The organism is Eggerthella sp. BIOML-A4 (assembly GCF_009875575.1).
GTDB classification, from domain to species: Bacteria; Actinomycetota; Coriobacteriia; order Coriobacteriales; family Eggerthellaceae; genus Eggerthella; species Eggerthella lenta.
In genome coordinates this window covers 172338-228484 of sequence record NZ_WWRX01000003.1, presented here as the reverse complement: position 1 = coordinate 228484, position 56147 = coordinate 172338, and the positions used below count along the sequence as shown (strand labels likewise).

Genomic DNA, 56147 nt, shown 5'->3' with positions numbered 1-56147 from the left:
TCGCGCGCTCCAGCTGCAGCTCCAGCTCCTTGCCATGACCCTCGATCAGCTTCACATGCGCAAGGCCGCTGGTCAGCGCCTCCTGCGTTTCGGCCAGCTCGCGGCGCGCCTGCTCCTGCGCACGCTCGCCGTCGCGCTTCGCGCGCTCCAGCTCCTCGGCCTCGCGCTCGAGCAAGCGGCGCTTCTGCGCGTTTTCGGACTGCTCGTAGGCCAGGCGCGCCACGTTCGCATCGGCCTGCTCGCGGTCGCGCTGCACCTCGGCCAGCTGCTCGACGGCCTGCGCGCGATCGGCTTCGGCCTGCGCGCGCTTCGCAGCATTGGCCTCAAGCGTCACGCGCAGCTCGGCCTCGTAGCTCTGGGCGGCACGGCGCTTCTCGTGCAGCAGCAGCGTCGCACCGTCGAAACGCTCGACGGCCGAAGAGGCGCGGCGGTGCCGGCGGGCCAGCTCTCCCGCGTCCACGCTCTCGCGGCGGATCTTCTCCTGCAGCTCCTCGGCCGCGGCCTCGGCCTGGGCGATGGCGGCGCGCTTCTCCTCCAACTCCGCTTCCAGCGCCCGCTCGCGCGCGAGCGCGTCGTCCCACCCGCGGCGCAGCGTGCGAAGGTCGTCCACTGCGAGGGACAGGCTCAGATCCGCCAGCTCGTCGGCCAGCCCCTGGTAGGTGCGGGCGCGCTTCGCCTTGCGCTCCAGCGGCCCCAGCTGACGCTCCACCTCGGCGGCCACGTCCTTCACGCGGGCCAGGTGCGCGTCCATGGCCGCCAGCTTGCGCTCGCTTTTCGCCTTGCGCTGCTTGTGCTTCAACACGCCGGCGGCCTCCTCGATGAGAGCCCGGCGATCCTCCGGCTTCGACTGCAGGATGGAGTCCAAGCTGCCCTGCGAGATGATGGAGTGCGTCCCCGTGCCCAGCCCTGAGTCGTGCAGGATGTCGAGCACGTCCATGCGGCGCGCCACCACGCCGTTGATCAAGTACTCGCTCTCGCCCGAGCGGTACATGCGCCTGGTGACGGCCACCTCGTCGAAGTCCACCGGCAGCGTGCCGTCCGAGTTGTCCAGCACGAGATCCACCTCCGCGATGCCCACGCTCTTGCGCGCAGACGATCCGGCGAAGATGACGTCCTCCATCGCCTGGCCGCGCAGGTGCTTCGCGTTGCGTTCGCCCAGCACCCACAGCACGGCGTCCGAGATGTTCGACTTGCCCGAGCCGTTCGGCCCCACCACGGCGATGATGCCCGGCTCGAGCGCCAGCACGCTGCGATCGGCGAACGATTTGAAACCCTTGAGGACCAGCGATTTCAGATACATGGAACGGCTACCCCTGCTTGCGCTGCTTCGCGCGCTCGCGCTCGGACTTCTTGCGGGCCTTCTCCTCGGCGCGCGCGGCAGCCTTCTCCGCCTTGGCCTGTTTGGCGGCCTCGGCCTTCTCCGCGCGAGCCTCGCCGTCCACTCCCAGGCCGAAGAACTCGCCCAGGCGGGCGAGCGTGCTCTTGGCAGCCTGGCTCTCGGCTTCCTTCTTCGTACGACCCGTGCCGCGGGCAAGCCCCTGGCTGCCGGCGAACACCTGCGCGACGAACGTGCGGTCGTGCGGCGGGCCTTGGGTCTCCACCAGTTTGTACGTGGGCGTGATGCCGTCTTCCTGCAGCTTCTCCTGCAGGGCGCTCTTGGGATTCTCGGGCTCGCGCGCCATGTCGGCCGACATGCGGGGGATCAACGTGGCGCGCACGAAACCCTCCGCAGCCTCGATGCCGCCGTCCAAGAACAACGCGGCCACCACGGCCTCGTACACGTTCTCCAGCGCGGAATGCAGCCCGCGCCGCCCCGTGCCCGTCTCGGAAGAGCCGAACACGATGACGTCGGCGAAGCCCAGTCGCTCGGCGACGTCGGAGAGGCTCGCGCCCGACACGAGCGCAACCTTGATGCGGGTCAGGCCGCCTTCGTCCAGATCATGGAACCGATCGAACGCGATGGTGGCCACGATGGCGCCCAGAATGCTGTCGCCCAGGAACTCGAGGCGTTCATAGGAGTACTTGACCGATTTGCCCTCGGTGGCGGAAGGATGCGTGATAGCCGAAAGCAGCAGCTGCTCGTCCGCGAAACGGTAGCCGAGGATTTCCTGCGCTACCGCCAGTTTTCTCTGCTGTTCATCGGTGAAGGTCATGGCATGCTCGGGCTTTCGTTCAGGCTGCTGACGAGGTGCAGGGGAAGGGCTCCACGATTGATCGGGCATGGCCTACTCGCCCTCCGTCGCTTCGGCGGCGCAGGGCGTTGCCACCGTTTGCGCGATTATATCAGATACGCCGGTTCGCGCGATGCGAGCCGTGGTCAGCACGCCGTTCTTCACCGCCAGCGCGTTGGACGAGCCGTGCCCCACCAGAAGCGCGCCCTTCACGCCCAGAAGAGGGGCGCCGCCGTACGTATCGGGGCTCACCTGCGCCATGAGCTGCTTCAAGCCTCCTTTTATGGCCAGAGCGCCCAGCTTCGTGAGCGGCGTGGACATCATGATGCTCTTGAGCGTCTTGAACAGGGTCTTCGACGTGCCCTCGATGGTCTTCAGGCATACGTTGCCCGTGAAGCCGTCGGTGATGATGACGTCGAAGTTCGCAGGAAGGATATCGGAGCCCTCCGCGTTGCCTGCGAAGTTCGACAGCCGCTCCCTCAGCAGGCCGTGCGCTTCTTGCGCGAACTGCGAGCCCTTCGTGTCCTCCTCGCCGATGTTGAGCAGCGCGGCGCGAGGATGCTCGATGCCGATAACCTTCTCCGCGTAGATCGACGCCATCTGGCCGAACTGTACGAGGTACTCGGGTTTGCAGTCGGCGTTCGCCCCGATGTCGCACATGACGACGGGTCGCACGGGCGACGGGATGACCGTGGCCAGCGCAGGGCGGGCGACGCCCTTGATGCGACCCATCACCAACGTGCCTGCGGCCAGGCAGGCACCGGTTGACCCGGCAGAGAAGAAGCCTTGCGCCGCGCCCTCCTTCACGAGGCGGCAGCCCACGACGATGGACGAGTCCTTCTTCTTGCGCACGGCGTTCGCCGGATGCTCCGCCATGGCGATGACCTCGCTGCATGCCTGCGGCGTGCAGCGCTCGTGGGCGGCGGCGAACGGCTCCACCACGTCGGCAGGCCCGCACAGGACGATCTCGAGGGCAGGGTCGGAGGCAAGCGCCTGGGCGACGCCGTCGAGCACCACGCCGGGAGCATCGTCGCCCCCCATGGCATCGACGGCAACAACGACCTTTTCGTCAGACATATCGAAAACCTCACTCTCGCGTATCGGTCAGCGAGAGGCTTTGAGGTACCTGATATTGCGCCAGCGCAGACGCGGCGCAGCGCCGACCCCTTCGAGGAAGCATGCTTCGATACGCGAAGAGGAAACGCGCAAGGGCAAGATCAGGTGCATCAAAGCCTCGCAGTGTCGAGCGGTTCCACCGTTCGCAGAACGGCGGAATGCAAGAAAAGCCTCCCGGCGCATCGCACGCGAAGCGCGATGTGCGAGGAGGCTTGTCAATGCGCGGCGGCAGAACGCGCGCGCATGAGCGGTACGCTACTCCGTCTCGATAACTTCGCGGTTCTTGTAGAAGCCGCAGTTCGGGCACACGCGATGCGGAAGCTTGACCTCGCCGCACTGCGGGCACACGGAACGCGAGGGCGCCGCGATCTTGTCGTTGGTGCTGCGACGGGCGTGGGTGCGGGCACGGCCCATTTTGCGCTTAGGTACTGCCATGATTCTCTATCTCCTTCTTTAAGCCGAGCGATCACGATCGCTCGTTCTCGCTTAAGTAAACACGCGAAACGGTATAGTACCAAACGAGAACCCGCGCCGCAAGCCCCGATCACCCGCAAAATCCAATCCGCACCCAGGTTTCACAAAACCGCGCCCTGCTCCACCGGGCCGAACTGCATTTCATAATAGTGGGCGTAGGTGCCGCCGAGGGCCAACAGTTGCTCGTGCGTGCCGCGCTCGGCCACGCGCCCGTCCTCCACCACCGCGATGAGGTCGGCGCCGCGTATGGTGGACAGGCGGTGCGCGATGACGAGCGTCGTGCGCCCGGCGGACAGCTCCTCGAGCGACTTCTGGATGGCCCGCTCGCTCTCGTTGTCCAGCGCGCTCGTGGCCTCGTCGAGGATGAGGATGCGCGGGTCCTTCAGGAACACGCGCGCGATGGCGATGCGCTGCTTCTGCCCGCCGGACAGGCGAGCCCCGCGCTCGCCCACGTAGGTGTCGTAGCCGTCGGACAGCCCGCGCACGAATGCGTCGATGTTGGCGCGCTTCGCCGCCTCCACGATCTCGGCCGTCGTGGCGTCGGGGCGCCCGTAGGCGATGTTGTCGCGGATGGTGCCGCCGAACAGGTACACGTCCTGCTGCACGATGCCGATGGCGTCGCGCAGCGACTCCACGGTGACGGCGCGGATATCGATGCCGTCGATCTCCACCGAGCCGCGCTCCGGATCGTAGAAGCGGGGCAAGAGCGAGCACGTGGTGGTCTTGCCGCCTCCCGACGGCCCCACGAGCGCCACCGTCGCGCCCGCCGGGATGGCCAGGTCCAGCCCGCGCAGCACCTCGTGGACGCCGTCGTAGCTGAAATGCACGTCGCGGTAGCGCACCTCGCCGGCCACGTGCCCATCCGGGCCGCCGCAGCGGGCGCGCTCGGCGGCGCCCAGGTCCACCGCGTCGGGCGCGTCGGCGATGTCGGGTCGCACGGCCAGCACCTCCATGAAGCGGCGGAACCCGGCGTAGCCCTTCTGGAACGTCTCGACGAAGTTGATGAGCTGCTCGATGGGCGAGATGAAGATGCCGATGTACAGCGCGTAGATGGCCAGATCCGACACCGCAAGGCCGCCCGTGGCCACGAAGTAGCCGCCGCCCACGATGGTAACCGTGTACAGCACGCCGATGAACAGCGAGTTCACCGCATGAAACGACCCCATGAACCTGTACGAGCTCTCCTTCGTGGCCACGAAGCGGGCGTTCGTGCGGTCGAACTTCTTGATCTCCACCGGCTCGTTGCCGAACGACTTCACCACGCGGATGCCGCCGAGCGAGTCCTGCAGGCGCGCGTTGATGTCGGCCATCTTCTTGCGGTTCTCGGTGAAGATGACGCGCTTCTGGTAGTTGCGCCAGAACGAGTACGCGGCCAGAAGCAGCGTCGCCACCAGCATGATGGCGGTCAGCGGCACGTTGATCAGGAACAGCAGCGCGAACGAGCCCACGATCTTGAGGATGCAGATGAACAGGTTCTCCGGCCCGTGATGGGCCAGCTCCGAGATGTCGAACAGGTCGGTGACCAGCTTGCTCATCATCTCGCCGGTGTTGTTGCGATCGTAATAGGAGAAGCTCAGGCGCTGGTACTGCTTGAACAGGTCCATACGCATGTCGGCCTCCATGCGCGCGCCCATGATGTGACCCCAGCTGGTGATGAAGTACTGGCAGGCCGTGCGCACGCCGTACAGCACGACGAACAAGAGCGCGATCCACCAAAGCGAGCCGATGATAGCCTCAGGCGAACTTTGGAAGAAGTCCTTCGTGAAGAAGCTCAGGAACTGGGGGAACGCCAAGTCGACGCAGGCCAGCACCGTCGCGCACACGAGATCGAACACGAACAGGAAGGTATAGGGTCTATAATAGCTCGCGAACTTCGCGAGCACCTGACGCGCCGAGACCGGGCTCGCGTCCGGGGCGGTCGAGGACGCGGCGCCTTGCGCAGGCGCCGCGCCGGCGGACGGCTCGGTTTCGCGCGAGCCCGCCTTCTGCTTGAGCTTTTTCAGGGTTTCCATGCCCCACATTGTACCGCTCCTTCGAGCCCCGAGCGCCTCGAATCGGCGCGGGGCCCGGCGCTTCACGGGCTTCGCGTAAACGCGGCGCCGCGGTTGCCGCTCGTTCTCGCGCATCCTCATCGATCCTCCTCGAGCGACGGCTCGTCGCGCCGCGCACGCCGGCGCACGCGCGCGAGCTCGCTTGCCGCGCCGCGGCCGAACACGCCCACGTCGTAGCTGCCGGCGTACGCCGCAGCCACCGCTATCAGCAGAAACGGAAGCGACGCCCAGCCGAATATCTCGGCGCCCATGAGCAGCGCCGTCAGCGGGCAGCGGCCGGCGGCCGCGAAGAACGCCGCCATGCCGAGCGCGGCCGAGAATCCCGCCGGCGCGCCCGTGGCCAGCCCCAGCGAGCAGCCCAGCAGCGCTCCGATGGAGAACATGGGCATGATCTCGCCGCCCTTGAAGCCGAAGCCGAGCACGAGCACGGTGAGCCCCGCCTTCACGGCGAAGTCGGCCGGAGCGGCGCTTCCCGCAAGCGCCCCGCGCAGAAGGCCCATGCCCGTGCCCTGGAACGCCTGCCAGCCGCATGCCAGCACGATACCCGCGAACGCAAGGCCGCCCACGGCCACCAGCGCGAACGGACGAGCCTTTGCCCGGCGGCGCCACGCGCGGCGCAGCGCGCGCAGACAGGCGGCGAACAGCGCGCCGCCCACGGCGCAGCACAGGCCCACCAGCAGGCAGTGCGCGGCGACGGCCCACGAAAGGCCGGGCAGCGCCACCCGCGGGATATGGTCGCCGATGCCGACGGCGCGGGCGATGGCGTAGGCGACGAGGGCGGCTGCCAGCATGGCGGGCGCATGCCGCAGCACCGCGCGGTCGAAGCGCACGAGCTCCAGCACGAACATGCACGACCCCAACGGGGCGAAGAACAGGGCGCTGAACGCCGCGGCCATGCCGATGGCGCCCGGATAGCCGTCGGAAGCGCCGTCGCGGCCGCGCGCGGGCGGCAGCTTGAACGCGCGGCCCAGCACGGAGCCCGTCGACGCGCCCATCTGCAGCGCGCCCGCCTCCATGCCGACCGAGCCGCCGCCCAGCAGCGTAAGGCAGCTGCCGCCCAGTATCCCGACCGTAAGGCTTCCCGGGACGCGACGGCCCGCGCGCAGCTCGTCGACGACGCCTTCGGTGGTCAGGGCCGCGGGCAGGCGCAGCAGACGATACAGCCCCACGGACAGCGCGCCGAGGACCGGCAGCGCCAGCAGCAGCCAGGGAAAACGGGCCGGAAGGCTTTGCGCGAACCCCGTGGACAGAGTGAGCACGATGGACGAGGGGCGCCCGCTGCGCCCGCAACGAGGACGAACGACGCACGCCGCGAGAGCCGCCCGAGGGCCGTACGGCCGTCGCGCGAAGGTCCCTCCCGCCGATCGTTGCGTGCATCCACGCGCGCCTCGCCTCCCGTCATGCTCCGAATGCTTGCACATCCGCTCCATGGTACGGAGCCGTCGTGTGGAAGGACGGGCGCGGCGGGAGGAGGTTGCCGCACCGTCGCGCTCCGTTAGCCGCTGCGTTGCCGGCGCGCCGCGGCGGGTCGGGAAGCGCATCTTCGCCCGAAAAACACGCCTCAGCGTCTGGAGCGTGTTTTCGGAGCGAAGATGCGTTATCGGGAGCGTCGGAAGCAGGCGTCAGCGCACTTCCGCGCGGCGCGTCAGCAGGTAGGCGGCGAGCGCCGACAGCACGGCGACGACGGCGAACAGCACGATGGGGTTCGCCAGGACGATCCCCTGAGCCGTGAACCCGAGCGCAGGGAGAAGAACCGCCCCTGCAGCGTCGGCCGCGCCCGGCACCACCTGGAAGACGGTGGGCACCAGCACGAACGCCAGGAGGCCGAACGCCAGAAGCCCCAGCAAGAACGGAGCCTTCCCCACGCGTCCGTGCAGCACCACCAGCGCGTAGGACAGAAACACGATGGCCAGGTTGAACGCGAGCGTCCAGGCGAAGCCGAGAAGCCCCGGCCCGTAGCCCTCGCCGTACAGCGCGACTATCGACTGCTCGCCCCACAGGGGCAGCACCGCCAAAAGCAGCTGGTCGACCAGGGCGAAGACGAGCGCCACCACGCCGAACGACAGCGCGGTGCTCAGATACGCCTGGGCGCGGGTCACGCCGCATTGCAGCGCGAACTTGAAGTCGATGGAATACGATATGCCGCCGCACAGACCCAGAAACACGCACATCCACAGGTACATGCCCTTGAACGGCGTGCCCCCTTCGCCGGCGAATGCGATGATCGCCCACCCGAGCCCGAAGCAGACCGCGAACACGATGAAGAACACGCTCATCGAGAACAGGATGTCGGCCATCTGATAGCGGACGATCGCCTTGAACTTCCTCATCGCGCTTCCTCCTTCTCGGTCAGTTTCACGAACAGCTTCTGCAGGTTGAGCGGCGCGACGTCCAGCCGCTCGTTCAGGCGCGCCGCGTCGGGCTTGCCCTGCACGTACGCCACGCTCAAGCCGCCCAGCTCCTCCACGTCGAGCACCTCCATCCCCGCGCAGTAGGCGGCCACGTCCGCCGTGCGCCCCGACACGCTGTAGCCGCTCGCGCGCAGCTCCTCGGCCGACGAGGCCAGCAGCACCCGTCCGCGGTCGACGATGGTCACCTGCTCCACGAGGTTCGCCACCTCCTCGATGAGGTGCGTGGCGATGATCACCGTGCGCTGCTTCTCCAGGTAATCGTCCAGCAGCAGCTTGTAGAACAGCTCGCGATGATTGGCGTCCAAGCCCAGCACCGGCTCGTCGAGCAGCAGGTAGTCCACGTCCAGCGACAGCCCGACGACCAGCTGGTAGATGGAGCGGTAGCCCGTGGACAGCGATCCGATCTTCTTGCGCAGGTCCAGCCCGAACGCCTCGGCAAAGCCCGCAGCGGCCGTCCGGTCGAATCCCTCGTAGAAGCGCCCCATCTCCTTGAACAGGTTGTCGAGGCGCAGGTTCTCGGGATACATCTTCTTGTCGTTCATGCAGTACAGCTTGGCCAAGGCTCGCGCGTTGTCGGCGGCGGGCTCGCCGTCCACGAAGATGCGGCCGCTCGTGGGAACCAGGCGGTTCGCGATGAGGCCGAGCAGCGTCGACTTTCCCGCCCCGTTGCGTCCGAGCAGCGCATGGATCTTCCCGTGCTCGAAGGACAGCGACACGTCGTCGAGCGCCTTCGCCTTGCCGAACGACTTCGACACATGGTCGACGCGTATCTCACGCATGGTCGTATCCTTTCTCCACCAGGTCGACGACCTGCTGTTTCGTCAGGCCGAGCTTCTTCGCCTCGGCGACAAGCGCTTGCACGAACCGCTCGTCGAACGCGTTTCGGCGCTTGGCGCGCACCTTCTCGCCGGCTCCCGTCTGCACGTACATGCCCATCCCCCTTCTCTTGTAGATGATGCCCTCGTCCACGAGGATGTTCATGCCTTTGAGGACGGTGTGCGGATTGATGCCCAAAAGCGCGGACAGCTCGTTGGTCGACGGGATGCGGTCTCCCTCGGCGTACGAGCCGGTGAAGATATCCTCCTCGATACCCTCGGCGATCTGGACGAACAAGGGGACGTCGCTTCCCGGGTCGATGTTCATGCGGCGCGCCTCCTCTCTGCTAGTTAGTTACTTGAGTAACTAACTAGCATTCTAGAGAGCGCACGACGGGTTGTCAAGGAGAGAAAAAAAAAAGAACGCCCGCCGTGAAGGGCGGGCGTTCGGTCGTGCGAAGCTAGTTCTGCGGCTCGTCGAAGGGAAAGTCCTTGAGCGCGGCGAAGGGGTTCGGCGGCATGTCGTCATCGTCGTCTGCGGCGGGCTCGCAGCCGCAGGGACCCTCGTTCAGGTTCGCGCCGCACTGGGGGCAGAGGCCCTTGCACTCCTCGTCGCACAAGGGGATCAGAGGAAACTCCAGCAGCAGCGCCGCGGTGATGAGCGGTTCCAGGTCAATGACTTTGTCGGCGGGCAGCACGTCGAACTCGTCCTCGTCCATATCCTCGGGCGCAGCCTTCGTCTCGTCGAGCAGAAAATAGCCTTCGATCTCGCCCGTCACCGGGAACGAAACCTCGTCGAGGCAGCGCGCGCAAGCCGTTTTGGCCTCGCCTTCAACCGTGCCGGTGACCAGGAGCGCGTCGCCGGTGTTGGAGATGTCCGCTTGCCAGGCAAGCGGCCCCGCGAAATCGTACAGATCCGGGCCGGCCTTCATAACGGGGATGGCGATCGAGCCTTCAAAATGAGAACTCTCCGCCGGAGCGAAGAGCTCGTGGGGTACCTGGATGCGGAGCGCGTCCATTTAGCGCCCCGAGGCCAAAGAATTGGCGTTCAAGCGATCACGGCAGCGCCGCACGTTGTTGAGCAGCGTATCGAGGCTCTGCTCGACATGGCCGAACACCTCGTCGGCGTAGTCCTCGGCGCCGGCACGGGTCTGGCGCTCCAGCTCGCGGGCGTCGGAGAGCACCTGGTCGGCCTGCTGCTGGGAGATGCGGACGATCTCCTGCTCGCTGGCGATGGTCATGGCCTGGCTGCGTGCATCCTCGATCATGCGGTTGGCCTCGGCCTCGGCATCGTCGAGCAAGCTCTGGCGCTCGCGAACGATCTGACGGGCCTGAGCGAACTCGCTGGGGAACGTGTCGCGGATCTCATCCATGATCTCGAACGCCGCGGCGATGTCGACCTGGCGCATGTTGCCCTTGCCGAAAACCGGCTTAGAGTCCTCAAGCAGAATCGAGAGCTCTTCCAACAGCCCCAAGACTCCTGTTTCGTCCATGATTGTCCTTCCACCCAGGCGTGCTGCGTTTCATCTGCGTTGGCGCGCACGGGTATCCTCGCGTGCATGCGTCGCAATATTCTAGCATGTCTGTTGGGAAAGCCAACCTCCAATGCACAAAGCGCGCACATTTTACCCGGTCGGAACCGCGCCGACGCGAAACCGTGACCTGCTAACGGGCAGTTTCTACGCGTCGCCGAACTTCTTCAGCAACGCCTCGTTCACGCATGCGGGAACGAACTGCGCCACGTCGCCGTGCAGGCTCGCGATCTCGCGCACGATAGACGACGACAGATACATGTACTGCGGCGGCGACATGATGAACAACGTCTCCAGCTCCTGGTTCAGCTGGTAGTTGAGCGCGGTCATTTGAAACTCGTACTCGAAGTCGGTGATTGCGCGCAGGCCCTTGATGACCACGGTGGCGTCGAGCTTCGCCGCAAGGTCGACGAGCAGCTCGTCGAACGGTTCGACGCGGACGTTGGGCAGATGGCTCGTCGCCCGACGTACCAGCTCGGCACGTTCTTCGAGGGAGAACAGGGGCTTCTTCTTCGGCGAGGCCGCCACGGCGACGACGACCTCGTCCACCAGCTGCGCTGCTCGGGTGATGACATCGAGGTGTCCGCTCGTGATAGGATCGAACGTTCCGGGCGTCAGTGCACGTTTCATGTAAGGCTTTCCGTTCCTTCTTGGTTTCAGTCGATCGCATCGTGCAGCGCTGTAGCGCGCAGCACGTCCACGACAGTATCCCCGTACTTCTTGCGCTGCGCAATAGACAAATCGCGCGCTTTTGCCGCTTCCTCCACCTCGTCGTTCGCCGCCGAGGCATGCTCGTACACCACGATGGCATCGTCGGACAGCGCCGCGCGCGTGCGCAACGCGACGACGAGCCCGAGCACCTCGGCGGCGGCGCATGCGTACGGCGGGTCGAGGAACACGAGGTCGAACGGTGGACGCGCGTAGGGCACGTCCTTCAGCACGTCGCCCTTGCGCACGCGCGCGCGGCGCGCGTCGAGCCCGAGCAGCCTCACGTTCGCGTTGAGCGCCCGCAGCGCCTCGCCCCCGCGCTCGCAGAACTGGACGCTGCGCGCCCCGCGGCTGAGCGCCTCCAGGCCGAGCGCGCCCGACCCTGCGAACGCGTCGAGCACCACCGCGTCGTCGAATCCGCCGCGCGCGCTGTGCACCGTGCTCATCATGGCCTCGCGCACGCGGTCGGTGGTGGGGCGGGTGCCCTCCCCCTTCGGCGCCTTGAGCGTGCGCCCGCGAAACTCGCCTGCGATGATCCTCATTGCGTATCAGCCTCCTTGCGCCACGTGGTCGTTGGCGTACACGATGCGCACCTCGCGCGCAAGCGCGCGGTGCGCGGGCAGTTCCAGGTTCGGATCCTCTTCCAGGATGGCCGCCGCGTCGGCGTGCGCGGCCTCGATCACCGCGCCGTCGCGCATGACGTTCACCAGCTTGAGGCCCGACGCGCCGTGCTGCCGGTTGCCCAGGATATCGCCCTCGCGGCGCAGCGACAAGTCGTAGCTGGCCAGCTCGAAGCCGTCGTCGGTGTCGACCATCGCGGACAGGCGCGTAAGGGCGGCGTCGGACTTCGAGGCCGACACGAGATGCACCTCGGCGGCTTTCTCGCCGCGGCCGACGCGGCCGCGCAGCTGGTGCAGCTGCGACAATCCGAAGCGGTCGGCGTCTTCAACGATCATGACCGTGGCGTTGGGCACGTCCACACCCACCTCGATAACCGTCGTGGCCACGAGCACTTGCGTCTCGTTGTCGCGGAAGCGCTGCATGACGGCCTGCTTCTCGGAAGCGGGCATGCGCCCGTGCAAAAGCTCGACCCGATAATCGGCGAACACGGTTCCCTGCAAGTAGGACGCCTCTTTCGCGGCGGCCGCCACGTCGTCGCCCTCCAGGTCGTCATCGGTCTCGATGCTGATGGCGGCGTACTCGTAGGCCTCCTCGTCCGCCTCGCGCCGCCGTCCGCCGCTTCCGCCGTCCGCCGCCTTCGCGTCGCGCTCGCCGCTATCCTGGCCGATGAGGGGGCACACCACGTACACCTGCTCGCCGCGCGCGAGCGCCGCGCGGGCGGCGTCGTAGGCATGGCCGCGGTCGGCCTTCTGATGCACGAACGTGGCGCGCTGCGCCGCGTCGTGCGGTCGGTGCTTGAGGTAGGACAAGGTCAGGTTGCCGAACAGCGCCAGCGCCAGCGAGCGCGGGATGGGCGTGGCCGTGAGGTACAGCGCGTCGGGCGCATCGCCCTTCGCCAGCAGCTTGGCGCGCTGCTCCACGCCGAAGCGCTGCTGCTCGTCGATGACCACGAGGCTGAGCCGCCTGGGCGCCACATCGTCCTCGAGCAGCGCGTGCGTGCCGATGAGCACGTCCACCGAGCCCTCCGCCACGCGCGCGAGGACGGCCTCGCGTTCGGCCGAGGGCGTGGAGCCGGTCAGCACCGCCCAGGAGATGCCGGCGGCATCGAACAGCGGCCCCAGACTCTTGCCGTGCTGGCGCGCGAGCACCTCGGTGGGAGCCATGAGCAGAGCCTGCGCACCCGTGTCCGCGGCCGCCGCGAGCGCGAAGGCGGCGACGACGGTCTTGCCGGTGCCCACGTCGCCCAGCAGCAGGTGGTTCGCCGTTTGCGGCGCAGCGAGGGCGGCGAGGATGTCGCGCTTGGCCTCCTCCTGCTCGTCGGTAAGCCGGAAGGGCACCGCCTCGGCGAGCGCCGCCATGCGCGGCCCGTCCACCGCGTGGACGACCGGTTCGCACCCGTCCGTGCGCTCGCGCGACTCGCGCATGAGCATCAGCTCGAGCAGCAGCAGCTCCTCGTACACGAGGCGGCGGCGCGCCTCGGCCACTTCGTCCATCGCATGCGGGAAGTGGATGCACGACAGCGCCGCGCCGCGGCTCATCAGGCGGTACTTCGCACGCAGCTCGAGCGGCAGCGGATCATGCAGCCCGCATACGGCCTCCAACGCGTTTCCCACGAGCCGTCGCATCCACGCAGCGGATATCTTCTCGCAAGCGGGATGCACGGGGATGATCATGCCCTCGGCCGCCCCTTCGCCGTCGAGGACTTCCAGATACGGGTTCGTCATGCGCTTGAAGCCGTAGTTGAATTCCAGCTTGCCCGCCACCGCGATGCGCATGCCGGGCTTCACCTGGTCCATGAGCCATGGCTGACGAAAGCACGTCACCATGAGCACGCCCGTGCCGTCCACGAGCGACAGCTCAACGAGCGTGAGGCGCGGCTTGGGCTTCTTGAGCTTGATCTCGTGCACCGCGCCTTCGACGGTGCACTGCTCGCCGATGACCCCAGCGGCCACGGTTGCCTTGCGCGAGAGGTCGATGTAGCGCCGCGGGAAGTGCGTGGCCAGGTCGCGCACCGTGCGGATGCCGAGCCCGTCGAGCGCGCGAGCGCGCGCCGGGCTCACCAAACGAACGCGCCCGACCGATTCGTCGAGCGCGAGCGTTGCTGCCAGTCTGTCGGGCCGGTCGTTATTCAACTGACATGACCACCGGGTACAAGGGCTGGTCGCCGCGGTGGGCGTCGATCTCGAGGTCGTCGTAAGCATCCTCGATGCGCGCGATCAGCGCGTCGAAGGCGTCATCCCCCATATCCTCGCCCGCCAGGATGGTGAGCGTGTCGGCGTCTTCGGCCTCCATCGTGCCGAGCAGCGCCATGACCACGTCCTCGGTCGTGGAGCCCACGGCCTCGATGGCCCCGTCGGCGATGCCGATGACGTCGCCCTCCTTGATGGGGTTGTCGTGCGCGTCCTTGGAATCCTTGATTGCCACGGTCACCTCGCCGGTCTTCACGTCGGCGTAGGCCTCGGTCATCGACTCGACGTTCTCTTCGAGGCTGGCGCCCTCGTCGAAACCGAACAGGGCGGCGAACGCCTCGGGCACGCTTCTCGTGGGAACCACGGCGCACGGCGTCTCGGCCAGCTCGCAGGCGCTCTGGGCGGCCATGATGATGTTCTTGTTGTTGGGCAGGATGATGACGGCGTCGGCGTTCACCTGACCCGCCGCATCAAGCAGGTCCTTCGTGGACGGGTTCATGGTCTGCCCGCCGGACACCACCACGTCCACGCCCAGGCTCTTGAGGATCTTCGCGTTGCCCTCGCCCGCGGCCACGGCCACGAATCCGAGCGGCTTGGGCGCCTCCCCCTGCTCGGCGGCCAGCGCGTCGGTGCGCGCGGCGCTCTGCTGCTGCATGTTGTGGATGTGCACCTCGGAGATCTGCGCATCGTGCGTGAGGAACCAGCCCAGCACCTGGTCGGGGCGGTTCGAGTGCACGTGCACCTTGAAGTTGGGGTGCATGCCCACCATGAGGTCGCAGTCGCCCATCGTGGGCAGGAAGTCCTTGGCCGCGTCCACGTCCACCGTGTCGGAATGCACGAGGAACTCGGTGCAGTAGCGGTACGCCGACCCCTCCCAGTCGTTGATCTGCTCGATCTCCACCTTCGGCGCCGTGCCGCGCGCGAACGCCAGCTCGTCCACCATGGGGCCTTCCTTGCCCAGCAGCGCTGAGACGAACGCGTCGAAGAAGATGGCCAGGCCGAAGCCGCCCGCGTCCACCACGCCGTTCTCCTTGAGCACGGGCAGCAGGTCGGGCGTGCGCTGCACGGAGGCGTAGGCCTCCTCCACCACGTAGGCCAGCGCCTCGTCGCAGCCCATCTTCTTCTTACGGGCGTGCTTCGCGGCGGCGGCGCTGTCGCGCAGCACGGTGAGGATGGTGCCCTCGACCGGCTTGCGGACGGCCTGGAACGCCACTTCCTGCGATTTCGCGAACGCCGCGTCGATGCTGTCGGCGTTCAGCTCGTCATGGCCTACGCTGCCCTCGCACAGGCCGCGCAAAATTTGCGAGGTAATGACACCGGAGTTTCCGCGTGCGCCCATGAGCGCGCCGGTCGTGATCGCCTTGCGAATTTCCGCGCCGGCCGCCCCGATGGGCAGGTTGGCCAGGTTCTCGACGACCGTCTCCAGCGTCAGCGACATGTTCGTGCCCGTGTCGCCGTCGGGCACCGGGAACACGTTCAGACGGTTGATCTCGTCCTTGCGCTCGCTCAGGGTCTTGCTCGCGACGGCGATGGCGTTGAGCAGGTCGTTCGCGGTATAGGGTTCTGGCATGCTGATCTATTCTCCTTAAACGTTATGCCGCAGAGCGCCTTCGCCCCTCTCTCCGGGCGGGCAGCGGCTCATCATGGCAGGGAGGACGCGCTACTTGCGCACCTTCACGCCCTGCACGTGCACCTCGACGCCGTCGAGCGGAACGCGAGCGTACTCGCTCAACGCGAACGTCACTTGGTCGACGAGGTTCTGCGACACCGTGTTGATGTTCGTGCCGTACTCGATGACGACGTACAGCTCCACGTGCACGCCGACCTCCGTAGTGGTGACCACCACGCCGCGGCGCAGGCGGGACGCGGGGAGGATCTTCGCGATGCCGTCGGCGGCGTTCGGGGCGGCCATGCCCACGACGCCGTAGCACTCGAGCGCTGCATTGCCGACCATGTCGGCCAGTACGTCATTGGCAACGTGGAGGTTGCCCGCTATCGTATCGTTCATGGCATTCCTTTCACGGCGCGGGGGTGCCGCGCACGACAAAAAACCTGCTAACGCAGTATAGCGCAAGGGCTTGCCGCTGTGCGGCGCGCCTGGTAGCAGGCGAAAGTATACTACACGAAAAATTCTTGTAACCCTTTTCGTTTATGTGCTATAGTGTGAGGGCTTTTTTGTCATCAACGGTTTTTGCCGATGAGTACCCAACGTACATGGAGTGATGAACGATGTCGAAGATTTGTGAAGTTTGCGGTAAGGCGCCGAGCGCAGGACGCAACGTCAGCCACTCGCACCGCGTGACGAACCGCTGGTTCCGTCCGAACATTCAGCGCGTGACCATCAAGGACAAAGAGGGTCACGTCCGCAAGGCCAACGTCTGCACGAAGTGCATGAAGGCCGGCAAGGTCGAGCGCGCATAGCACGTCCGCCGGCCGATGAGGCCGGCCAACAAGCCGACATTGAAAAGCCCGCTCGCGCGGGCTTTTTGTCGTTCTCTCGATGGGCGCGAGCAGGGCCCGCGCCGTATCCCCTACTCCAGGATGAGCAGCCTTCCGCACTGAGGGCACGGAGCCACGTTGCCCTGGCCCTTCATGTCGATGAGGCGGCCGCCCTCGATGGCCATGCGGCACACGCCGCAATTCGAGCCTTGCAAGCGTCCCACGGCCACGCCGCCCGTGCGCGCGGCCGTTTTCTTATAGGCGTCAAGCAGGTCGGCGGGCAACGAGGACGCCAGCATCGCTCGTTCGGCCTCGATGCGCGCGAGCGCGTCTTTGAGCGCGCCGCCTTCCTTCACGAACGCCGCCGTGGCCTCGGCCTCCTGGCGCTCCAAGCTCTCTAACGCCGATGCCACCTGCGCCTGCACGCCTTCGATCTTCGCCAGCTCGTCGCCGACGGCGGTCAGGTCGGCTTCCAGCGTGTTGCGGCGCTTCGCGAAGCCGTTGAGCTCCTTCGTGCGCGCCTCCACGCCGCGGTAGTCGCCGCGCACCGCGTCGATCTCGCTCTGCACCTGACGCTGCTTCTCGGAAAGCGAGCGATCCTCGTCGTCGATACGCGAAAGCTGCGCGTCGGCTTTCGCATGGAGCGCGTCGAGCTGGGCTCGCTTCTGCTCGATCGCCTTCTTCTTCGAGCGCGCTTCCAGGATGACGGCGCGCTGGGGAAGCTCTTCGAGCTTCTTCTTGTCGCGCATGGCTTCCAGGTCGAGATGCTGCATCTTCAGCAGCGTGGCAAGATCGTCGGTGTCTACGTGCATGCGCATCCTTTGTTCGAACGGAGCGCCGCCGCTGCGACGCTCCTTAGCATTATACCCGTACCGTTTCAGGGTACGACCAGTTATCTCCCTGATCGAGCACCGTCACCAGATCACCGGGAATTCCTGCGTTTTCCACCGCAGCAGCCAGCACGGCTGCGAGCGGCAGCTCGCTGGTGTCATGACCGAGATCGACGACGGCCAAGCCCGCCTGGGAGAGCTCGAGCGCATCATGGTACTTGATCTCGCCGCACACGAGGCAGTCCACCTGCGCCCGCAGACACGCGCGGCCCAGATCGCCGGCCGACCCCGTGCAGGTGACCACGCGGTCGAGCTCGCGAGGGAAGTCGCCCCATACGCGCGGCGCCCGGCCGAACACCGAGGTGCAGCGCGCGGCCAGCTGTCCCAGCGTGAGCCCGTCGTCCTCGCCGAGGGTGCACAGCTGACCGTAGCCCTTCTCGCGCGACCCGGGAATGGGATCGAGCACCTGCTGAAACGTCAGGCTCAGCATGCCGGGCAGCACGCGTTGCGCCCGCACGCTCACGTCGAGCGCCGTATGGTACGACAGGATGGATACGCCGCGCTCGACCGCGCGCCACACGCCCGCGCCCGGATTGGCCGCCACCGAGGAGGCCGGCATGAAGGAGGCGGGCGGCGCGAGGAACGCCGGATGATGAGTGACCAGCACGTTCGCACCCATGTTCGCAGCCGCCTCGATAGCTTCGACCGTCGGGTCGAGCGCGACGGCCACACCCGTGATCAGGCGCGCCGGATCGCCCACCGACATGCCGGTGCGATCCCACGGCTCGGCGTCGGCAGCCGGAAACTCGGCCAGCAGCGCGCGCTCGAGCGCGCCGGTGGTGACCGCCGTGACAGGCTTGGAAAGCAACCCCGACGCACGGCGCGCCAAACCTTCCCGACCCTTGGAATCCTTCTGGTTCTTCTTCGCTGCAACCATGGCGCGGCTCCTTCGCTCGTGTTCGAACTAGACTTTCGATCCCACGTTACTCGATAGCGATGGCCCGACGGTCGCCGTCGGCTGTCGGGACCGTTACCGTTCTATAACCCGCCTCGTACATAAGGCGATAGGCTTTCTCGATGTCGCGCGCGACGTTGGCGGGCACGTGCGCGTCGGTGCCCACCGTGCAGGGCACGCCGGCGCGGCAGAACGCGGCCAGCAGCGCCGGCGCGGGGAACATCTCCTTGCAGGCGTAGTAGGATCCCGACGTGTTCACCTCCACCATGCGTCCGGCCGCGGCGCACGCCTCGGCAGCCTGCTCGTACAACGGCTGCGGGTCGAAGCTGGGGTAGAACCCGAACTTCTTCGCCAGATCGGGATGCGACATCACGTGGAAGGGCGCGTCGGAGGACACGGCCTCGCACCACACTTCGAAGTAGCGCCGCCAGATAAGATCGGCGCCCACCTCGTCCCAGCGGCCGCGCTGGGCGGGGTCGTCGAAAGGCCAGCGGTCGACGAGATGCACCGAGCCCAAGATCAGCTGGAACGGCGCGACGTCCTCCGCCGTGATGACGCGGTCCTCGTCGTCTCCCAGCCAGTCCATCTCGCAGCCGACCAGCACCTCGATCTCGGGATGCGCCTCGCGCGCGGCCTCGACGGCGGCCAGGTACTCCCCCATCCGCTCGGCCGGCATCGACAGGTAGCGGTCGGGGTCGAACGTCGCGGTCATCGGATAGTGCTCGGTGACCGCGATGGTGGAGACGCCCGCCGCGACGGCGGCGGACACGAGCTCTTCCACCGTGCCCTCGCCGTGGTTGGTGAAGCAGGTGTGGGTATGGGTGGTGATCAATTCCATAGGCTCAGCGCTCCTCGACGCTCATCGACGCGACCAAGCTCGCGCGTCCTCGATCCTCAGTTCCAGTTCAGGCTCTTCTCCATGGCGACCGCGAAGGCTTCGACATCGGCTTCGTCGGTGTAGCGCCCCATCGAGATGCGCAGGGCGCCGTGCGCGCGGTCGGCGTCGATGCCGAGGGAACGCAGCACGTGGCTGGGTTCCAGCGAGTGCGACGAGCAGGCAGACCCGCCCGACACGCCGAAGCCCTGCATGTCGAAGCGAAGGATGAGCGTTTCGCTTTCCAAACCGTCCACCAGCACATGCACGATGTTCGGAAGGAAATCCTCGCTGCCCGGCACAACGTCCACGGTGGCCTCCACCGCGTCGATGGCGCCCAGCCGCTCGTACAGCCTGTCGCGCAGAACCCGCAGGCGAGCCGCCTCCGCCTCCTGCATCGCGGTCGCCGCATGCACGGCTGCCGCGAACCCGACGATGCCGGCCACGTTCTGCGTGCCGCTGCGCCGGCCTCCTTCCTGGCCACCGCCGATAGCGTAGGCATGAAACGGCGTGCGGGCGCGCAGATACAGCGCGCCGACGCCTTTGGGGCCGCCCACCTTGTGAGCCGAGAAGGACGCGGCGTCCACGTCGAGCTCCTGCAGGTTCACGCGAGCTTTCCCCAGCGCCTGCACGGCATCGGTGTGGAACAGCGCGGCATGATCGTGCGCGACACGGGCGAGATCGGCGATGGGCTGGATGCTGCCGACTTCGCTGTTGGCGGCCTGCACCGACACGAGCACCGTATCGGCGTCGAGCGCCGCCTCCAACGCGCGCTCCTCGATGAAGCCCTGACGGTTCGGGGCGAGCCGCGTGACGCGGAAACCCTGCGATTCCAGACGCTTCGCGGGCGCCAGCACAGCGTCGTGCTCGACCGCGGTGACCACGACGTGCGGGACGAAATCCCCTGCTCCGCGCCGACGGCGCTCGTCCGCGGCGGCCTGCGCGATGCCCAGCAGGGCCGCGTCGTCGGCCTCGGTGGCGCCGCTGGTGAACACGATCTCGTCGGGACGACGCGCGCCGAGGTCGCGCGCGATGGATCGGCGCGCTTCCTCGAGCGCGGCGAACGCGGCACGGCCGGGCCCGTGGAGCGAATTCGCGTTGCCGCCGACCGCGAGGTTCGCGCGGCCGGGCACCTGATAAGGGGCCATGGCCTCGGCGGCCTCCTCGCATAAGGGCGCCGTCGCGGCGTAGTCGAGGTACACGTAGTCGTTCGGCACGGACGCCATTGCGCTTACGCCTCCTTCGACACGGCCAGCGCCGCCAGGCGCGCCTCCTCGGCCGCCGCCTGCACCGCCGCGAGCGCGGCGGCAGGATCCTCGGCCGCGAAAACGGCGTTTCCGCACACGAGCACGTCGGCTCCGGCTGCGGCCACGATAGGAGCCGTGACCTCCCCGATGCCGCCGTCCACCTGGATGAGCGGAGAGGCGCCCACCGCACGCGCCATCTCGGCGATGCGCGCCACCTTAGCCTCGCTACCCTCGATGTAGCTCTGCCCGGAGAATCCCGGCTCTACGCTCATGACCAGCACCATGTCCAGATCGGCAAGCACCGGCGCCAGCGCGCCGACCGCCGTGCGGGGCTTGACGCTGACGGCCGCCTTCGCCCCCGCCGCATGAATGGCCGCGACGGCGCGCGCCAGCCCGTCGGCGTCGAGCGCCTCGGCATGCACGGTCACCGAGTCCGCTCCTGCATCGAGGAACCAAGGCAGCTGCTCCAGCGGGTTCGCTATCATGAGATGCACGTCGAGCGGCAGGCTCGTGGCCTTCTTCAGCTGCTTGACGACGGGCACGCCCATCGTGAGGTTCGGCACGAAATGGCCGTCCATGACGTCGACGTGGACGTATCCTGCGCCCGCTTTCTCGATCAGCTCGATGTCGCGACCGAGATGCATGAAATCGGCCGACAGAATGGATGGCGCTATTTTCACCGGTTCGAACATGCTCGTGTCCTTCCTCATCGTCGTTGCGCCCATTCTAGCGCAAAGTCTGCTCCCGCCGCGACGCTGCCCCGAGCGCCGGAGGAAAACAACATGATGACGGCGAGGGCCGACCGCCTCCCCGCGATGCGGCGCGCTGCATTATAATGGGATTCCCCTCTGGAAGAAGGCTCCATGGCTGCACGCGCTGGCACGCATTACGCATATCGGACGCCGCACGGCCTCGTCACCATCGCCACGAGCGATCGCGGCGTCACCCGGGTCGTCTTCGGCGACGCACCGCTTCCGGGCGAGCGACGCCCGAGCGAGCTGGCGAACCGCACGGCCACCGAGCTGCTGGAGTACTTCGCCGGAAAAAGACGCGCGTTCGACGTGCCCTTGGCACCCGCAGGCACCCCGTTCCAACTGGCCGTGTGGCGCGAGCTGGAACGCATCCCTTACGGGGAGACGCTCACCACCGCCGACGTCGCCGCCCTTCTGGACAAGCCGTCGTCGTACCGCGCGGTGGGCAACGCCGTGCACAAGAACCCGCTGGCGGTGCTCGTGCCCGATCACCGCATCGTGGGAGCGGGCGGCGCGCCCCTCGGCGCGAACGCACGGCTGCGCGGCGCGCTGCTGGCCTTGGAGCGCGCGAGCGCGGGCGAAGGCAGCTGACCTCTCCCCCGCTTCCCGCTTCCCGACCTATACCCGAAAGGCGCTTGCCCGCATGAACGTCTACGTCTCCAACATCCTGTTCGCCGCGCTCTCGTTTCCGCTGATCGCCTTCTTCATCACCCTTCCCTACATGATCTACCAGTACCGCAGGTTCGGCTCCATACCCTGGCTGCGCACGCTCGTGGTGTACTCGTTCGCGTTCTACCTCTTATGCGCGTACTTCCTCGTGCTGCTGCCGTTGCCCGAAGACCGCTCGGCCGTCGTGCCCTACGCGCAGACGCCGCAGCTCGTGCCGTTCAACTTCGTGCACGGGTTCCTGGCCGAAACGACGTTCTCGCCGAGCGATCCGTCCACCTGGCTGGCCGCGCTGCGCGACCCGTACGTCTACGAGGCGTTCTTCAACGTGCTGCTGCTGGTGCCGCTGGGCATGTACCTGCGCTACTATTTCCGCCGCACGTGGTGGCAGACGCTCGCCATCGGTTTTCTGGTGACGCTGTCGTTCGAGACGACCCAGCTCACCGGGCTCTGGGGCCTCTACGAGCATCCGTACCGCCTGTTCGACGTCGACGACCTCATGCTGAACACGCTGGGAGCGATGATCGGATTCTGGACGGTTGGGCCCGCGATGCGCGTGCTGCCCGACATCCGGCTCGTGAACGAGGAGGCGCGCGAGGCGGGCATGCGCGCCAGCGTGACGAAGCGCGCGCTGTCGTTCTTCATCGATCTGGCGATCGCCCTGGCTGCGGCCGGGGCGGCGACGGCCGCAACCGAAGCGCTGGGCGCTCGCGCGGCCGTCGAGGCCGCCGGCGCGAGCTGGGGCACGGCGGTGCAGGTCGCGGACGCGGTATCGTTCGCAGCGTTCTTCGCGCTGGTTCCCGCACTCACCCGCGGGCAGACGCTGGCGCAGAAGCTGCTGAGGCTGCGCATCGTGAGGACGGACGCGACCCCGGCGCGCTGGTACCAGTACCTCGCACGTTACGGGCTGTTGGCGTTGTTCGGCTGGGCGCCGTTCTCGCTGCTGTTCGGCGTGCTGGATCTCGACGCGGCACAGGTCGGCGAGATGAACGCCCTTGCGGCGTTCGCCGCCGAGCACCGGGCGGCCGTCGTGGGGGCGTGGACGGCCTTCATGACGGCCTGGGCCGTGTCGCTGGCCGTGCGCGCCGCGCGAGCCGGCGCGAGGAAGCGGCCGTTCGTCATGCTGAACGGCGTGCTGTCGGGAACGCGCGTCATGACGGAGGCCGGCGTGGAGCTGGCGCGCGAGCGCCGCGGCGTGCTCGACGTCGACGAGGTGGCCGCGCTCGAGCGTGCCGTGGCCGAGGACGGCACGCCCCTTGCCGAGCTCATGGACCGGGCGGGGCGTGCCGTGGCCGACGAGGTGCGCGCCTGGGTGCCCGACCCGGCGCCGGTCGTGGTGCTTTCGGGATCGGGCAACAACGGCGGCGACGGGTGGGTGGCGGCCCGCGTGCTGGCGGAGGCCGGCTACCCCGTGACGCTGGTCGCCCCCGACCTGGCCGAGCGCCTGCATGCTGAACCGGCGCGTTCCACGGCGCTGGAAACGTTCGCCCGAGCCGCCGAGGACTGCCTTCCGCTGTCCGTGCTCAGCGCGCCCGCCGCCGACGTGCTGGCCGATGCCGTCGACGAAGCCGAGGCCGTGGTGGACGCGCTGCTGGGCACCGGTTTCTCCGGCGGCGAGGTACGCGAGCCGTACGCCGGGTGGATACGGGCCGCCAACCGCCGGCGCTTCGAGGGGAAGCGCGGCAAGGGCCGCGGGCGGCATCGCAAGCGCACGCACGAGCGAGGCGAGCACGAACGGCCGCGGCGCTCGCTGCCTGCGAAGGCCAAGGACGCCCCGTTCGCCGTGGCTGCAGACGTCCCCAGCGGCCTCTCGGCGCAAACCGGAGCCGCGGCGCGGCCGACGTTCGCCGCCGATGCTACCGTGACGATGCTCGCCTACAAGCCGGGCCTCGTCGCTTCCGCGGGCGCCCCATGGGTCGGCGCCGTGAAGCTGGCGAAGCTCGGCGTGGACGCGTCGAAGTACTTGGAAGCCGAAGAGCGGGCGTAAAAAAGCCTCCCTTGGGTTGGGGGGACCCGAGGGAGGCTATGCAGTGCGCACAGAGGAGAAGGGGGAAGGTGCGCATGCTCACGGCCCGTCGAAGGTTTGAGAGAGTGAGAGAGAGGGGGGGTTCACACGAGAGACGAGACGACGGGCGCTCGGATAGATTGTCAAAGCCGCCCTTTCGGTTGGCAAGGACTAGAGTACCCGCGCTGCGGCCGTGCGACAATACGCTCGCGCGTTCGGTGAACCCCCGGTCAACGCCTTGTTGCCTCGGCGTGGATTGACGCGCTAGAGCCCGTAGAACTCGGTGGTGAGCGGACGGTTGGTGAGGGTCTTGGCCACATCGTGAGGGTCGGCGCCCTCCCAGGCGATGCTGCGCACGACGTCGGTGATGGGAAGCTCCACGTCGTAGCAGTCGGCCAGGGTCTTGAGCGTCTTGCACGCGAGCGCCCCTTCGGCGACCATGTGCGTCTGCTCGGCGAACTCCTCGAGCGTGCCGCCTTCGGCCAGAAGCTTGCCGAAACGACGGTTGCGCGAATGCTCGGAGGTGCACGTGGCCACGAGGTCGCCCGTGCCGGCCAGCCCCATGCAGGTTATGGCCTGCCCGCCGCAGCGCACGACGAGGCGGCTCATCTCGGCCAAGCCGCGCGTCATGAGCATGGCAGCCGTGTTGTCGCCGTACCCCAGGCCGTAGGACACGCCCACTGCGATGGCTATCACGTTCTTGAACGCCGCGCACAGCTCCACGCCGCACACGTCGTCGCTGACGTAGGTGCGGAACGTCTCGGACGCGAACAGCTGCTGAAAGAACGCCGCAGTCTCCTCGTTGGAGCTGGCGATGACGGTGCCCGACGGGATGCCTCGGATAACCTCCGCGGCGAAGTTCGGCCCCGACAGCACGGCCAGGCGGCTCGCGTTGCCCATCTCGGCCTCGAACACCTCCACGGGCAGCAGGCCGCTTCCCTCCTCGACGCCTTTCGAGCAGATGATCACCGGGAAATCGTCGTCCACCGCCTCGGCCAGCACGCCGGCCACATCGCGCATGACGCTCGACGGCGTCACGATGACGGCGGCCTGCGCGCCCGCCAAGGCCTCCTCGTAGGAGGTCGTAGCCACGATGCGCGGGGAAAGCTCCACCTCGCTCAGGTAACGCGGGTTCGCATGCGAGGCGTTGACGGCCTCCACCACCTCGGGCTTGCGGGCCCACAGCCCCACCTCGTTGCCGTTGCATGCCAGCAGCTGCGCGAGTGCCGTCCCCCACGACCCCGCCCCGATAACCGCGATCTTCATGTGAGTTCCCTACGCTTCCTTCTTCTTGCCCTTGTCGCCGATCCTGCTTTCGGTGCCGGCTCGCAGACGCTTGATGTTCTCACGGTGCGCCCAGACCACGGTCAGGCCGGCGACGGTGCAGAACAGCCAGGCCAGCCAATCGTCCCAGAAGAAGTATAGCGCGAAGAACGGGCAGGCCGCAGCCGCCGCGATGGAGCCGACGGACACGCGCTTCGTCGCCACGACGAGCACGATGAAGATGAGCAGCTCGAGGCAGGCGCCGATCCAGCCGAACGTCACGAACAGGCAGCCCACGGCCACCGCGATCCCCTTGCCGCCCTTGAAGCCAAGCCACGGGCAGAAGATATGGCCCCACACGCAGCCGAGGAACGCCACGGCCAGCATGGTGTCGTACGTGACGAGCGCGCCGGGCTCAAGGCCGCCGCCCGGCAGGAACTGCATGCTGAACGCCCAAGCCAATACGCCCGATAGCAGGCCCTTGCCGAAGTCCAGCACGAACACGGCGTAGCCGCCCACCTTACCCATCGTGCGGATAGCGTTGGTGGTGCCGATGTTGCCGCTGCCGTGCTCGCGCAGGTCGGTATGGTAGAACACCTTCGAGATGATCAGCCCGAAGGGAATGGATCCCAACAGAAACGCGGCGACGAACAGGCCGGCCGCAACCAGCAAATCCCCCATGACCCCTAATCCTTCTTCTTGAACTTGATCCTGATGGGCGTACCCACGAGCTCGAAGTTCTCGCGCAAGCGGTTCTCGAGGTAGCGCTCGAAGTTGTCGTCCACGAGGTCGGGGCGGTTCGCGAAGAACGTGAATTGCGGCGGACACGTAGCCGTCTGCGTGACGTACTTCATGCGCAGCACCGCCTTGCCCTTGCTCACCGTGTGGCCGAACTCTCGGATGCCTGCGAGCCACGTGTTCAGGCGGTTCGTGGGGATGGTCTGACTGTAGTTCTCATAGGCCGCGTTCACGGCGTCCCAGATGCGATCGACCTTCTTGCCCGTGAGCGCCGAGATGGCGATGACCGGAGCATAGCCTACGAACGTGAGACGGTCGGCGATGCGCTCGCGGATCTCGGCCTTCGCCTCAGGCCCCTCGATGAGATCCCATTTGTTCAGCACGATGACCATGGCGCAGCCGCGCTCGGCCGCGAAACCGGCGACGCGTTGATCCTGATCGGTGAGGCCCAGCGTGGAGTCTATGACCAGCAGCGCAACGTTGGCGCGGTCGATGGCTCGCATGGCGCGCACGAAGCCGTAGTACTCCACGTCCTCGTCGATCTGGCTCTTGCGGCGCAGACCCGCGGTATCCACGATGGTGTAGCGCTGGCCGTCGTGGACGATATGGGTGTCGATGGCGTCGCGCGTGGTGCCCGCCACGTCGGAGACGATGGAGCGGTCGTTGGCGGTGAGCTTGTTCGTGAGCGACGACTTGCCGGCGTTCGGGCGGCCGATGATGGCCACGTTGATGCCGTCTTCCTCGTCGGCGTCGGCGGGCAGGTCCACCTTCTTCAGCTCGTTCACGACCTCGTCCAAGAGGTCGCCCGTCCCGTGGCCGTGCATGGCCGAGACCGGCCACGGATCGCCCAGGCCCAGCTGGTAGAACTCCCACACCTCGTCCATGCGGTTCGGGGTGTCCAGCTTGTTCACCACGAGGAACACGGGCTTGGACGTCTTGCGCAGGATGCGCGCAACGGCCTCGTCGTCGGCGTTGACCCCGGTCTTGCCGTCCACGAGGAACAGGATGACGTCCGCCTCGTTCGCGCCGGCCAGCGCTTGATTGCGTATGGAGCCTTGGAAGGCGTCGTCATCGCCCATCTCGATGCCGCCGGTATCGATGAGCTTGAAATCGACGCCGTTCCAGTCGGCCTCATGATAGGAGCGGTCGCGCGTGACACCGCGCATCTCGTGGACGATGGCCTCGTCGGCCTGGGCTATGCGGTTGACGAAGGTGGACTTGCCGACGTTCGGCCGTCCGACCACCGCGACGATGGGTAAAGGCATATTGCTACCTCGCAGATTGCTTCGGTTGGTGCGGTCAGGAGGTCGGATCGGTTCGTCCGACCAGGTGGATGATCTCGAGGAGATAATCCGATGCGTTACAGGATACCACGGACATGCGCGCGCCCGCCCGCTTTTCCATATCCTCCAAACTCATGTCATCGAGCGTTACCGCGTCGTCGTTGAACACGACGCGCGGGATGAGCGCCAGCTGCAAGCCGCGCTCGCGCTCGGCACGCACGGCATCGGCCATGTCGCAGCCGCACAGAAGTCCCGTCACGTCCACGTTGCCGCCGAAGAACTCGTTCTTCACGAACAGCGGGATCAGCAGCCCCTTGAGCGGGCTCGCATCGATGAGCGGGCCCAGGAAGTGGCGCGTCGCGCAGCCGGCCACGTAGTGGACGCGCGCGTCGGCGGCGCGCAGAGCCGCGGCGCAACGCTCGACGAGCCCCGCGCGCTCTGCCCTTTTCCAGTCGTCAACGAACGAGCGGATGATGCCCACGCCGTCCTCGAACATGCCGAAGTCGCCGTAGTGCTCCGACGGCGGCAGGTTCCGCATCAGCTCGGGTCCGTAGGCGTTATGGTAGAACTCGTCGGCCGGGAAGGCCCACATGCTGCCGCGCTCGGCCAGAGCGCGCCGTTGGAACGCAATGACGAGGTCCATCACCGCGCGCGACGACACGGGGTCGTTGAAGCTGCGGTCGAAGACGCTCTGGTGCTTCGTGAATCCCAGCGGCACGATGCACACGTCGAGAATGCCGGGGCGCGCGTACGCCCAGGCAAGCGTGTCTTCCAGCACGGCGCCGTCGTTCTGGTCGGGCACGAGCACGATCTGGGCGTGGAACTCGATGCCCGCTTCCAGCAGCCGCTCCAGCACGTCGACGCCGTGCTGCGCGTGCTTGCCGATCATGCGTCGGCGCACCTCCGGATCCGCCACGTGCAGCGACAGGCGCAGAGGCGATATGCGCTGCTCGACGATGCGCCGTTCGTCTTCGGGCTTCAGGTTGGTGAACGTGACGAAGGTGCCCGCGAGAAAGCTCAGGCGGAAATCGTCGTCGCGCAAGGTGAGCGAGGAGCGCATATCGTCGGGCAGCTGGCGCATGAAGCAGAACGTGCAGGCGTTGCGGCATTGCCTCACGCCGTCGAACACGACGCCTTCGAACTCGAAGCCCCAGTCCTCGCCCTCCTCGCGCTCCAGTTCCACGACGCCCTCGTCGCCGTCGAGATCGACGTAGCCCAGCTCCATGACGTCGTCGGCCGCAAGCCAGCGCCAGTCGATGAGGTCGCGCACGGGCCTGCCGTCCACCGTGGTCACGTAGCATCCAGGCTCGAACCCCGCATCGTCGGCCGGGCTGTCGGGCGCGACGGCGATCACGAGAGCCCGCGGCGCCTCGCGCAGCGCGCCGCAGCCGCCGCGCTGCCTGGCCGCCGCCTCGCGATCGATATCGCCCGACGGGTACACCGGCGGCATCGGACGCGCTCCGGCATCCGCGCTCACAGCGCCTCCAGACGCTCCACGATGGCGGCTATCTGGTCTTCGGGAGTGGAGGCTCCGGCGGTGACGCCGACGCTCTCGCAGCCGACGAACCAGGAGGGATCCAGCTCCTCGGGCGCCTCCACGTGGTGGGTGCGCGGGCACGCGGCGGCGCAGATGTCGGCCAGGCGCGTGGTGTTCGACGAGTTGCGGCCGCCGATGACCACGATGGCGTCCACCTCGTCAGCGAGCGCCGCGGCCGATTCCTGGCGCTGGCGCGTAGCGAAGCAGATGGTGTTCTTCACCTCGGGCCGGATGCCGCGCGCGGCGAGCGCCTCGACCACCGCGTCCAGCGCCTCGCGGGTTTGCGTCGTCTGCACGACGATGCCCACCGGCGCCTCGATGCTCGCAGGCAGGTCGCCCGGGGCGGCGACCACGAACACCTCGCCCCCCGCTTCGCGCGCGTAGGCCACAAGGCCTTCCACCTCGGGATGGCCCTCCTCCCCCACCACCACGACGCAGCCGCAGCGGCGTGCAAGCTCGGCGGCGGCCTTCTGTGCGCGAGCGACGTGCGGGCACGTGGCGTCGATGAGGGGCAGCTCGCGTTCTTCCACCGCGCGGCGCACCGCGGGGGTCACGCCGTGACTGCGGATGATCACCGAGCCGCGCTCGACGTTCTCGGGGCCGTCGACCGCGCGGATGCCGCGCGCCGCCAGCTCGGCCACCACCTGCGGGTTGTGGATGAGCGGGCCCAACGTGGATGCGCCCTCGCCGCTGGCGCTGGCCTCGACTGCCATGTCGAGCGCGCGCTGCACGCCGTAGCACGCCCCGGCGTAGCGGGCCTTCACCACCCTCATGCGATCTCCTGAACCTTCGCCGCCTTCGCCGCCTTCGCAGCCGCCTTGGCCTCGATGCCGGCGACGACCTCGGCCGTCGTATGATGCGGGACGGGGTGCTCGGCGAACACGGCCGTGAAGTCCTTGCCGCCGGGGAACAGCGCCGGCATGTCCACCTGCTCGCGCGGCACGTTCAGCGACAGCGCGAAGCACTCGCGCATGGCGTACCACGAGCAGCCGTCCAAGCGGTCTTCCTTCGGCAGGAAGTCGAAGTCCTCGACGAGGACGGGGTCGCCGTACTCGATGGTGATCTTCGGGAAACGGAAGCGCTCGCCCTTGTGCTTCACGTGCTCGGCGTTGCGCACGGTCATGGGAAGGATGGGCGCGTGCCCCATCTTCGCGATGAACGCGGCTCCCGAGTGCAGTTCAGGCGTGCGATCGCTTTTGCCGCGACGGGTTCCCTCGGGCATGATGCCCACGATCTCGTTGCTCTTTAGCATGCGCGTGGCGCGCTTGATGGCGGTGCGGTCGGCCGCGTCGCGCTTGATGGGAAACGCGCCCACGCGCGACAGCACCTGGCCCACCAGGCCGTGCGCGTTGCCGAACAGGTTCTCGCGCCCGAGGAAGCGCACCCACTGCGAGGGCCGTCCGGCCAGGTACATAAACGCCACGTCGAGGAACGACGTATGGTTGCCGACGACCACCACCCCGGTCTTGTCCTTGAAACCGCGCAAACTCTCGCGGTGGTCGACCCGGTAGCGGAAGCAGATCTTGAACACGAAAGCCAAGAAGCCCCAGATGAGGTTGCCGGCCCAGTGCGGCACCTGCTTCTCGTCGGACGTGCCGCCCAGCGGCATGTCCCACATCTTCTCGTACGGGAGGAACAGGCTCATCGCGCGCCCTTCTCGCGGGCGAGCGCGCAAATGTCCTCGATGACCTCTTCGATGTAGCGGCCGGTGGAATCCAGGCGCACGGCATCGTCGGCCGGGCGCAAAGGCGAGGTGGCGCGCGAGGAGTCCTGATCGTCGCGACGGCGGATGTCGGTGAGCACCTCGTCGTAGTCGACGGAGCCCACGCCGCGGTCGACGTTCTGGCGCACGCGGCGATGCGCGCGCTCCTCAGCCGATGCGGTGAGGAACACCTTCACCGGAGCCTCGGGGAACACGGTGGTGCCGATGTCGCGGCCCTCCACCACGTAATCGCCCGCGCGGCCGATGCGCTGCTGCTGCTCAACGAGCGCCGCGCGCACGGAGGGCGCGGCCGACACGGGGCTCACGGCGCGGTCGATCTCGGCCGTGCGGATGGCATCGGTCACGTCGATGCCGCCGATGGAAACGCGGCGCGGAACCGGCTCGCCCTCCTCGTGCGCGAAGGCGATGTCGTGGGCGCGCGCGAGGCGGCCGAGCGCTTCGTCGTCGTCGAAGGGAACCCCGTCCTGCAACGCCCGCCAGGCGACGGCGCGGTACATCGCGCCCGTGTCGAGGCAGGAGAAGCCCAGCTCGCGGGCGACGGCCTTCGCGACCGTGGACTTGCCGGCCCCGCTGGGGCCGTCGATGGCAATGATCATCGTGCCAACCTTTCGATATCGGTGAGGAACTGCGGATAGCTGATTTTCACGGAGTCGAAGTTCTCCACTTCGACGGGAGCGTTGCCGCACAGGCCGGCGAGCGCCCAGGTCATGGCCAGACGGTGGTCGTTCTTCGAGTCGAATGCGGCGCCGACGGGCACTTGCAAGCCCGGCTGGCCTTCCACGAACAGGTCGTTGCCGTCGATCCACGCGTCCACGCCGAGAGTCTCAAGCCCCTCCACGATGGCGGCCAGGCGGTCGGTCTCTTTCACGCGCAACTCGCTGACCTCGCGGAACACGGTGACGCCGCGCGCGTGAGCCGCCACGAGCGCCAACACCGGCACTTCGTCGACGATGGTGGCGATCTTGTCGGCCGGCACCTCGCACCCATGCAGGTTCGGCGTGTAGCACGCCGAAACGATGCCGTAGGGCTCCTTGCCCGCCGCTCCCGTGTGACGCACGCTGATATCGGCGCCCATGCGCTCGAGCGTGCGCGTGAACCCGATGCGCGCGGTGTTCAAGCTGACGTTCTCCACCTGGATGGAGCTGTCGGGCTTCAACACGGCAGCGCAGACGAGGAACGCCGCCGAAGACGGATCGCCCGGCACCTGCACCTCGCAGGCCCGTAGCGCAGCGGGACCCGTCACGCTGGCCGTGCGGTCGGCCGCTGTGGTGGTCACGCCGAATTCGGGCAGCATGAGCTCGGTATGGTTGCGCGAGGGCGAGGGCTCGTTGAGCGTCGTCGTGCCCCGCGCATACACGCCGGCCAGCAGCACCGCGGTTTTGAGCTGGGCCGACGCCATGGGGGCGTCGTAGGTTATCGCGCGCAGGCCCTCGGAGCCGCACACCGTGAGCGGCAGCGTCTCGCGCCCTTCGGGCTCGAAGCGCGCGCCCATCTTCATGAGCGGCGCGGTGATGCGGCGCATGGGACGGCGCTGCAGCGAGTCGTCGCCCGTCAGCTCCACGCGCACGCTCCACGGCGCCAGCACGCCCATGAGCAGGCGCACCGTGGTGCCGGAGTTGCCGCAGTCGATGGGAGCCTCGGGCTGCGAGGGGCCGGCGGCGCCCCACCCCGTGACGCCTCCCGCCAAGCTGCCGTCGGGCTGCTTCTCGAGCGACACCTGCGCGCCCAGCTGGCCTACGGCCCTGATGGACGAGCGCACGTCCTCGGAGTCGAGCACGCCCGAAAGTCGCGAGGTGCCCTCGGCCATGGCGGCGAACAGCACGGCGCGGTGCGATATGGACTTGTCGCCCGGGACCGAGGCCGAGCCGCGCAGGGGCGCCGGCAGCGGGTTGACGACGGTGGCGTTTGCTTCATGCGACATGGGTATGCTCCTTTGCCGTCAAGGGACTGAACGATACTGAAAATCCTGCGTTGATGAGCTGGGCTGACAGCTGGCCGATATCGCCCTCGTCGGTAAGCACGAGGCTGAGCACGGCGCTGTCCTCCGTGACGTGGTCGATCTCGATGGACTGGATGTTGCACCCCACCGAGCTGGTGACGGTGGTTACCTCGGCCACGACGCCCGGACGGTCCTCCATGGGGATGCGCACTTCCAGCAGACGCTCCGTCGAGGGCACCCAGGCGGCCGGCAGCGCGCGGCGCGCGGCCGCCGCGTCGGCCAAAAGCGTAGTGAGCGACGCGCGGTCGTCGGATGCCAGCGCGTCGGCGAACGCGCCGATGATGCCCTGGATCTCGTCGAGCCCGTCGGACAGCGCGTCCTTGTTGTCGAAGGCGATGCCGCACCACAGCTCGGGCGAACCGGCCGCGATGCGCGTGGAGTCCTTGAAGCCTCCGGCGGCCAGGCGCATGAGCGCCTGCTGGTCGTCGGCGTGGCGGCTGGCCAGCTGCACGAGCGAGGACGCCATAATATGCGGCACGTGGCTGACCACGGCCACCGCCTCGTCGTGGTCCTCGCGCGGCAGCGCGATGACGCGCGCGCCGATGGAGGTGACCAGCTCGTGCAGGCGCGGGAAGTGCTCGGCGGGCGTGTCGGCGTCAGGACAGAGGATCCAGTGCGCGCCCTTGAACAGGTCGGGTCGCGCGCCTTCGATGCCGTTCACCTCGGAGCCGGCCATGGGATGCCCGGGCACGAAGTTCTCGGGATGCGGCAGGACGCGCTCGGCCAAAGCCGTGATGCGCGCCTTCGTGGAGGCGGTGTCCGTGACGATGCCGCGATAGTCCCACCGCGCGAGGTCTTCGAAGTAGCGCTCCGCCGCGCCGACGGGCGTGGCGAGCACCACGAGGTCGCAGCCGTCGCCGACGAAGCGTTCGAACGCAGGATCGTCCGGCAGCGCGCCGTCCGTGGCCCAGCCGCGCTCGACGGCTTCGGCCAGCGTGCGTTCGTCGATGTCGACAGCCAGCACTCGCGTGTCGGGATACGCCGCGCGCACAGCGGCGGCGAACGAGGCGCCCACCAGTCCGAAACCTACCACCGCTATACGGCGAAACGCCTGATCAGGTTGCGTTGTATGCTGGTGTGCCATGAAACGGGAGCGCCTTTCTAGCATAGGGGTTCATTCCGTGTTCCGCAGGCTCCCGCTGCGCGGTCTCCTGCGGGTTTCATTCTAGCATTATTCGGCACGTCCGATGGCCTGGTGGAGCGCCGCCACTTCTTCGGCATCGAGCGCGCGCCACGCCCCGCGCGGCAGATCGCCCAGCTCGAGCGGGCCGAACGAATCGCGATGAAGCGCCAGCACCGGATGGCCGACGGCGGCCAGCATGCGCTTCACCTGGCGCTTACGGCCCTCGCGGATGCCCAAGCGCACGATGGAGCGCCGCGTCGCGCGCCCTTCGCACACGGCCGCATACTCCTTCGAGGAGCGCGGCGGCACGGCGGCGGGGATCTCCAGCAGACGCTCGGCATGGCGAGCCGCCCCGCCCTCCACCACGCGCACGTCGGCCGGCTGCGTCGGGCCGTCGTCCAGCTCGATGCCGCGCCGCAGAAGCGCCAGATCGCGCTCGGTCGGACGACCCTCGACGCAGGCCAGGTAGCGCTTCGTCACATGATGCTTCGGATGCAGCAGGCCGTTGCCCAGCTCGCCGTCGGTGGAGAACAGCAGCAGGCCCGTCGTATCGAAGTCCAGCCGCCCGATGGGGAACAGCCCCGGATAGCGCTCGGTCGGCACGAGCTCGGCCACGGTACGCCGTCCCTGCGGATCGGACATGGTGGTGACGAACCCGGCCGGCTTGTGCAGCATGATGGTGACGGGCCCGTCGGCCAAGCGCACGACCGCGCCGTCCACCGCCACCTCGTCCACGAGCGGATCCACCTTGCTTCCCAGCTCGGTCACCACCTTGCCGTTCACGGTCACGCGCCCCGCCGTCATAAGGTTCTCCGACCCCCGCCGGCTAGCCGCCCCCGCCCGAGCAAGGAACTTCTGCAACCGCATGGGAACGATGCGGCTCTCGCAATCGGATACCTCTCCCATGTCGCTCACCTCCCGCCTCCGATCTTCGGAAACCCGTCGTTCGAGACGACGACGCAAGACGCACGGCGCCGAGCGCGGAAAGCCTACTCATCGTCCGTCTCGAACGTCAGCTTGTCGAAGTCGATCTTCTCCACGAGCCCGAACCCGCTGGCCATAGCCTCGGCGAGCATCTGCTGAGCCGCGTCGGAGGCCGCTTCCTCGCGCGGACTTTCCGCGATGCTCCCCGGTCCTTCGTCGTCCAGCTCGAAGCGCACGCCGTCCAGAGGATCGGCCTCATCGCCGTCCAGGCGCGCGTCATCGGCGACAAACGCGTCCTCGCGCGTGGCGCTCAGGCGCTCGCGTATGAACGCGCGCGTGTCGTCGTCGGGCGCGAACTGGTCGAGGTCGGGCAGGTCGGCCGTCGAGCGCAGGCCGAACTTCTCCAAGAACGCGCGCGTGGTGGCGTAGAGCGTGGGGTTGCCAGGCGCGTCGGCTACGCCCGCCTCGCGCACGAGCCCCTTCTCAACGAGCGAGTTGATGGAGCTGTCGGAGTTCACGCCGCGCACCGAGGCCACGCCCGAGCGCGTCACCGGCTGCAGGTACGCAACGATGGCGAGCGTCTCCATGGCCGCCTGCGACAGCTTGCGCGTGTCCCACGACAGCACGTAGCGCTCGATGAGCTCGTGGTAGGCGGGGTGCGTGTACAGCCGCCAGCCGCCGGCCACCTCGCGCAACTGGATGCCGCGGTTCTCGCCTTCCAGCTGATCCCGCAGCTCCACGAGCGCGCGTTCCGCCTGGCCAGGCTCTACCTCCAGCATGTCGGCCAACGCGATGGTGCCCACCGGCTCGTCCGTGACGAACAGCATGGCTTCGATCGCGCCCTTCAGCTGGTTGTCCTGCAAGCCTTGGAACATGGATCCTACCCCTCCTCCACCGAGGTCAGCGAGTCATCGCCCGTGAGCACGAGCTCGCCCGACCCTTCGATGTAGCGTATGTCGATATCGCCGAACAGCTCGGCCTGCTCGATCTTCACCATGGCGCGCTTGTACAGCTCGAGCACAGCCAGGAACGTCACCACCACCACCGGCACCGGCGTGCGCTCGTCCACCAGTTCCGAGAAGCGCAGCGTCTTCTTGTTCTGGATGCGCTGGTGGATGGCACGCACGTGCACCTCCACGGGGATGGGCTTCGCAGCGATGTGCTCCGATTCCAGCAGGAACACGTCGCGGCGCGCGAAGGCGCGGGCGGCCAGCAGCGCCAGGCCGTCCATCGTGACGTCCTTCAGGTAGTCAGGCATGAGGTTCAGGAAGCACGCGTCGGGCCCGAACGGGCGCGGATGCATGCGTCCCTCGGACACGAAGCGCATGTGCAGCGCGCTGGCAGCGTTCTTGTACTGCTTGTAGGCCAGCAGACGCTCAACGAGGATGTCGCGCGCCTCGCTGGGCGCCAGCTCCTCGAACTCTTCGGCCACCGCGTCGCGCTCGCGCGGCAGCAGGCTTTCGGCCTTGATCTCCAGCAGCGTGGAAGCCACCAACAGAAAGTCGCTTGCCACGTCGAGATCGAGGTTGTCCATGCGCGACACCTCGGCAAGGTACTGGTCGGCGATCTGCGTGATGGAGATAGCGCCGATATCCACCTTCTGCCGGCTGACCAGGTACAGCAAAAGGTCGAACGGCCCCTCGAAGCTGTCTATGCGAACCTTGTACGACATGGAGCCGCCCTGCTACCTGCCAAAGGAGAACAGCAGGTCGAACACGTTGCCGGCCGTCGCGTCCAGATAGATGCCGATAGGATTGAAATGCAGCACGTACGGCACGAGGAGCACCACGATGAGGAACACCGGCATCGCGTAGCGCTGCACTTTGTAATACTGCGGCAGATACTTCTGCGGCAGGAAGAACGCGAAGATGGACGAGCCGTCCAGCGGCGGGATGGGCAGCAGGTTGAAGAACATGAGGTACAGGTTGATGAGCGAAAACATGGGAAGGAACAACGTGAGGAAGTAGTAGAAGACGTCGTTCTGCGCCAGCGCGCTCACCGGCAGCACGAGCATGACGAGCGTGTACACGACTGCGCCCAGGACGGCCAGCACGAGGTTGGCCGCAGGCCCGGCGAGGCCCACGATGAGGTCGCCCTTGCGCGGGTCCTTGAAGTAAGCGGGATTGTACGGCACCGGCTTCGCGTAGCCGAACACGGGCATGTTCATGGCCATGAGCAGAAGCGGCATGATCACCGTGCCGAAGGGGTCGATGTGCTTGAGCGGGTTGAACGACAGCCGTCCCGCGCGCTTAGCCGTGGGATCGCCCAGCTTGTAGGCGGCGAAGCCGTGGCACGCCTCGTGGCACACGATGGCGGGCACGAAGCTCAGAATGGAGCATATGAGGTAGGGTATCGAAATCATAGTGCGATCAGTCTACCGCAACCGCAGAGGGCGACGTGCGCCGGGAGGGAAACTTCACAAGGAGCGAACGCCGCGAAGCCGGACTCGGCATGCGGAAACGCATCTTCGCTCCAAAAACACGCCTCAGTCGCTGAGGCGTGTTTTTGGAGCGAAGATGCCCGGCGCCAGCGCCGCTGGAAAACGTTTTCGCGCCGCTCGTGTCGCGCGAGCCCCGCGTTCAGCGCCGAACAGGCCTTTCGCCGCGGAACCGGTTCAGCGCGACCCGGCGCGCATGGTACGCTTCGTGCATGATTTCCCGATCGCGAAAAGGAGCCATCGCCATGTCAGAAGCACGCCACAACCCCGTTCTCGCAGGTCAGACCGCCGTTATCACCGGAGGCGCTTCCGGCATCGGCAAGAGCATCGTCCAACGCTTCCTGGAGGCGGGCGCAAGCTGTCTGGCCGCCGACCTCAACGAGGAGGCTCTCGCCGCGCTCAAGCAGGAGCTGGCCGAGTACGGAGACAAGCTGGACGTCGTCAAGGTGGACGTGTCGAGCCGAGACGACGTGGAGGGCATGGTCGACCGCGCCGTCCAGACGTTCGGGCAGATGAACATCATCGTGAACAACGCCGGCATCATGGACAACCTGCTGCCCATCGCCGAGATGGACGACGACGTGTGGGAGCGCCTCATGAAGGTGAACCTCAACAGCGTCATGTACGGCACGCGCAAGGCCGTTCGCTATTACATGGAGCGCGGCGAGGGCGGCGTCATCATCAACACCGCGTCGCTGTCGGGCCTGTGCGCCGGACGAGGAGGCTGCGCCTACACGGCCTCGAAATTCGCCGTCGTGGGCCTGACGAAGAACGTGGCGTTCATGTACGCCGACACCGGCATCCGCTGCAACGCCATCTGCCCCGGCAACACGCAGACCAACATCGGCGTCGGGATGCGCCAGCCCAGCGAGCGCGGCATGGCGAAGGCAACGACGGGCTACGCCGGCGCCACCCGCTCCGGCACCCCCGAGGAGATCTCCGCCGCCGCGGTGTTCCTGGCCTCCGACCAGGCCGGCTTCATCAACGGCGAGACCCTCACCATCGACGGCGGCTGGAGCGCGTACTAGGAGCCCCGGTCCACCATCGCCCCAATGAGAAGCGCCCGACCGTTCGGCCGGGCGCTTCTTCGATTGCAAGCGCTTCGTGCCGCCTACGCGTTCTCGCGCTCGAACTCGCCCATGAACTTCACGAGGGCCTCGACGCCTTCGCGGGGCATGGCGTTGTAGATGCTGGCGCGCATGCCGCCCACGCTGCGGTGGCCCTTGATGCTCTCGATGCCGACCTTCTTCGCTTCGGCGACGAACTTCGCGTCCAGCTCGTCGCTTCCGGTGACGAACGGCACGTTCATGATGGAGCGGTCCTCTTTGCGCGCGGTGCCCTTGAACAGCGCGCTCTGGTCGAGGAAGTCGTACAGAAGCTGCGCCTTCTCAACGTTGCGCTCTTTCATGGCCTCGAGGCCGCCCTGCGCCTTCAGCCACTGGAACACCTTGCCGCACATGTAGATGCCGTACGCGGGCGGGGTGTTGTACAGGCTCTTCGCGTCGACATGCGTGTCGTAGCGCAGCATGGTGGGCGTGCCGGGCAAAGGCTCGGACACGAGGTCGTCGCGGATGATGACGATAGTCACGCCGGCCGGGCCCATGTTCTTCTGAACGCCGCCGTAGATGAGGCCGTACTTCGACACGTCCATGGGCTCGGACAGGAAGCACGACGACACGTCGGCCACCAGCGGTTTTCCGTTCGTGTCGGGCAGCTCGTGGTACACGGTGCCGTAGATGGTCTCATTCTGGCAGATGTAGACGTAGTCGGCGTCGTCGGACAGCTGGAGGGCGCGCACGTCGGGCACGTAGCTGAAGTTCTCGTCCTCGGAGGAGGCGACGCAGCGGGCATCGCCGAAGATCTTCGCTTCCTTGAACGCCTTCTTCGACCACGAGCCGCTGACGATGTAGTCGGCCACCTTGTTCTTCATGAGGTTCATGGGGATCATCGCGAACTGCGTGGACGCGCCGCCCTGCAGGAACAGCACGCGGTAGTTGTCGGGAATGTCCATGAGGTCGCGGATGTCCTGCTCGGCGGCCTCCATGATGGCGGCGAAGGGCTTGGAGCGATGGCTCATCTCCATGACGGACATGCCGCAACCGCGGTAGTCGAGCATCTCGTCAGCGGCTTCGCGCAGCACCTCCTCGGGCAGAACGGCGGGACCGGCGGAGAAGTTGTACACTCGAGCCATGGGAACGACCTCCTTGATACGTGACGCAGACAATGCGGTCAAGTATACACGCGTTCCACGTCCTCCGCGCGCTTTATCTTGCTAAAGCGCGAAAATGCCCGCTTGGACGGCTGAGTCAACCTGCAGCTCCTACCCCAGCCCCGGCCACCCTTGCTGGCGCAGGGCCTCGTAGGCGGCCACCGCCACGGCGTTGGACAGGTTGAGGCTGCGCAGGCCCTCGCGCATGGGGATGCGCACGCAGCGGCTCGCGTGCGCCTCGATGAGGCCGAGGGGCAGGCCCCGGCTCTCGCGACCGAACACGAGGAAGGATCCCTCCCCGTACGCCACGTCGCCGAACCCGCGACGAGCCTGTCCGGTGAACAGGTGCAACTCGTCGGCCGCATGAGCCTCGAAGAAGGCCTCCGTGCACGGCCAGCGCACGATGTCCACCTCGTCCCAGTAGTCGCATCCCGCGCGCGCCAGGTTCTTCTGCGTCAGGCGAAACCCCATGGGCTCCACGAGGTGCAGCCGCGCTCCCGTGCAGGCGCACGTGCGCGCGATGTTGCCGGTGTTCTGCGGAATCTCCGGCTCGACCAGCACGATGCTCAAAGACTGCGTCACAGCTGTTCCGCCTGCTTCGCCATCTCTTCCTCCAGTTCCTCGGTGAGCAGGAACCATTCTTCCTCGGCTGCGGCCAGGCGCTGCTTGAGCTTGGCATGCTCGGCCACGGCATCGGACGAGGCGTCCTCGTTGATGTAGAAGGCAGGGTCCGCCATGAGCTCCAGCAGCTCGGCCATGCGCGCGTTGTCGCGCTCCATCTGCTTGTCCAGCTCGGCGATGCGTTTGCGATGGTTCTTGAGCGCGGCGTAGGCGCGGTTGCGCGCTTCAGCCTCGCGACGCTTCTGCTCCTTGGTCTTAGGAGAGCTCGCGCGCGGCGCCGTGAGCTCGGCTTGGGACCCGCTCGCCGCAGCCGGCGCCTTCGCGACCGGCTTCGCCTTCTGCTCCTTGGCCTTCCCCGCCGCCTTCGCCTTGGGGCCCTCGTCCAGCATCTCGTCCACAAGCGACGGGCCGCTAGGACCGTCGCCGTCCAGCTGTCCGCTCTTGAACAGGTAGTAGTCGTAGTCGCCGTCGTAGTTCGTCGCGCGCCCGGGCTCGATCTCCACGATGCGGTTCGCCACCCCGCGGATGAGGTGGCGGTCGTGCGTGATGAAGAGTATCGTGCCCTCGAACACCTTGAGCGCCTGCTCCAGGATGTCGGCGCTGGCGATGTCGAGGTGGTTCGTCGGCTCGTCGAGGCACAGAAGCGGCCGCGGGGCCACCAGCATCTTCGCCAGCGCGAGACGGCTCTTCTCGCCGCCGGACAGCACGCTCACCCTCTTGTCCACCGCATCGCCCGTGAACAGGAACGCGCCCAGAAGCGTGCGAACCTGCGAGACGCTCCAACCCGGCGCCACGCGGTCGAGCTCTTCGAACACGGTGTTGCCGGGATGCAGCTCCTCCAGCTGGTGCTGCGCGTAGTAGGTCTTCGACACGTGCACGCCGTACTCGATGGTGCCCGCATCGGGCTCGATGGCGCCCGCGATCATCTTGAGCAGCGTCGACTTGCCCGCGCCGTTGGGCCCCACGAGCGCGATCTTGTCGCCGCGGTACATGGTGAAGTCGAAGCCGTCGTACACGGCCTTGTCGCCGTAGCGCTTCACGAGGCCGCGGGCGCGCACCACCTCGTCGCCCGTGCGCGGGGGCTGCTTGAAGTTGAACTTGACGGTCTTCTTCTCCTCGGGAAGCTCGACGCGCTTGATCTTCTCGAGCTTCTTCACGCGATCCTGCACCTGCTTGGACTTCGTGGCCTTGTAGCGGAACTTCTCGATGAACGCCTCCATATGGGCGATCTCCTCGGCCTGCTTCGCCGCCTCGGCGCGCAAGCGCTCAAGACGCTCCTCGCGCGTCCTGAGGTAGGCCGAGTAGTTGCCCTTGTACAGGTTCACCTGGCCGTTGTCCACTTCGGCCACGCGGTCCACCATGTTGTCCATGAACGCGCGGTCGTGGCTGACCACGATGACCGTGCCGGCGTAGCCGCGCAAAAATCCCTCGAGCCACTTCACGCTCTCCAGGTCGAGGTGGTTGGTGGGCTCGTCGAGCAGCAGCACCTCGGGGTTGCGGATGAGCAGCTTCGCCAGCGCGATGCGCATCTGCCAGCCGCCCGAGAACTCGGTGGTGCAGCGCGAGAGATCGCCCTCCTTGAAGCCCAGGCCGAACATGACGCTGCGCACCTTCGCCTCGATGGTGTAGCCGCCCAGCACCTCGTAAGCGTCGCGGGCGCGCCCGGCGGCGGCAAGCTGCTGCGGCGTGGGAGCCTCGCCCAGCTCGGCTTCCAACTTGTGCAAACGGCGCTCGGCCTCCAGCACCTCAACCTGAGACGACATGACCTCCTCGAAGATGGGCTGGTCGGCCATCTCGATGGCCTCCTGCTCGAGGTAGCCCACGCGCGCGCCCTTCGCGAACAGCACGCGACCCTCGTCGGGATCCTCGGCGCCCGAGATGATGTTGAGCATAGTGGTCTTGCCGGCGCCGTTCGGGCCCACGAGCGCCAGGCGCTCGTATTCCTCCAGGCGGAACGTCACGTCGTGGAAGAGCTGGCGCCCTCCGAACGACTTCGAGATATGTTCAAGTTGCATGATCATGGTGCGTGCGCGCTTTCTGCTTGCGGTTCGGTGCATGGCTGCGCCCGCAGGCGCAACTTGTCTATGATACCGGAAGAAGCCGTTTGCGACGAAACGGCTTCTTCAATCGCAGAAAGCTCCTATATCGGCGCGAGCCGCGAGCAGCCGCGAGCGCTATGCCAGCGCGGCGTACTCCTCATCCGCAACGGGCTCCAGCCACTCGTTCGACGCGCCTTCGGCCGGCACGGCGATGGCCACGTGCGAGAACCAGCTGTCCGACGCCGCCCCGTGCCAATGCTTCGTTTCGGGCGGGATGCTCACCGCATCGCCCGGCTTGAGCTCGCGCGCGGGCCGGCCCCATTCCTGGTAGTAGCCGCGCCCGCCCGTGACCAGCAGGATCTGGCCTCCGACATGGTGCACGTGCCAGTTGTTGCGACATCCCGGCTCGAACGTCACATTGCTCACGCTCACGCCCGCATCCGCCCCGGTCAGCGGCGCCAGATAGCTCGTGCCGACGAAGTACTGCGCGTACGCCTCGTTCTCCTCGCCCAGCGGAAACACCGCTGCAGGGCCCAAGCTCTCCTTCATGTCCATGATGCATCCTTCCTTTTCGCCGGAAGGCTTGTCCGGCATCCTGCCGTCTCCCGCCTTGCCCAGTCTGACGAACCCATCCTAGTCCTTTGAGCGGACTCCAAGTCAAGGGAACACGCGAATCCGAACCGACTTGCCTGCCATCGCTTGACTTGGAGCGGGCTCCATGTGGTTCAATGCACCTACGAGGTAAGGAGCTTCCCATGAAGATCGCCGAAGTGAGCAAGGAATACGGCCTGTCCGCCGACACGCTGCGCTACTACGAACGCATCGGCCTGCTGCCGAACGTCACCCGCACGGCAAGCGGCATCCGCGACTACAGCGAGCAAGATTGCGCGCGCGTGCAGTTCGCGAAGTGCATGCGGGCCGCCAGCGTGTCCATCGAGGCGCTCATCGAGTACATGGCGCTGTACGACCAGGGCGATTCGACTCTCGAAGCGCGCAAAACGCTGCTCGAGGAGCAACGCGCGCTCGTGGAGCGGCGCATCGCCGAGATGCAGGCCGGCCTCGATCGCCTGAACTTCAAGATCGACAACTACGACAAGACCATCCATGACTGCGAGAAGAAGCTGCGCGGCGAAGCGTGATCCGCAGAGCCCGGCCTTGCATGCAAAAAAAGCGGCCCCTAAGGGCCGCTTTTGCTCGTTCATGCGTTCAGAGCTTTAGAGCACGCACACCTGCGTGGCCTGGCTCTTGCCGTTGGAACCGGACGCGATCACGAATTCCACCTTGGCGTTTTCGTCGAGGCTCTTGTAGCCGTCGCCCTGAATCTCGCTGAAATGGACGAACAGGTCTTCGCCGTTCTCCTGGGAGATGAAGCCGTAACCTTTTTCAGAGCTGAACCACTTAACCGTACCTTGAGACATACAAACCTAGCTTTCCACCCCGAAGGGCTCATACTGCGACGCATGCAACCGTGTTGTCAGCGTTGCGATCATAAGCGACGTGTTGTCGCCTACCTCAGTATAAGCCCTGCAACGGAGAATCCGAGGAGCAGAGCCCGATACTTGCTCGCACACAAGATCAGCACTTTTCGAAGTGCGCGAGGCGAAAGGTGCCGGATGCGACAGGCGATGCGATACCGAATGCGACGGAATAAAAAAACAGACCAGACTGTTCGTCTGGCCTGCCGTTAAATTCTGGCTCCCCGGGTAGGATTCGAACCTACAACCCTCCGGTTAACAGCCGGATGCTCTGCCGTTGAGCTACCGAGGAATGTGCGCCCTTGATCGCGCAAGTGAAGATTATACCGGAACCTCATCATTTCGCAATACCGAATTTTCAAAAATTGGGCACTTGCAAGATTTCCAATGATAAGGCCAGGTCATAAGCCAAAAAGTCTAATAAACCATGTTCATGGCTTCTCTTACCTCATCGAGCGTAGCGTTCGCGATCTCGTTGGCACGGCGGTTGCCCTCGTGCAGCACGTCCTTGATGTAGTCCATATCGCCGGCCAGCTGCACGCGACGCTCGCGGATGGGCGCCAGGAACTCGTTTACGCTCTCGGTGACGTACTTCTTGAGCGTGCCCGACCCGCCGTCGCCGATCTCTTCGGCGATGTCGACCTCGGTGCGGCCCGTGCACAGCGCGGCGGTGGTGAGGAGCGCCGACACGCCGGGGCGGTTCTCCTTGTCGTAGGTGATCATGCGGTCGGCGTCGGTCTTCGACTTCTTGATGAGCTTGGCGGTTTCCTCCGCGGTCAGCGACAGGCTGATGGCGTTTCCGTAGCTCTTCGACATCTTGCGCCCGTCGAGGCCGGGGATCTCCACCGCGTCGTTCAGCACGCCTTCGGGCTCGGGGAACACGTGGCCGTAGCGCTCGTTGAAACGGCGCGCAACCTGGCGGGTCTGCTCGATGTGCGGCAGCTGGTCCTTGCCCACCGGCACGATGTTGCCCTTGCAGAACAGGATGTCGCACGCCTGGTGCACCGGATACGTGAGCAGAAGCCCCGTGAGCGCATGGCCCGACGCGTCCATCTCTGATTTCACGGTCGGGTTGCGAAGAAGCTCGGCCTCGGTGACAAGCGATAGGAAAGGCAGCATGAGCTGGTTCAGCGCCGGAACGGCCGAATGCGTGAAGATGATGGTCTTCTCGGGATCGATGCCGCAGGCCAGGTAGTCCACCACCATGTTGTACACGTTGTCCTGGATGTGCTCGGTGGTGTCGCGATCGGTGATCACCTGGTAGTCGGCGATGATGATGCGCGTGGTTATGCCCATGTCCTGCAGCGCGACGCGTTCGCGGATGGTGCCGAAGTAGTGGCCCATGTGCAAACGGCCCGTGGGACGGTCGCCCGTGAGCATAGTGTACTTCTCGGGGTGGATGGGAAGATCGGCGCGGATCTCGTCGGAGCGCTTGCGGCTCGCTTCAAAACTATCGATGCTCATAGTGTCGGTTCTCCGTTGATCGAAGCTCTTCGTTGGATGGTTGCAACGATTCAGTATAACGGTTTTCGCCGTTCGGTACAGCAATCGCCGAAGCTCCGGCAGCCCGCCCGAACGCCCGCCCTGCGCTCGACCTGAAGGGCGAGACCCATAGATCCGCCCATTTGAGGAATGCGGGAGGAAAACCGGAGCCGCTCGCGCGCAGTATAATTCCTACGTACGCGATATACGCGCCAGCCAAAGCGAGAAGATGGAGCACCCACATGAACGACACCTAGCGCAACCTTGGGAAAGACGAGCTCGTCGAGCTTCTGGAGATATACGCGAAGAACCTCATCGCCCTCGACGGCACCTGGTTTCAGTCCCTCGAACGAGAAGAGGGCATGGACACGGCCGTGCGCCATGACATCGAGGCGTGGCGGCGCTTCAGCGTGTCGGAGGCGCGACGCATCAAGAAGTTCCTCGGGCTGGACGAGCGCCCCGGCATCGAGGGTCTGGCCCGCGCGCTCGCGCTGCGCTGCCAGTCGGCCGCGAACGTCGACGAGATCCTCGTGGAAGGCGACGAGCTGACCTACCGCATCGTCGACTGCCGCGTGCAGAACGCGCGCAAGCGCAAAGGCATGGGGTTCCATCCCTGCCGCAGCGTGGGCGTGGTGGAGTACGGGGTGTTCGCCGAGAGCATCGACGACCGCATCTCCTGCGAATGCCTGAGCTGTTTCCCCGATATGACGGACGACTCCTGCAATTGCGCTTGGAAGTTCACGCTGAAAGCGTGAGGATATGAAAAAGCCTTCCGAAAGGAAGGCTTTTGAATTCATGGTGGTCGCTACAGGATTTGAACCTGTGACCCCCGCCGTGTGAAGGCGATGCTCTCCCGCTGAGCCAAGCGACCGTTTCGGTTGCGTCGTTCGCAACGTTTGAGTATTCTACCGGTAGTTTCGAATACGCGCAAGCCCCTTTTTCGAAAATTTCTCGAAGAGGATTTGCATCGGCTTGCGGATATCCCCTTGGCATCGGTGCCCGTTTTGGGATAGAATAGCGGGACGCTTTACGGGCCTATAGCTCAATGGTGGAGCAGGGGACTCATAATCCCTTGGTTGCAGGTTCGAGCCCTGCTGGGCCCACCAGGAAAATCGAAACCGGTTGCGCTACGACTCGCGCAACCGGTTTTTTATGCGGCGGTCGCCGGGTCGCCCGGAGCTCACCTGGACTTGGAAACGGAGGCCCTTCGCACGATCTCGACCTGGGGGCACCGCCGCTCGATCTCGGCGAAGAATTCTTCCTTGTCCTTGACGGCGATCATCAGCTCCTCGTAGCCGATGCGCAGCTCGATGCGGTCGAACGACGCCGCCAGGGAAGCCAACGGGTTGGACGTCTCGCGCAACCGGCGGATCTTCGAGACGGGATACGTCGCCTTCTGGAAGCCGAACACGATGAGCAGGTTGCCCTTCCCGTCGAACTCGACGTAGTTGCGAAGAAGCGTAGGGATGATGAAGATGTCGCAGAGGACAAGGCACAGCGAGCAGACGACGGCGCTTATGAACGCGCCCTCTTTCGCAGGATCGGCGAAGAACGACGTGAGCGGCCACGCCAGCATGACGTTGACGCCCACCGTCAACGCGTAATACCACCCGTCCACTTTCCCCGCGAACCTCATCGGCTCACCCATGATGCTCCTTCAATACGTCGACATGCGTCTTCAGCGAAAGAACGATGAGCACGGCGACGCCCAAGGCCGCCGCGATGCCGATGACCAAGCACGCCGTGCGCACCGCGTCGTCCTGTTGGGCGTAGCTCCACGCCCCGAAGCACCAAAAATCGATCGCGAGCAGGAAGATGGCCACACCTGAGCGTCGAGCCTCCCGGCGATACTGCGCCTCGCTCGGGTTGAGCGCCAGAAAGTTGTTTCCCCCGGCGAGGATGCTGAAGCATTTCACATTGCCGGCGAACACGAACGCGCCATACACGCACATGAGAACACCGACGACGATGAGGGCGATGAACGTTTCCATGATGGGCCTACCTCATACGAATTCCGGCAAGCTCTTCGCCGTTCAGGAAGCTGATGCCGTACGTTACCGTCGCTTTCTCGTACACGGCGACGACCTCCACCACATCGAACACCTGCCCGGATTGCGAGATCTCCGTCGCGTACGCATTGCCGAACGACCCGAAGGCACCCCAATCACCGGGAACCGTGATCTCCCTCGCTTGCTCCATCATCTCGGCGTTGAGACCCGCTTTCATTTCGTCGATCGACATCGACTGCAGCGTTTCGTAATCGCCCGCGTCGAGCAGCGCGACCACCTCCTGCGCACGCTCGATTACCTGCTGCTCGGTTTGGTGGGAGCTTTGCCCCGCAGGGGCGGTTTTCGGCGATGCCCACCAGGTCGCGGCTCCGATGATCGCCGCCACGGCCACCGCGACGGTCGCCACGATAGCTATCGTCTTGGTGCGCTTGCGTTTCTTGCCGGCGGCTCGCTCCGCTTCGGAGAGATCCTCGTTGAACTCTTGCGCCACCTGACGCGGGTCGCCCATGCGGGATTCCACCTGCTCCCAGGTCTCGCCTGCTGACAGAGCAGCGGCGATGTCGGATTCGAGGTCGCGCACGAACTCGGCTTGGCGCGCTTTCGAGCAGGTCAGACGCTTCGCAACCGCCTTCACATAGGATTCCTTGTTCATCGCTCCTCCTCCATGATCGACCGCACATGTCCGTCGAATTCGTTCCAGATCTCGTACATCTCGCGCAACGCGTCGCGCCCCGCCTCGGTGATCGCGTAGTACTTGCGCGCGGGCTCCTTCGCAACGTGCGCGCTCATGCGGCTGGTCACGAGGCCGCCGTCCTCAAGCCGGTAGAGGATGGGGTACAGCGTGCCCTCCTTGAGCGCGAGCGCGCCGTTCGAGCGGTCGCGAAGCTCGCTGATCAGCTGATAGCCGTATTTCTCCTCGTGCTGCAGCAGCTTCAAGACGAGCATGTCGAGCGCGCCCTTCTTCATCTGCTGCGCGAACCGGAGCTGCATTCCGAACCCTTCCCTCTATCACCTAGCAATACTAAATATATCTGATCTGCGAATATCTTGCAATACGATAAGACCGAGCAAAAGCCCGACGCTGCAGCGCATCGGGCTGAAAATGACGAAAAGACGTCGAATTTGGAAACCGCCGCGTCCTTTCGGACACACTCGGAACAGTGCATGCAGGAAAGGCGACTGCGCGACCAGGCGTTTCGCAAAAGGAAGCCGACCGGCGTCCGCGAAAGCCGGTGCGAGATTTCCGAATTCGATGCTTTTTCGCCATCACCGGCACCGTCGACAGCCCGTACGCCGCGTCGAGGAACAGGAAGACGGGTTACTGGGTTCTTTTAACCAGGTAGCATTTATGGATACGGGGGTTGCGTTCGAAGTCGTGGGGAATGGTCTGCGCCGTGATGTCCTCGAGCGTGACGCCGTACTTGGCCAGCGCCTCCTCGTCGGGCTTGAACGAACGGAGGTTGCACGAGAACACGGCCTCGCCCTCTTCCGACAGCAGGCGCGACACGCCGATGAGCAGCTCCACATGGTCGCGCTGCACGTCCCACGTGCGCTTGCCCATGGCCTTGGAGTTGGAGAACGTGGGCGGATCGACGAACACGAGGTCGAAGCGGCGGCCGGTGCGGCGCGCTTCGGTGATCCACGCCATCGTGTCGCCGCGTTCGAAGGTATGCTGCTCCCCCTCGAAGCCGTTGGCTGCCATATTGCGAGCGGCCCAGTCGAGGTAGGTCTGCGACAAGTCCACCGTCGCAGTGCTCTTGGCGCCGCCACCGGCTGCATGCACGCTCGCCGAACCCGTGTAGGCGAACAGGTTGAGGAAGCGCTTTCCCTCGGCCTTCTTCCCCACCAGCTCGCGCGTGAGACGATGGTCGAGGAACAGGCCTGTATCCAGGTAACCGACCAGATCGACCTCGAACAGATAGCCGTCCTCGCGCACCTGGGTGACGTAGGAGCGCCGGCTCGAGTCGCGATACTGGCTGCCGCCCTTGTCGCGGCGGCGCACCTTCGAGAACACGTGGTCGGGGCGCACGCCCAGCACCACGGGCGCGAGCGCCAGCACGTCGTCGTAGCGGCGCTGCGCCTTGCCGGGATCGATGGTGGAGGGCGCCGCGTACTCGGCGATGTGCAGGTACAGGTTGCCCTCGGCATCGCCCGCGCCCGGATACACGTCGATGGCCACGGCGTAGTCGGGCAGGTCGGCATCGTACACGCGGTAGCACGACACGCCTTCACGGCGCGCCCACTTGCGGCGCTCCTTGGCCGTTTTGCGCAGCCGTGCGGCGAACTGCTCGGACGTCGGCTCCAGCACCTCCACCACATGCTCGGCGCCGCCCGCGGGATCGGGCACGACCACCTTCACGGCCTCCATGGGGGGCTTGTCGAACACGAGCGCCTCGGTCTCCACGCGGTCGCGGCCGAGCACGGCGCGCACCGCGGGCGCGACGCCAAAGCGCGCCTCCACGATCTCGCCGCCGGCCACGGCGAACGTCGAGCCCCCCGGAGCGACCGAAGCCGCGCGCACGAACGCGGCCGCGTCAGCCTGCGAGCGCGCGTCGGACTGGGCCCGCTCGCCCGTGGGCAGCACGCTGGCGACCGTGCACGAGGCCGCCTCTCCGCCGCGCGCCCTGCCGGCAGCGGCGCACACGCGCGACACCAACTCGTCGACGCTCTGCGCGTCCGCAAGCTCGATGCTGACGGCCTGGCGCAAGCCCGCGCGCTTGGCGTGGACGCGCGCCCGCGCTATGGCCGGAGACGACGTGGACGCGCCCGCGAAGCGCACATGCGCCGGATCGGGCGGTGCCGACGCGGGGCCGTCGAGCGCGCCCGGCGCCGTGGCCGACGCGAGGCCGCGTTCGAACCGCTCGTCCGCCTCGTCGATGAGCTCGTTCCAGACGTCAGGATCCGAAGGCACCCAGCCGAAGAAACCCCAGCGCTCGCGCGTAAGGCCCGGAGCCAGGTCGCACGCGGCAGATGCCGCCTCCACCACCAGGAAGCCGTCGCCGCACGCCGGATCGACCAGCGCCTCGCCGCGGCTTCCGCGGGTGCGCCAACCTGCCAGCGCCAGAAGGCCGGCCGCGAGCGCGCACGACAGCGGGGCGTCGGGACCGTCGTCGGGCGTGAGGTAGGAACGGTGGTACAACGATTCGCCCGACAGGTCGAGCGAGATCGTGGCGCGCCCCTCCCGCACACGCACGTCCACCGAAACGTCGGCATGATCGGCGTCGACGTCGGGACGTTCGCCGCGCATCTCACGCAAACGGTCGCATACGGCATCCTTCACCTTGAGCGCCGTGAACCGGGTGTTGCGCAGCTCGTCGTTCATGCCGTGCGCCTGCACGGACATGCTCGCGCCCGGAACGATGACGCCCTCCCAGGCGATGCGCCGCACGCCCTCGTACAGCAGGTTCGCATCGCCTGCGTTCACGCGCCCCACCACCACGAGGATGCGCGAAGCCAGCCGCGACCACAGGCACGCCGACAACGCATGGCGCACGTCGCAGAAAAAGGCGACGCCCCCGCCGAGGGGGCGCACGCGCTTGATGCCCAGACGCTTCAGCTCTTCGGCGAGCGGCGCCTCCAAACCGGACAGGCAGCTAGCGAACAGTTCGAGGTTTTCGTTATCCATACAGCGCAGATCCAATCTTCGCATGCCGCAGGTTGGCGTAGTAAGTCAGCGAGAAGGACCCTGGTGTTCCGAATTGGCGGGATGGAGAAGGCGAAGCGTACGTTGCGTACGCGAGTCTTCGCCATCGCGCCAAAGCGGGGCGCCAGGGTCCTTCGCAGCGTCGGCCCGTTCCGACGGCCGTCAGGCCGCCGGAACCTTAATCTTCCAGGTAGTCTTTCAGCTTGCTCGAGCGGGACGGGTGGCGCAGCTTCGCCAGCGTTTTGCTCTCGATCTGGCGGATGCGCTCGCGCGTGACGCCGAACTCGCGTCCGACCTCCTCGAGCGTGCGGGGATGGCCGTCCTCCAGGCCGAAGCGCAGGCTGATCACCTTGCGCTCGCGTTCGGCCAGGCCGTCGAGCACCTTCGACAGCTGCTCTTGCAGCATGCTGAACGAGGCGGCGTCGGGCGGCACCACGGCGGCATCGTCCTCGATGAAGTCGCCCAGCTGGGAATCCTCCTCCTCGCCGATAGGCGTTTCCAGCGACACGGGCTCCTGCGAGATCTTCTGGATCTCGCGCACGCGCTCGGCAGGCAGACCCATCTCCTTGCCGATCTCCTCGGGGCTGGGCTCGCGGCCGAGCTCCTGCAACAGCTGGCGCTGGATGCGCACGAGCTTGTTGATGGTCTCCACCATGTGCACGGGGATGCGGATGGTGCGGGCTTGATCGGCGATGGCGCGCGTGATGGCCTGGCGGATCCACCAGGTGGCGTACGTCGAGAACTTGAAGCCCTTCGTGTAGTCAAACTTCTCGACGGCGCGGATGAGGCCGAGGTTGCCCTCCTGGATAAGGTCGAGGAACAGCATGCCGCGTCCTACGTAGCGCTTGGCGATGGACACGACGAGACGCAGGTTCGCCTCGATAAGCTGCTGCTTCGCGTCGATGCCCACCTGCTCGATGCGGCCGAGGCGGCGCTTCTCGCGGCGCTCGAGCTCGATGCCCTCGTCCTCGGCCTTCTCAAGCTCCTCCATGGCGGCCACGCCGGCCTCGATCTTCATGGCGAGGTCGATCTCTTCGGCGGCCGTGAGCAGCGGGACCTTGCCGATCTCCTTGAGGTACATGCGGACGGGGTCGCCCGTGAGCATGGTCACGCTGGCGTCGGCATTGCGCTTGCGCACGGAGCGCACCTTGCTCTTGCCCGCCACCTTGGGCAGCTGAACCTCGACCGTCGCCTTAAGCTCCTCTTCAGGAATGCCTTCGAGCAGGTCTTCGTCGTCGCTGTCATCGGACAGGGGGCTTTCAAGCTTATCGTCGTCGAGTCCGTCGCCGGCGTCGACCACATCAGGCTCGTCGTCGAGGGCGTCTTCCTCCAGGATGTCTTCGGCTTCGATCGAGGCAACCGCCGCGTTGTTCCGCTCTTGGGCTTGCTTGCTTGAGGCTTGGGCCACGTGATCTTCCTTTCCGACCGGACTGCGCGCAGGGCATGAGTATACATACGCACCAGGCGCAAAGATACAGCCAAATAATATACCACACTTTTCCGTCATCTTGCTGACGAATATGACGCTTGCGCAGGTTTTGCGAGGCTCGCGAACTTGCGCCGCAACCGTGAGCCTACCCCTTGCGCGGCAGGTAGCTGCGCAGCGTCTCGTAGAGCTGCTGGGCATCGAAGGGCTTGGGGATGAAGCCGTCCATCCCGGCAGCGGCCGCGTCCTCGCGGTCCTCCTGGAACGTGTTGGCCGTGAGCGCGATGATGGGCACCGTGCGAGCGTCTTCCCGATCGAGCGAGCGGATCTCGATCGCCGCCTCGAGGCCGTCGAGCAACGGCATCTTCACGTCCATCAACACGAAATCGAACGCTCCCGGCTCCGAAGCTTCGAACATGTCCACGGCTTCGCGCCCGTTCGCCGCACGCCGCGCCTCGACGCCCTGCATGTCGAGCAGCGCCACGGCGATCTCGGCGTTCAGATCGTTGTCTTCGGCAAGCAGCACGCGCGTGCCCGCAAGCGACCGGTCGGCCGTTTCCGCAGGGGTCTCCTCGTCCCCCAAAGCCTCCTCGTCGGCCGTCGGCAGCTCCAGCACGAAGAAGAACTCCGAACCCTCGCCGACGCGGCTCTGCACGTCCAGCCTTCCTCCCATGAGTCGTACGAGGTTGCTGCTGATAGCCAGGCCGAGACCCGTCCCCTGCGCGTTGCGGCGATTCTCGGACGCCTGCTCGAACGACACGAAAATGCGCTCGAGATCCTCCTCGCGGATGCCCGCGCCGGTATCTTCCACGCTGAAGCGCACACGCGCGCTTCCCTCGTCGCGCATGAGCACGACCACGCTCAGCCGGATGGCGTCCCCCGGATCGGTGAACTTGAGCGCGTTGGACAAGAGGTTCGCCAGCACCTGCTGCAGCCGCACGTCGTCGCCCACCACGACGTCGTCGGCATCGCAGCGGGTCTCGAACAGGACTCCCTTGTCCTCGGCCTGGAGAAAGAACATGCTCTGCAGACGCTCGGCCAGCGAACGCAGGCGGAGCGGCGCCGTCTCTATGCGCATCTTGTCGTTCTCGATCTTCGACATATCGAGGATGTCGTTCACGAGCGACAGCAGGAACTGGGCCGACATGTTGATCTTCTCGAGACTCGAGCGAATGGACGGCGTGGCTTCTCCCGACAGCGACGCCACGCTCGAAAGCCCGATGATGGCGTTCATCGGCGTTCGGATCTCATGGGACATGCGCGAGAGGAAGTCGGTCTTCGCTCGACCCATCTCCTCCACCTTCTCCAGCTTCATCTCCATCATGCGGTTGCGCACCTTCGCCACCGACACCACGATGACTATAGCGCCCACGAACAGGCACAGCACGAGGCTCAACGCCACGACGAGCAAGGGGTTCTCGGAGACGAGCGCTTGAATGGTGCGCTGCTTGCCGAACGAGGGCATGCTATTGTGCGACGCGATGGTGTCCAGCTCGTCCTGCGAGAAGCTGTTCACCGCCTTGCTCATGATCGAGTACAGCTCCGTGTCCACGGGCTTGGCGAGGGCGAACGAAAGGCCCGCCTCATGATGCTCGGAGGTTGCCGGCGTGATGTTGCTGAACGAGTGGTCGATGAACAGGCCTTCCGCAAACGCGACGGGCATGCTGGTGGCGTCGGCGCGTCCGGAGTTCACCGCTTCGAGGCAGTCTTCGTAGGTACGGTAGTGCACGACCTCGGAAGCCTCCACGCCGTCGGTGCCATCACGCCCTTCGATCTGGGCGAAGACCGTTTCCCGGAGGAAGCCAGCTTGTTGCGGAACACCACCTCGTTGAGCGACGCGAAGCTCTCGGTGATGGCGAGCTGTTGGCCGTCCGCCGCGTAGCCGTCGTCCAAGAAGCCGCCCATCATGTCCACTTCCCCCGATTTAACCAGGTCGACGGCATCTTGGTACGTACTGGCATGCACGAGGCGAAACGCGAGCCCCGTGCGCTCGGTGACCAGGTCGAGCACATCCTTCACGATGCCCTGGTACAGTCCGTCGCGCTCGTAGTACAGCGGGTAGCGGCCCTGCATGACGGCCACGCTGATCTCGCCTGCATTGTCGATGAACGCACGGTCGGCTTCGGAGAACTTGATGGCGCATTGGCGGCGGGACGGCAGGTGCTTTGCATCGAGCTCGTTCGCGAACTCGGCATTCGCCGTGTAGATCGACGTCATCGCTGCATCCAGATCGTCCTTCAGATCGCTTCCGAACGGCATGGCTATGTAGTACGGTTCGCCGTCGAACTCGGCGGCGACCCTGCGGCCTTCGGTGACGTCCACGTCGCCGCCCAGCACCACGTCGGCGGTGCCGTCGTCCAGGCATTTCGAGTAGGCATCGTAGTCGAGCGGCAGGACGATGCAGTGGATATCGTTGAAATCGAGGTAGTTTTCGAGACGGCGAATCTTCTCGGTAGCGTTCTCGAACACGCCGATGGTCTTGCCGTTGAGCGTGCGAGAGTCGAAGACGACGACATCGTCGTTCTCTTCGAGGCTGATGAGCAGGGCGTGGTTCGCACCGATGGCGAAGTTCGAATACTGGAACGAATCGACGAGCTGCTCCCGATAGTACATGCCGCCCATGAGGTCGATCTCTCCCGCAGACGTCCGTTTCATGAGACTTTGGACATCGCCGTCCACGAACTCATAGGTCCATCCGGTGTACTTGGAAACCTCCGCGAGCCAATCGTAGAGGATGCCGGAGCGCACGCCGTCGGCATCGGTCACGCTGATGCCTTCGACCTCGGGGAACGCCACGCGCACCACTCGAACGTCCTCGGATGCATCCCGCGAACCGCCGACATCGGCCGCCGCGGGAACGACGAAGACGGTTGTTGCCATCAGCAATGCGGCCATCGCCGAGCAGACGCAACGCGCCGCTTTCTTTCCCACAGCCCATCCCTCCTTCGACACCCGCGAGAACGCCTCACGATCAGCTAGGATACCACGGTCTTGCCGAAAACCTACGATCCGACATGAACGGAGGCCCGCGAGAACCGATAAAACCGTTTTAAGCCGCTTCCCATGCGACGCTCTCCAGCGCGTATACTGTTACGCAGACGAACCCTCCGCACGCACCCGAGGAGCAGCCGATGAACGCCCGACGCCGCCATCTCCGCGCAGCCGCCTGCCTGACCCTGGTCGGCCTCCTGGCGTGCCTGCCGCTCGCGGCCGCCTTCGGTTCCGTGGACGAGGACGACATGGCGCTCCGTCTCAGCGCCGCCGAGCGCGCCTTGCCGCCCGACCGGCTTCCCGACCTCGACGCATCCTGTGCCGCGCTCATGGACGAGGACGGCACGCTGTGGTTCGGCCGCAACGCCGATGACGCCGCGCAGATCGCCTCGCTGACGAAGATCATGACCGCGATCGTGGCGGCGGACTGGCTGGACGCATCGACGATGATCGAGGTCACGCCCGAAGCCGCCAGCGTCGGCGAATCGAGCGCCGGGCTCGCGCAAGGCGACTCGATGACCTTCGACGACGCGCTGAAGGCGCTGCTCACGGCTTCGGGCAACGACGCGGCGTCGGCCATCGCCCAAGCGGCCGGAGCGCGGATGCTGGCGCAGAAGGGGTCGGGCGGCGACGCGTACGCCTGCGAGGCGGCGTTCGTCGAGGCCATGAACGCGAAGGCGGCCGAGCTGGGGCTGGAGAACTCGTTCTTCGCGAACCCGCACGGCCTGGACTTCGACGCGTTCGCCCAGGGGCAGTACAGCTGCGCGGCCGACGTGGCGACAATGCTGCGCGCGGCCATGCAGATCGACCTCGTCCGAGCGAACATCGGGTTCTCGCAGGCAGACATCACGGTCCAGCGCGACGGGGCGCCCGTGACGCTGGCGCTGGAGAACACCGACGCCCTGCTGGGCAGCTACCCGGGCGCGTGCGCGGCCAAGACCGGCTACACGCTGGCCGCCGGGCCCTGCGCGGCGACGGCCGTGAACCGCGGAGACGGGCACGAGTACTACGCCGTGGTGCTGGGGTCGTCCTCGAAGCCGCAGCGATTCGTCGATTCCGCAGCGCTGTACGACTGGGCGTACGCGAACCGATCCTCGCTGCGCGCGCCCATTTCGGACGAGGACATCGCGGCCTGGGGCGAGCGCGTGGCGTTCACGGTCGCCTGGTTCATGGAGGGCTGGTAGGCCGAACGTCCGCCAAGCCGCGGCGCGAGCGCGCTACAGCAGATCGTCGGGATCGACGTCCACGGCCACGTTCGCATCCCTGTCGGGCTTGCGGCGGCGGAAGAGGGGCAGCAGCGCATCGGACAGGTCGGCGTCAGCCGGGCACTTCACCACGATGTGCCAGCGGTACGTGCCGCGCAGCTTCG

Annotated in this window: 55 protein-coding genes, 3 tRNA genes and 1 pseudogene (2 of these 59 cut by a window edge); 8 read left to right on the top strand and 51 right to left on the bottom strand. The window is 66.4% G+C overall.

Going from position 1 to position 56147, the window contains the following annotated elements:
- The 16 genes from GT613_RS04040 to GT613_RS03965 all read right to left on the bottom strand — a co-directional run.
- Positions 1 to 1300, bottom strand: part of the annotated coding region (locus tag GT613_RS04040; RefSeq protein ID WP_161172509.1) for a chromosome segregation SMC family protein (this coding region is incomplete at its 3' end). 422 nt of the annotated region lie to the left of the window's left edge; 1300 of its 1722 annotated nt are in view.
- Positions 1301 to 1307: 7 nt separating this feature from the next.
- A complete protein-coding gene (gene rnc, locus GT613_RS04035; protein ID WP_009304503.1) occupies positions 1308 to 2153 on the bottom strand; it encodes a ribonuclease III in 846 nt (281 codons plus the stop codon).
- A gap of 72 nt (positions 2154 to 2225) precedes the next feature.
- Positions 2226 to 3248: a phosphate acyltransferase PlsX gene (plsX, locus tag GT613_RS04030; RefSeq protein WP_009608356.1), complete on the bottom strand. Its 1023-nt coding sequence runs from the start codon at positions 3246 to 3248 to the stop codon at positions 2226 to 2228.
- 294 nt (positions 3249 to 3542) lie between these two features.
- Complete coding sequence (gene rpmF / locus GT613_RS04025; RefSeq protein ID WP_009304505.1) at positions 3543 to 3722, bottom strand: 50S ribosomal protein L32; 180 nt, start codon at positions 3720 to 3722, stop codon at positions 3543 to 3545.
- Between the two features lie 140 nt (positions 3723 to 3862).
- Positions 3863 to 5782, bottom strand: a complete 1920-nt coding sequence (locus GT613_RS04020; RefSeq protein WP_041691625.1) for an ABC transporter ATP-binding protein — start codon at positions 5780 to 5782, stop codon at positions 3863 to 3865.
- A 107-nt stretch (positions 5783 to 5889) separates the two neighbouring features.
- A complete protein-coding gene (locus GT613_RS04015) occupies positions 5890 to 7071 on the bottom strand; it encodes a chloride channel protein (RefSeq protein WP_009608393.1) in 1182 nt (393 codons plus the stop codon).
- Positions 7072 to 7434: 363 nt separating this feature from the next.
- A complete protein-coding gene (locus GT613_RS04010; protein ID WP_009304509.1) occupies positions 7435 to 8142 on the bottom strand; it encodes a hypothetical protein in 708 nt (235 codons plus the stop codon).
- Complete coding sequence (locus GT613_RS04005) at positions 8139 to 9002, bottom strand: ABC transporter ATP-binding protein (RefSeq protein ID WP_009304510.1); 864 nt, start codon at positions 9000 to 9002, stop codon at positions 8139 to 8141. The genes GT613_RS04010 and GT613_RS04005 overlap by 4 nt, the downstream gene beginning before the upstream one ends.
- Positions 8995 to 9366: a GntR family transcriptional regulator gene (locus GT613_RS04000; protein ID WP_009304511.1), complete on the bottom strand. Its 372-nt coding sequence runs from the start codon at positions 9364 to 9366 to the stop codon at positions 8995 to 8997. The genes GT613_RS04005 and GT613_RS04000 overlap by 8 nt, the downstream gene beginning before the upstream one ends.
- 133 nt (positions 9367 to 9499) lie before the next feature.
- Complete coding sequence (locus GT613_RS03995; RefSeq protein ID WP_015760540.1) at positions 9500 to 10057, bottom strand: DUF177 domain-containing protein; 558 nt, start codon at positions 10055 to 10057, stop codon at positions 9500 to 9502.
- A complete protein-coding gene (locus tag GT613_RS03990) occupies positions 10058 to 10531 on the bottom strand; it encodes a hypothetical protein (RefSeq protein ID WP_009304513.1) in 474 nt (157 codons plus the stop codon). It abuts the gene before it with no gap.
- 186 nt (positions 10532 to 10717) lie between these two features.
- Complete coding sequence (gene coaD, locus GT613_RS03985; protein ID WP_009304514.1) at positions 10718 to 11200, bottom strand: pantetheine-phosphate adenylyltransferase; 483 nt, start codon at positions 11198 to 11200, stop codon at positions 10718 to 10720.
- A gap of 26 nt (positions 11201 to 11226) precedes the next feature.
- Positions 11227 to 11820: a 16S rRNA (guanine(966)-N(2))-methyltransferase RsmD gene (gene rsmD, locus GT613_RS03980; protein WP_009608378.1), complete on the bottom strand. Its 594-nt coding sequence runs from the start codon at positions 11818 to 11820 to the stop codon at positions 11227 to 11229.
- A gap of 6 nt (positions 11821 to 11826) precedes the next feature.
- Entirely contained in the window at positions 11827 to 14031 is a 2205-nt protein-coding gene (locus tag GT613_RS03975) for an ATP-dependent DNA helicase RecG (RefSeq protein WP_009304517.1), read from the bottom strand.
- Positions 14024 to 15658 (bottom strand): DAK2 domain-containing protein, encoded by a 1635-nt coding sequence (locus GT613_RS03970; protein WP_009304518.1) that lies wholly within the window; start codon positions 15656 to 15658, stop codon positions 14024 to 14026. The genes GT613_RS03975 and GT613_RS03970 overlap by 8 nt, the downstream gene beginning before the upstream one ends.
- A 90-nt stretch (positions 15659 to 15748) precedes the next feature.
- Positions 15749 to 16096, bottom strand: a complete 348-nt coding sequence (locus GT613_RS03965) for an Asp23/Gls24 family envelope stress response protein (protein WP_009304519.1) — start codon at positions 16094 to 16096, stop codon at positions 15749 to 15751.
- A gap of 221 nt (positions 16097 to 16317) precedes the next feature.
- Here GT613_RS03965 and rpmB point away from each other — a divergent pair, with 221 nt between their 5' ends.
- Positions 16318 to 16509: a 50S ribosomal protein L28 gene (rpmB, locus tag GT613_RS03960; protein ID WP_009304520.1), complete on the top strand. Its 192-nt coding sequence runs from the start codon at positions 16318 to 16320 to the stop codon at positions 16507 to 16509.
- 110 nt (positions 16510 to 16619) lie between these two features.
- Here rpmB and GT613_RS03955 read toward each other — a convergent pair whose 3' ends face one another.
- Genes GT613_RS03955 through rpe form a run of 5 tightly spaced genes read right to left on the bottom strand, consistent with a single transcriptional unit; the run spans position 16620 to position 21125 of the window.
- Positions 16620 to 17339, bottom strand: a complete 720-nt coding sequence (locus tag GT613_RS03955; protein ID WP_009608302.1) for a zinc ribbon domain-containing protein — start codon at positions 17337 to 17339, stop codon at positions 16620 to 16622.
- Positions 17340 to 17388: 49 nt separating this feature from the next.
- Entirely contained in the window at positions 17389 to 18294 is a 906-nt protein-coding gene (locus GT613_RS03950) for a Nif3-like dinuclear metal center hexameric protein (RefSeq protein ID WP_009304522.1), read from the bottom strand.
- A gap of 46 nt (positions 18295 to 18340) precedes the next feature.
- On the bottom strand, positions 18341 to 19150 hold the full coding sequence (locus tag GT613_RS03945) for a histidinol-phosphatase HisJ family protein (protein WP_009304523.1): 810 nt from the start codon (positions 19148 to 19150) through the stop codon (positions 18341 to 18343).
- A 56-nt stretch (positions 19151 to 19206) separates the two neighbouring features.
- Complete coding sequence (locus GT613_RS03940) at positions 19207 to 20412, bottom strand: cysteine desulfurase family protein (RefSeq protein ID WP_161172508.1); 1206 nt, start codon at positions 20410 to 20412, stop codon at positions 19207 to 19209.
- Between the two features lie 5 nt (positions 20413 to 20417).
- Positions 20418 to 21125, bottom strand: a complete 708-nt coding sequence (gene rpe, locus GT613_RS03935; protein WP_009608336.1) for a ribulose-phosphate 3-epimerase — start codon at positions 21123 to 21125, stop codon at positions 20418 to 20420.
- A gap of 171 nt (positions 21126 to 21296) precedes the next feature.
- Here rpe and GT613_RS03930 point away from each other — a divergent pair, with 171 nt between their 5' ends.
- Both GT613_RS03930 and GT613_RS03925 read left to right on the top strand, forming a co-directional pair.
- Positions 21297 to 21776: a methylated-DNA--[protein]-cysteine S-methyltransferase gene (locus tag GT613_RS03930; protein ID WP_009608398.1), complete on the top strand. Its 480-nt coding sequence runs from the start codon at positions 21297 to 21299 to the stop codon at positions 21774 to 21776.
- A gap of 52 nt (positions 21777 to 21828) precedes the next feature.
- Complete coding sequence (locus GT613_RS03925; protein ID WP_161172507.1) at positions 21829 to 23838, top strand: NAD(P)H-hydrate epimerase; 2010 nt, start codon at positions 21829 to 21831, stop codon at positions 23836 to 23838.
- Between the two features lie 282 nt (positions 23839 to 24120).
- Here GT613_RS03925 and GT613_RS03920 read toward each other — a convergent pair whose 3' ends face one another.
- The 13 genes from GT613_RS03920 to GT613_RS03860 form a co-directional block, all read right to left on the bottom strand.
- Positions 24121 to 25122 carry an NAD(P)H-dependent glycerol-3-phosphate dehydrogenase gene (locus GT613_RS03920; RefSeq protein WP_009608395.1) on the bottom strand — a complete coding sequence of 334 codons (1002 nt, stop codon included), beginning with the start codon at positions 25120 to 25122 and terminating at the stop codon, positions 24121 to 24123.
- Positions 25123 to 25131: 9 nt separating this feature from the next.
- Positions 25132 to 25800 (bottom strand): glycerol-3-phosphate 1-O-acyltransferase PlsY, encoded by a 669-nt coding sequence (plsY, locus tag GT613_RS03915; protein WP_009608361.1) that lies wholly within the window; start codon positions 25798 to 25800, stop codon positions 25132 to 25134.
- A gap of 5 nt (positions 25801 to 25805) precedes the next feature.
- Positions 25806 to 27122 carry a ribosome biogenesis GTPase Der gene (gene der / locus GT613_RS03910; protein WP_009304535.1) on the bottom strand — a complete coding sequence of 439 codons (1317 nt, stop codon included), beginning with the start codon at positions 27120 to 27122 and terminating at the stop codon, positions 25806 to 25808.
- Between the two features lie 34 nt (positions 27123 to 27156).
- Positions 27157 to 28590, bottom strand: a complete 1434-nt coding sequence (locus GT613_RS03905) for a DUF512 domain-containing protein (RefSeq protein ID WP_009304536.1) — start codon at positions 28588 to 28590, stop codon at positions 27157 to 27159.
- 23 nt (positions 28591 to 28613) lie between these two features.
- Positions 28614 to 29450 (bottom strand): 4-hydroxy-3-methylbut-2-enyl diphosphate reductase, encoded by an 837-nt coding sequence (gene ispH / locus GT613_RS03900; RefSeq protein WP_009304537.1) that lies wholly within the window; start codon positions 29448 to 29450, stop codon positions 28614 to 28616.
- Positions 29447 to 30322: a 1-acyl-sn-glycerol-3-phosphate acyltransferase gene (locus tag GT613_RS03895; RefSeq protein WP_009304538.1), complete on the bottom strand. Its 876-nt coding sequence runs from the start codon at positions 30320 to 30322 to the stop codon at positions 29447 to 29449. Before GT613_RS03895 ends, ispH begins: the two co-directional genes overlap by 4 nt.
- Positions 30319 to 30996: a (d)CMP kinase gene (cmk, locus tag GT613_RS03890; RefSeq protein WP_009304539.1), complete on the bottom strand. Its 678-nt coding sequence runs from the start codon at positions 30994 to 30996 to the stop codon at positions 30319 to 30321. The genes GT613_RS03895 and cmk overlap by 4 nt, the downstream gene beginning before the upstream one ends.
- Positions 30993 to 32321, bottom strand: coding sequence for a 3-phosphoshikimate 1-carboxyvinyltransferase (aroA, locus tag GT613_RS03885; protein WP_009304540.1), 1329 nt, complete (start codon positions 32319 to 32321; stop codon positions 30993 to 30995). The genes cmk and aroA overlap by 4 nt, the downstream gene beginning before the upstream one ends.
- Positions 32311 to 33483: a prephenate dehydrogenase/arogenate dehydrogenase family protein gene (locus GT613_RS03880; RefSeq protein ID WP_050784802.1), complete on the bottom strand. Its 1173-nt coding sequence runs from the start codon at positions 33481 to 33483 to the stop codon at positions 32311 to 32313. Before GT613_RS03880 ends, aroA begins: the two co-directional genes overlap by 11 nt.
- A gap of 87 nt (positions 33484 to 33570) precedes the next feature.
- Complete coding sequence (locus GT613_RS03875; protein WP_009304542.1) at positions 33571 to 34428, bottom strand: pseudouridine synthase; 858 nt, start codon at positions 34426 to 34428, stop codon at positions 33571 to 33573.
- Positions 34429 to 34511: 83 nt separating this feature from the next.
- On the bottom strand, positions 34512 to 35321 hold the full coding sequence (gene scpB / locus GT613_RS03870) for an SMC-Scp complex subunit ScpB (RefSeq protein WP_009304543.1): 810 nt from the start codon (positions 35319 to 35321) through the stop codon (positions 34512 to 34514).
- Positions 35322 to 35326: 5 nt separating this feature from the next.
- The gene (locus tag GT613_RS03865; RefSeq protein WP_009304544.1) at positions 35327 to 36118 is read right to left on the bottom strand and encodes a ScpA family protein; all 792 of its coding nucleotides are present in this window, start codon (positions 36116 to 36118) and stop codon (positions 35327 to 35329) included.
- Positions 36119 to 36130: 12 nt separating this feature from the next.
- Positions 36131 to 36808, bottom strand: coding sequence for a site-2 protease family protein (locus GT613_RS03860; RefSeq protein ID WP_009304545.1), 678 nt, complete (start codon positions 36806 to 36808; stop codon positions 36131 to 36133).
- 320 nt (positions 36809 to 37128) lie between these two features.
- On the opposite strand from GT613_RS03860, the gene GT613_RS03855 reads away from it, so the two are divergent.
- Positions 37129 to 37911: a glucose 1-dehydrogenase gene (locus GT613_RS03855; RefSeq protein ID WP_114538125.1), complete on the top strand. Its 783-nt coding sequence runs from the start codon at positions 37129 to 37131 to the stop codon at positions 37909 to 37911.
- An 83-nt stretch (positions 37912 to 37994) separates the two neighbouring features.
- Here the strand turns inward: GT613_RS03855 and serC are convergent, their stop codons facing one another.
- The 4 genes from serC to GT613_RS03835 all read right to left on the bottom strand — a co-directional run bounded on the left by serC (position 37995) and on the right by GT613_RS03835 (position 42307).
- The gene (serC, locus tag GT613_RS03850) at positions 37995 to 39074 is read right to left on the bottom strand and encodes a 3-phosphoserine/phosphohydroxythreonine transaminase (protein ID WP_114538126.1); all 1080 of its coding nucleotides are present in this window, start codon (positions 39072 to 39074) and stop codon (positions 37995 to 37997) included.
- A gap of 129 nt (positions 39075 to 39203) precedes the next feature.
- Positions 39204 to 39674: a tRNA (cytidine(34)-2'-O)-methyltransferase gene (locus GT613_RS03845; RefSeq protein ID WP_009608294.1), complete on the bottom strand. Its 471-nt coding sequence runs from the start codon at positions 39672 to 39674 to the stop codon at positions 39204 to 39206.
- Complete coding sequence (abc-f, locus tag GT613_RS03840) at positions 39671 to 41734, bottom strand: ribosomal protection-like ABC-F family protein (RefSeq protein ID WP_009608301.1); 2064 nt, start codon at positions 41732 to 41734, stop codon at positions 39671 to 39673. Before abc-f ends, GT613_RS03845 begins: the two co-directional genes overlap by 4 nt.
- Before the next feature lie 153 nt (positions 41735 to 41887).
- The gene (locus GT613_RS03835; protein WP_175282514.1) at positions 41888 to 42307 is read right to left on the bottom strand and encodes a cupin domain-containing protein; all 420 of its coding nucleotides are present in this window, start codon (positions 42305 to 42307) and stop codon (positions 41888 to 41890) included.
- Between the two features lie 200 nt (positions 42308 to 42507).
- On the opposite strand from GT613_RS03835, the gene GT613_RS03830 reads away from it, so the two are divergent.
- Entirely contained in the window at positions 42508 to 42891 is a 384-nt protein-coding gene (locus tag GT613_RS03830; RefSeq protein WP_009304551.1) for a MerR family transcriptional regulator, read from the top strand.
- Between the two features lie 75 nt (positions 42892 to 42966).
- Here GT613_RS03830 and GT613_RS03825 read toward each other — a convergent pair whose 3' ends face one another.
- The 3 genes from GT613_RS03825 to trpS all read right to left on the bottom strand — a co-directional run bounded on the left by GT613_RS03825 (position 42967) and on the right by trpS (position 44691).
- Positions 42967 to 43170, bottom strand: coding sequence for a cold-shock protein (locus GT613_RS03825; RefSeq protein ID WP_009304552.1), 204 nt, complete (start codon positions 43168 to 43170; stop codon positions 42967 to 42969).
- Positions 43171 to 43444: 274 nt separating this feature from the next.
- Positions 43445 to 43519, bottom strand: a tRNA-Asn gene (locus GT613_RS03820).
- A 125-nt stretch (positions 43520 to 43644) separates the two neighbouring features.
- Positions 43645 to 44691, bottom strand: coding sequence for a tryptophan--tRNA ligase (gene trpS, locus GT613_RS03815; protein WP_009304555.1), 1047 nt, complete (start codon positions 44689 to 44691; stop codon positions 43645 to 43647).
- Between the two features lie 290 nt (positions 44692 to 44981).
- Between trpS and GT613_RS03810 the strand changes: the two are divergent.
- Positions 44982 to 45464 (top strand): annotated as a pseudogene (locus GT613_RS03810) (DUF6125 family protein); the annotation flags it as partial.
- Positions 45465 to 45505: 41 nt separating this feature from the next.
- On the opposite strand, the gene GT613_RS03805 reads toward GT613_RS03810, so the two are convergent.
- Positions 45506 to 45580 (bottom strand) — tRNA-Val (locus GT613_RS03805).
- A 160-nt stretch (positions 45581 to 45740) separates the two neighbouring features.
- Between GT613_RS03805 and GT613_RS03800 the strand changes: the two genes are divergently transcribed.
- A tRNA-Ile gene (locus GT613_RS03800) sits at positions 45741 to 45815 on the top strand.
- Between the two features lie 74 nt (positions 45816 to 45889).
- Here the strand turns inward: GT613_RS03800 and GT613_RS03795 are convergent.
- From GT613_RS03795 to GT613_RS15410, 8 genes are all read right to left on the bottom strand, one after another.
- The gene (locus GT613_RS03795; protein WP_009304557.1) at positions 45890 to 46357 is read right to left on the bottom strand and encodes a PH domain-containing protein; all 468 of its coding nucleotides are present in this window, start codon (positions 46355 to 46357) and stop codon (positions 45890 to 45892) included.
- Positions 46350 to 46700 carry a hypothetical protein gene (locus GT613_RS03790; protein WP_009304558.1) on the bottom strand — a complete coding sequence of 117 codons (351 nt, stop codon included), beginning with the start codon at positions 46698 to 46700 and terminating at the stop codon, positions 46350 to 46352. The genes GT613_RS03795 and GT613_RS03790 overlap by 8 nt, the downstream gene beginning before the upstream one ends.
- 7 nt (positions 46701 to 46707) lie before the next feature.
- On the bottom strand, positions 46708 to 47370 hold the full coding sequence (locus GT613_RS03785; RefSeq protein WP_009304559.1) for a DUF3887 domain-containing protein: 663 nt from the start codon (positions 47368 to 47370) through the stop codon (positions 46708 to 46710).
- Positions 47367 to 47708 (bottom strand): PadR family transcriptional regulator, encoded by a 342-nt coding sequence (locus GT613_RS03780; protein WP_009608334.1) that lies wholly within the window; start codon positions 47706 to 47708, stop codon positions 47367 to 47369. Before GT613_RS03780 ends, GT613_RS03785 begins: the two co-directional genes overlap by 4 nt.
- A gap of 328 nt (positions 47709 to 48036) precedes the next feature.
- Entirely contained in the window at positions 48037 to 50343 is a 2307-nt protein-coding gene (gene rlmKL / locus GT613_RS03775; RefSeq protein WP_009608391.1) for a bifunctional 23S rRNA (guanine(2069)-N(7))-methyltransferase RlmK/23S rRNA (guanine(2445)-N(2))-methyltransferase RlmL, read from the bottom strand.
- Positions 50344 to 50539: 196 nt separating this feature from the next.
- Positions 50540 to 51697, bottom strand: a complete 1158-nt coding sequence (rpoD, locus tag GT613_RS03770) for an RNA polymerase sigma factor RpoD (protein ID WP_370455169.1) — start codon at positions 51695 to 51697, stop codon at positions 50540 to 50542.
- Between the two features lie 238 nt (positions 51698 to 51935).
- A complete protein-coding gene (locus GT613_RS15415) occupies positions 51936 to 53534 on the bottom strand; it encodes an ATP-binding protein (RefSeq protein ID WP_233671151.1) in 1599 nt (532 codons plus the stop codon).
- A complete protein-coding gene (locus GT613_RS15410; RefSeq protein ID WP_009608320.1) occupies positions 53477 to 54718 on the bottom strand; it encodes a transporter substrate-binding domain-containing protein in 1242 nt (413 codons plus the stop codon). The genes GT613_RS15415 and GT613_RS15410 overlap by 58 nt, the downstream gene beginning before the upstream one ends.
- Positions 54719 to 54918: 200 nt before the next feature.
- Between GT613_RS15410 and GT613_RS03760 the strand changes: the two genes are divergently transcribed.
- Complete coding sequence (locus GT613_RS03760) at positions 54919 to 55962, top strand: D-alanyl-D-alanine carboxypeptidase family protein (protein ID WP_009608365.1); 1044 nt, start codon at positions 54919 to 54921, stop codon at positions 55960 to 55962.
- Between the two features lie 33 nt (positions 55963 to 55995).
- Here GT613_RS03760 and priA read toward each other — a convergent pair whose 3' ends face one another.
- Positions 55996 to 56147: the end of a primosomal protein N' gene (priA, locus tag GT613_RS03755; protein WP_009608307.1), read on the bottom strand. Its footprint extends 2362 nt past the window's final position; 152 of the gene's 2514 nt are visible here — the last part of the coding sequence; its start codon lies off the right edge, out of view; the stop codon is at positions 55996 to 55998.

Coding starts and splice junctions, on each gene's coding strand:
- rnc (WP_009304503.1), bottom strand. CDS start 2,153: ATGACCTTCACCGATGAACAGCAGAGAAAACTGGCGGTAGCGCAGGAA.
- plsX (WP_009608356.1), bottom strand. CDS start 3,248: ATGTCTGACGAAAAGGTCGTTGTTGCCGTCGATGCCATGGGGGGCGAC.
- rpmF (WP_009304505.1), bottom strand. CDS start 3,722: ATGGCAGTACCTAAGCGCAAAATGGGCCGTGCCCGCACCCACGCCCGT.
- GT613_RS04020 (WP_041691625.1), bottom strand. CDS start 5,782: ATGTGGGGCATGGAAACCCTGAAAAAGCTCAAGCAGAAGGCGGGCTCG.
- GT613_RS04010 (WP_009304509.1), bottom strand. CDS start 8,142: ATGAGGAAGTTCAAGGCGATCGTCCGCTATCAGATGGCCGACATCCTG.
- GT613_RS04005 (WP_009304510.1), bottom strand. CDS start 9,002: ATGCGTGAGATACGCGTCGACCATGTGTCGAAGTCGTTCGGCAAGGCG.
- GT613_RS04000 (WP_009304511.1), bottom strand. CDS start 9,366: ATGAACATCGACCCGGGAAGCGACGTCCCCTTGTTCGTCCAGATCGCC.
- GT613_RS03995 (WP_015760540.1), bottom strand. CDS start 10,057: ATGGACGCGCTCCGCATCCAGGTACCCCACGAGCTCTTCGCTCCGGCG.
- GT613_RS03990 (WP_009304513.1), bottom strand. CDS start 10,531: ATGGACGAAACAGGAGTCTTGGGGCTGTTGGAAGAGCTCTCGATTCTG.
- coaD (WP_009304514.1), bottom strand. CDS start 11,200: ATGAAACGTGCACTGACGCCCGGAACGTTCGATCCTATCACGAGCGGA.
- rsmD (WP_009608378.1), bottom strand. CDS start 11,820: ATGAGGATCATCGCAGGCGAGTTTCGCGGGCGCACGCTCAAGGCGCCG.
- GT613_RS03970 (WP_009304518.1), bottom strand. CDS start 15,658: ATGCCAGAACCCTATACCGCGAACGACCTGCTCAACGCCATCGCCGTC.
- GT613_RS03965 (WP_009304519.1), bottom strand. CDS start 16,096: ATGAACGATACGATAGCGGGCAACCTCCACGTTGCCAATGACGTACTG.
- rpmB (WP_009304520.1), top strand. CDS start 16,318: ATGTCGAAGATTTGTGAAGTTTGCGGTAAGGCGCCGAGCGCAGGACGC.
- GT613_RS03955 (WP_009608302.1), bottom strand. CDS start 17,339: ATGCACGTAGACACCGACGATCTTGCCACGCTGCTGAAGATGCAGCAT.
- GT613_RS03950 (WP_009304522.1), bottom strand. CDS start 18,294: ATGGTTGCAGCGAAGAAGAACCAGAAGGATTCCAAGGGTCGGGAAGGT.
- GT613_RS03945 (WP_009304523.1), bottom strand. CDS start 19,150: ATGGAATTGATCACCACCCATACCCACACCTGCTTCACCAACCACGGC.
- GT613_RS03940 (WP_161172508.1), bottom strand. CDS start 20,412: ATGGCGTCCGTGCCGAACGACTACGTGTACCTCGACTACGCCGCGACG.
- rpe (WP_009608336.1), bottom strand. CDS start 21,125: ATGTTCGAACCGGTGAAAATAGCGCCATCCATTCTGTCGGCCGATTTC.
- GT613_RS03930 (WP_009608398.1), top strand. CDS start 21,297: ATGGCTGCACGCGCTGGCACGCATTACGCATATCGGACGCCGCACGGC.
- GT613_RS03925 (WP_161172507.1), top strand. CDS start 21,829: ATGAACGTCTACGTCTCCAACATCCTGTTCGCCGCGCTCTCGTTTCCG.
- GT613_RS03920 (WP_009608395.1), bottom strand. CDS start 25,122: ATGAAGATCGCGGTTATCGGGGCGGGGTCGTGGGGGACGGCACTCGCG.
- plsY (WP_009608361.1), bottom strand. CDS start 25,800: ATGGGGGATTTGCTGGTTGCGGCCGGCCTGTTCGTCGCCGCGTTTCTG.
- der (WP_009304535.1), bottom strand. CDS start 27,122: ATGCCTTTACCCATCGTCGCGGTGGTCGGACGGCCGAACGTCGGCAAG.
- GT613_RS03905 (WP_009304536.1), bottom strand. CDS start 28,590: ATGCCGCCGGTGTACCCGTCGGGCGATATCGATCGCGAGGCGGCGGCC.
- ispH (WP_009304537.1), bottom strand. CDS start 29,450: ATGAGGGTGGTGAAGGCCCGCTACGCCGGGGCGTGCTACGGCGTGCAG.
- GT613_RS03895 (WP_009304538.1), bottom strand. CDS start 30,322: ATGAGCCTGTTCCTCCCGTACGAGAAGATGTGGGACATGCCGCTGGGC.
- cmk (WP_009304539.1), bottom strand. CDS start 30,996: ATGATCATTGCCATCGACGGCCCCAGCGGGGCCGGCAAGTCCACGGTC.
- aroA (WP_009304540.1), bottom strand. CDS start 32,321: ATGTCGCATGAAGCAAACGCCACCGTCGTCAACCCGCTGCCGGCGCCC.
- GT613_RS03880 (WP_050784802.1), bottom strand. CDS start 33,483: ATGGCACACCAGCATACAACGCAACCTGATCAGGCGTTTCGCCGTATA.
- GT613_RS03875 (WP_009304542.1), bottom strand. CDS start 34,428: ATGGGAGAGGTATCCGATTGCGAGAGCCGCATCGTTCCCATGCGGTTG.
- scpB (WP_009304543.1), bottom strand. CDS start 35,321: ATGTTCCAAGGCTTGCAGGACAACCAGCTGAAGGGCGCGATCGAAGCC.
- GT613_RS03865 (WP_009304544.1), bottom strand. CDS start 36,118: ATGTCGTACAAGGTTCGCATAGACAGCTTCGAGGGGCCGTTCGACCTT.
- GT613_RS03860 (WP_009304545.1), bottom strand. CDS start 36,808: ATGATTTCGATACCCTACCTCATATGCTCCATTCTGAGCTTCGTGCCC.
- GT613_RS03855 (WP_114538125.1), top strand. CDS start 37,129: ATGTCAGAAGCACGCCACAACCCCGTTCTCGCAGGTCAGACCGCCGTT.
- serC (WP_114538126.1), bottom strand. CDS start 39,074: ATGGCTCGAGTGTACAACTTCTCCGCCGGTCCCGCCGTTCTGCCCGAG.
- abc-f (WP_009608301.1), bottom strand. CDS start 41,734: ATGATCATGCAACTTGAACATATCTCGAAGTCGTTCGGAGGGCGCCAG.
- GT613_RS03835 (WP_175282514.1), bottom strand. CDS start 42,307: ATGGACATGAAGGAGAGCTTGGGCCCTGCAGCGGTGTTTCCGCTGGGC.
- GT613_RS03830 (WP_009304551.1), top strand. CDS start 42,508: ATGAAGATCGCCGAAGTGAGCAAGGAATACGGCCTGTCCGCCGACACG.
- GT613_RS03825 (WP_009304552.1), bottom strand. CDS start 43,170: ATGTCTCAAGGTACGGTTAAGTGGTTCAGCTCTGAAAAAGGTTACGGC.
- trpS (WP_009304555.1), bottom strand. CDS start 44,691: ATGAGCATCGATAGTTTTGAAGCGAGCCGCAAGCGCTCCGACGAGATC.
- GT613_RS03795 (WP_009304557.1), bottom strand. CDS start 46,357: ATGGGTGAGCCGATGAGGTTCGCGGGGAAAGTGGACGGGTGGTATTAC.
- GT613_RS03790 (WP_009304558.1), bottom strand. CDS start 46,700: ATGGAAACGTTCATCGCCCTCATCGTCGTCGGTGTTCTCATGTGCGTG.
- GT613_RS03785 (WP_009304559.1), bottom strand. CDS start 47,370: ATGAACAAGGAATCCTATGTGAAGGCGGTTGCGAAGCGTCTGACCTGC.
- GT613_RS03780 (WP_009608334.1), bottom strand. CDS start 47,708: ATGCAGCTCCGGTTCGCGCAGCAGATGAAGAAGGGCGCGCTCGACATG.
- rlmKL (WP_009608391.1), bottom strand. CDS start 50,343: ATGGATAACGAAAACCTCGAACTGTTCGCTAGCTGCCTGTCCGGTTTG.
- GT613_RS03760 (WP_009608365.1), top strand. CDS start 54,919: ATGAACGCCCGACGCCGCCATCTCCGCGCAGCCGCCTGCCTGACCCTG.